At 68.0% G+C, this 57458-nt stretch carries 48 protein-coding genes and 1 tRNA gene (1 of these 49 only partly in view); 28 read left to right on the top strand and 21 right to left on the bottom strand.

Features of this window, described 5'->3' with window-relative positions; all coding sequences use genetic code 11:
- The first annotated feature begins 294 nt into the window (after window positions 1-294).
- Complete coding sequence (locus tag LJ754_RS01265; protein ID WP_227925015.1) at window positions 295-1005, top strand: ferritin-like fold-containing protein; 711 nt, start codon at window positions 295-297, stop codon at window positions 1003-1005.
- A 93-nt stretch (window positions 1006-1098) separates the two neighbouring features.
- On the opposite strand, the gene LJ754_RS01260 is transcribed toward LJ754_RS01265, so the two are convergent.
- The 3 genes from LJ754_RS01260 to LJ754_RS01250 are packed head-to-tail and all read right to left on the bottom strand — an operon-like array spanning window position 1099 to window position 2294.
- Window positions 1099-1398, bottom strand: coding sequence for a hypothetical protein (locus LJ754_RS01260; RefSeq protein ID WP_227925014.1), 300 nt, complete (start codon window positions 1396-1398; stop codon window positions 1099-1101).
- Window positions 1399-1409: 11 nt separating this feature from the next.
- The gene (locus tag LJ754_RS01255) at window positions 1410-1634 is read right to left on the bottom strand and encodes a DUF3107 domain-containing protein (RefSeq protein WP_227903616.1); all 225 of its coding nucleotides are present in this window, start codon (window positions 1632-1634) and stop codon (window positions 1410-1412) included.
- Window positions 1635-1679: 45 nt separating this feature from the next.
- Window positions 1680-2294 carry a TetR/AcrR family transcriptional regulator gene (locus tag LJ754_RS01250; protein WP_227913629.1) on the bottom strand — a complete coding sequence of 205 codons (615 nt, stop codon included), beginning with the start codon at window positions 2292-2294 and terminating at the stop codon, window positions 1680-1682.
- A gap of 119 nt (window positions 2295-2413) precedes the next feature.
- Between LJ754_RS01250 and moeB the strand changes: the two genes are divergently transcribed.
- Window positions 2414-3604: a molybdopterin-synthase adenylyltransferase MoeB gene (gene moeB / locus LJ754_RS01245; RefSeq protein WP_227925013.1), complete on the top strand. Its 1191-nt coding sequence runs from the start codon at window positions 2414-2416 to the stop codon at window positions 3602-3604.
- Between the two features lie 28 nt (window positions 3605-3632).
- Here the strand turns inward: moeB and LJ754_RS01240 are convergent, their stop codons facing one another.
- On the bottom strand, window positions 3633-4976 hold the full coding sequence (locus tag LJ754_RS01240) for a glutamyl-tRNA reductase (protein ID WP_331460620.1): 1344 nt from the start codon (window positions 4974-4976) through the stop codon (window positions 3633-3635).
- 143 nt (window positions 4977-5119) lie between these two features.
- Here LJ754_RS01240 and hemE point away from each other — a divergent pair, with 143 nt between their 5' ends.
- The 8 genes from hemE (at window position 5120) to hemL (ending at window position 13868) form a co-directional block, all read left to right on the top strand.
- The gene (gene hemE, locus LJ754_RS01235) at window positions 5120-6181 is read left to right on the top strand and encodes a uroporphyrinogen decarboxylase (protein ID WP_227913631.1); all 1062 of its coding nucleotides are present in this window, start codon (window positions 5120-5122) and stop codon (window positions 6179-6181) included.
- Between the two features lie 2 nt (window positions 6182-6183).
- Window positions 6184-7692: a protoporphyrinogen oxidase gene (gene hemG, locus LJ754_RS01230; protein WP_227925012.1), complete on the top strand. Its 1509-nt coding sequence runs from the start codon at window positions 6184-6186 to the stop codon at window positions 7690-7692.
- A gap of 74 nt (window positions 7693-7766) precedes the next feature.
- Complete coding sequence (gene hemQ, locus LJ754_RS01225) at window positions 7767-8474, top strand: hydrogen peroxide-dependent heme synthase (protein WP_227925011.1); 708 nt, start codon at window positions 7767-7769, stop codon at window positions 8472-8474.
- Window positions 8471-9667 (top strand): ferrochelatase, encoded by a 1197-nt coding sequence (locus LJ754_RS01220; protein WP_442860298.1) that lies wholly within the window; start codon window positions 8471-8473, stop codon window positions 9665-9667. Before hemQ ends, LJ754_RS01220 begins: the two co-directional genes overlap by 4 nt.
- Window positions 9667-10623: a hydroxymethylbilane synthase gene (hemC, locus tag LJ754_RS01215; RefSeq protein WP_227925010.1), complete on the top strand. Its 957-nt coding sequence runs from the start codon at window positions 9667-9669 to the stop codon at window positions 10621-10623. The genes LJ754_RS01220 and hemC overlap by 1 nt, the downstream gene beginning before the upstream one ends.
- 24 nt (window positions 10624-10647) lie before the next feature.
- Window positions 10648-11511 (top strand): uroporphyrinogen-III synthase, encoded by an 864-nt coding sequence (locus tag LJ754_RS01210; RefSeq protein WP_227925009.1) that lies wholly within the window; start codon window positions 10648-10650, stop codon window positions 11509-11511.
- A gap of 33 nt (window positions 11512-11544) precedes the next feature.
- A complete protein-coding gene (gene hemB / locus LJ754_RS01205) occupies window positions 11545-12528 on the top strand; it encodes a porphobilinogen synthase (RefSeq protein WP_227913638.1) in 984 nt (327 codons plus the stop codon).
- The gene (gene hemL, locus LJ754_RS01200) at window positions 12528-13868 is read left to right on the top strand and encodes a glutamate-1-semialdehyde 2,1-aminomutase (RefSeq protein WP_227925008.1); all 1341 of its coding nucleotides are present in this window, start codon (window positions 12528-12530) and stop codon (window positions 13866-13868) included. Before hemB ends, hemL begins: the two co-directional genes overlap by 1 nt.
- Before the next feature lie 76 nt (window positions 13869-13944).
- On the opposite strand, the gene LJ754_RS01195 is transcribed toward hemL, so the two are convergent.
- The 4 genes from LJ754_RS01195 to LJ754_RS01180 form a co-directional block, all read right to left on the bottom strand.
- Entirely contained in the window at window positions 13945-14784 is an 840-nt protein-coding gene (locus LJ754_RS01195) for a MetQ/NlpA family ABC transporter substrate-binding protein (RefSeq protein ID WP_227925007.1), read from the bottom strand.
- A gap of 130 nt (window positions 14785-14914) precedes the next feature.
- A complete protein-coding gene (locus LJ754_RS01190) occupies window positions 14915-15694 on the bottom strand; it encodes a methionine ABC transporter permease (RefSeq protein WP_227925006.1) in 780 nt (259 codons plus the stop codon).
- Entirely contained in the window at window positions 15691-16671 is a 981-nt protein-coding gene (locus LJ754_RS01185) for a methionine ABC transporter ATP-binding protein (protein WP_227925005.1), read from the bottom strand. The genes LJ754_RS01190 and LJ754_RS01185 overlap by 4 nt, the downstream gene beginning before the upstream one ends.
- Before the next feature lie 244 nt (window positions 16672-16915).
- Window positions 16916-17638, bottom strand: a complete 723-nt coding sequence (locus LJ754_RS01180) for a 3'-5' exonuclease (RefSeq protein ID WP_227913645.1) — start codon at window positions 17636-17638, stop codon at window positions 16916-16918.
- A 74-nt stretch (window positions 17639-17712) separates the two neighbouring features.
- On the opposite strand from LJ754_RS01180, the gene LJ754_RS01175 reads away from it, so the two are divergent.
- The 3 genes from LJ754_RS01175 (at window position 17713) to LJ754_RS01165 (ending at window position 24952) form a co-directional block, all read left to right on the top strand.
- Entirely contained in the window at window positions 17713-18156 is a 444-nt protein-coding gene (locus LJ754_RS01175) for an MGMT family protein (protein WP_227913646.1), read from the top strand.
- The gene (locus LJ754_RS01170; protein ID WP_227925004.1) at window positions 18153-21473 is read left to right on the top strand and encodes an ATP-dependent helicase; all 3321 of its coding nucleotides are present in this window, start codon (window positions 18153-18155) and stop codon (window positions 21471-21473) included. Before LJ754_RS01175 ends, LJ754_RS01170 begins: the two co-directional genes overlap by 4 nt.
- Window positions 21474-21565: 92 nt before the next feature.
- Window positions 21566-24952, top strand: coding sequence for an ATP-dependent DNA helicase (locus tag LJ754_RS01165; RefSeq protein WP_227925409.1), 3387 nt, complete (start codon window positions 21566-21568; stop codon window positions 24950-24952).
- Window positions 24953-25010: 58 nt separating this feature from the next.
- On the opposite strand, the gene LJ754_RS16895 is transcribed toward LJ754_RS01165, so the two are convergent.
- On the bottom strand, window positions 25011-26543 hold the full coding sequence (locus tag LJ754_RS16895; RefSeq protein ID WP_331461491.1) for a phosphotransferase: 1533 nt from the start codon (window positions 26541-26543) through the stop codon (window positions 25011-25013).
- A 157-nt stretch (window positions 26544-26700) separates the two neighbouring features.
- Here LJ754_RS16895 and nudC point away from each other — a divergent pair, with 157 nt between their 5' ends.
- Window positions 26701-27663 carry an NAD(+) diphosphatase gene (gene nudC, locus LJ754_RS01155; RefSeq protein WP_227913649.1) on the top strand — a complete coding sequence of 321 codons (963 nt, stop codon included), beginning with the start codon at window positions 26701-26703 and terminating at the stop codon, window positions 27661-27663.
- Window positions 27660-29786, top strand: a complete 2127-nt coding sequence (locus LJ754_RS01150; RefSeq protein ID WP_227913650.1) for an ATP-dependent DNA helicase UvrD2 — start codon at window positions 27660-27662, stop codon at window positions 29784-29786. The genes nudC and LJ754_RS01150 overlap by 4 nt, the downstream gene beginning before the upstream one ends.
- A gap of 30 nt (window positions 29787-29816) precedes the next feature.
- On the opposite strand, the gene LJ754_RS01145 is transcribed toward LJ754_RS01150, so the two are convergent.
- Window positions 29817-30911, bottom strand: a complete 1095-nt coding sequence (locus tag LJ754_RS01145; RefSeq protein WP_227925003.1) for a ThiF family adenylyltransferase — start codon at window positions 30909-30911, stop codon at window positions 29817-29819.
- A 152-nt stretch (window positions 30912-31063) separates the two neighbouring features.
- Here LJ754_RS01145 and LJ754_RS01140 point away from each other — a divergent pair, with 152 nt between their 5' ends.
- A complete protein-coding gene (locus LJ754_RS01140; protein ID WP_227925002.1) occupies window positions 31064-31642 on the top strand; it encodes a M48 family metallopeptidase in 579 nt (192 codons plus the stop codon).
- Window positions 31643-31729: 87 nt separating this feature from the next.
- On the opposite strand, the gene LJ754_RS01135 is transcribed toward LJ754_RS01140, so the two are convergent.
- Window positions 31730-33214 carry a zinc-dependent metalloprotease gene (locus tag LJ754_RS01135; protein WP_227925001.1) on the bottom strand — a complete coding sequence of 495 codons (1485 nt, stop codon included), beginning with the start codon at window positions 33212-33214 and terminating at the stop codon, window positions 31730-31732.
- Window positions 33215-33495: 281 nt separating this feature from the next.
- On the opposite strand from LJ754_RS01135, the gene LJ754_RS01130 reads away from it, so the two are divergent.
- The 4 genes from LJ754_RS01130 (at window position 33496) to LJ754_RS01115 (ending at window position 38674) form a co-directional block, all read left to right on the top strand.
- Complete coding sequence (locus LJ754_RS01130) at window positions 33496-34710, top strand: YlbL family protein (RefSeq protein WP_227925000.1); 1215 nt, start codon at window positions 33496-33498, stop codon at window positions 34708-34710.
- A 221-nt stretch (window positions 34711-34931) separates the two neighbouring features.
- On the top strand, window positions 34932-37934 hold the full coding sequence (locus tag LJ754_RS01125) for a UPF0182 family membrane protein (protein ID WP_442860181.1): 3003 nt from the start codon (window positions 34932-34934) through the stop codon (window positions 37932-37934).
- Window positions 37935-37998: 64 nt separating this feature from the next.
- Window positions 37999-38075, top strand: a tRNA-Met gene (locus LJ754_RS01120).
- 83 nt (window positions 38076-38158) lie between these two features.
- Entirely contained in the window at window positions 38159-38674 is a 516-nt protein-coding gene (locus LJ754_RS01115; RefSeq protein ID WP_227924999.1) for a DUF6328 family protein, read from the top strand.
- 47 nt (window positions 38675-38721) lie between these two features.
- On the opposite strand, the gene LJ754_RS01110 is transcribed toward LJ754_RS01115, so the two are convergent.
- Together LJ754_RS01110 and LJ754_RS16805 are read right to left on the bottom strand one after the other, a co-directional pair.
- Window positions 38722-39462, bottom strand: a complete 741-nt coding sequence (locus LJ754_RS01110; protein ID WP_227913659.1) for a PspA/IM30 family protein — start codon at window positions 39460-39462, stop codon at window positions 38722-38724.
- A 103-nt stretch (window positions 39463-39565) separates the two neighbouring features.
- Complete coding sequence (locus LJ754_RS16805; protein ID WP_269439666.1) at window positions 39566-41695, bottom strand: TPM domain-containing protein; 2130 nt, start codon at window positions 41693-41695, stop codon at window positions 39566-39568.
- Between the two features lie 718 nt (window positions 41696-42413).
- Here LJ754_RS16805 and LJ754_RS01100 point away from each other — a divergent pair.
- From LJ754_RS01100 to LJ754_RS01085, 4 genes are all read left to right on the top strand, one after another.
- Window positions 42414-43583 carry a S1C family serine protease gene (locus tag LJ754_RS01100; protein WP_331461502.1) on the top strand — a complete coding sequence of 390 codons (1170 nt, stop codon included), beginning with the start codon at window positions 42414-42416 and terminating at the stop codon, window positions 43581-43583.
- Window positions 43584-43792: 209 nt separating this feature from the next.
- Window positions 43793-44632, top strand: a complete 840-nt coding sequence (locus tag LJ754_RS01095) for an electron transfer flavoprotein subunit beta/FixA family protein (protein WP_227913662.1) — start codon at window positions 43793-43795, stop codon at window positions 44630-44632.
- Between the two features lie 65 nt (window positions 44633-44697).
- Window positions 44698-45642, top strand: coding sequence for an electron transfer flavoprotein subunit alpha/FixB family protein (locus tag LJ754_RS01090; protein WP_227913664.1), 945 nt, complete (start codon window positions 44698-44700; stop codon window positions 45640-45642).
- A gap of 1 nt (window position 45643) precedes the next feature.
- Window positions 45644-46387 (top strand): PIG-L deacetylase family protein, encoded by a 744-nt coding sequence (locus tag LJ754_RS01085; protein ID WP_227924997.1) that lies wholly within the window; start codon window positions 45644-45646, stop codon window positions 46385-46387.
- 62 nt (window positions 46388-46449) lie between these two features.
- Here the strand turns inward: LJ754_RS01085 and LJ754_RS01080 are convergent, their stop codons facing one another.
- Genes LJ754_RS01080 through LJ754_RS01065 form a run of 4 tightly spaced genes read right to left on the bottom strand, consistent with a single transcriptional unit; the run spans window position 46450 to window position 49554 of the window.
- On the bottom strand, window positions 46450-47250 hold the full coding sequence (locus LJ754_RS01080) for a class I SAM-dependent methyltransferase (RefSeq protein ID WP_227924996.1): 801 nt from the start codon (window positions 47248-47250) through the stop codon (window positions 46450-46452).
- Between the two features lie 15 nt (window positions 47251-47265).
- On the bottom strand, window positions 47266-47733 hold the full coding sequence (locus tag LJ754_RS01075) for a tRNA (cytidine(34)-2'-O)-methyltransferase (protein ID WP_227913669.1): 468 nt from the start codon (window positions 47731-47733) through the stop codon (window positions 47266-47268).
- Between the two features lie 42 nt (window positions 47734-47775).
- Complete coding sequence (locus LJ754_RS01070) at window positions 47776-48744, bottom strand: J domain-containing protein (RefSeq protein WP_227924995.1); 969 nt, start codon at window positions 48742-48744, stop codon at window positions 47776-47778.
- Window positions 48745-48786: 42 nt separating this feature from the next.
- On the bottom strand, window positions 48787-49554 hold the full coding sequence (locus tag LJ754_RS01065) for a uridine kinase (RefSeq protein ID WP_227924994.1): 768 nt from the start codon (window positions 49552-49554) through the stop codon (window positions 48787-48789).
- Between the two features lie 113 nt (window positions 49555-49667).
- Between LJ754_RS01065 and LJ754_RS01060 the strand changes: the two genes are divergently transcribed.
- From LJ754_RS01060 to LJ754_RS01045, 4 genes are read left to right on the top strand one after another with little or no spacing between them, the layout of a single operon-like run.
- On the top strand, window positions 49668-50891 hold the full coding sequence (locus tag LJ754_RS01060; RefSeq protein WP_227924993.1) for a cysteine desulfurase family protein: 1224 nt from the start codon (window positions 49668-49670) through the stop codon (window positions 50889-50891).
- Window positions 50888-52039 (top strand): tRNA 2-thiouridine(34) synthase MnmA, encoded by a 1152-nt coding sequence (gene mnmA, locus LJ754_RS01055; RefSeq protein ID WP_227924992.1) that lies wholly within the window; start codon window positions 50888-50890, stop codon window positions 52037-52039. The genes LJ754_RS01060 and mnmA overlap by 4 nt, the downstream gene beginning before the upstream one ends.
- Window positions 52040-52094: 55 nt before the next feature.
- Window positions 52095-52526: a chorismate mutase gene (locus LJ754_RS01050; protein WP_227913676.1), complete on the top strand. Its 432-nt coding sequence runs from the start codon at window positions 52095-52097 to the stop codon at window positions 52524-52526.
- Window positions 52519-53631 carry a hypothetical protein gene (locus LJ754_RS01045; RefSeq protein WP_227924991.1) on the top strand — a complete coding sequence of 371 codons (1113 nt, stop codon included), beginning with the start codon at window positions 52519-52521 and terminating at the stop codon, window positions 53629-53631. Before LJ754_RS01050 ends, LJ754_RS01045 begins: the two co-directional genes overlap by 8 nt.
- A 22-nt stretch (window positions 53632-53653) precedes the next feature.
- On the opposite strand, the gene LJ754_RS01040 is transcribed toward LJ754_RS01045, so the two are convergent.
- The 4 genes in view from LJ754_RS01040 to LJ754_RS01025 are tightly spaced (at most 12 nt apart) and all read right to left on the bottom strand, a layout consistent with a single transcriptional unit that may run on beyond the window.
- Window positions 53654-54328 carry a DUF4166 domain-containing protein gene (locus LJ754_RS01040; protein WP_227924990.1) on the bottom strand — a complete coding sequence of 225 codons (675 nt, stop codon included), beginning with the start codon at window positions 54326-54328 and terminating at the stop codon, window positions 53654-53656.
- A 9-nt stretch (window positions 54329-54337) separates the two neighbouring features.
- Window positions 54338-55630, bottom strand: a complete 1293-nt coding sequence (locus tag LJ754_RS01035) for a DUF58 domain-containing protein (protein WP_227924989.1) — start codon at window positions 55628-55630, stop codon at window positions 54338-54340.
- 12 nt (window positions 55631-55642) lie between these two features.
- Window positions 55643-56683: an AAA family ATPase gene (locus tag LJ754_RS01030; protein ID WP_227924988.1), complete on the bottom strand. Its 1041-nt coding sequence runs from the start codon at window positions 56681-56683 to the stop codon at window positions 55643-55645.
- Window positions 56680-57458, bottom strand: partial view of a DUF4350 domain-containing protein gene (locus tag LJ754_RS01025; RefSeq protein ID WP_227924987.1) — the 3' portion only. The gene runs 481 nt beyond the window's last position; only the last 779 of its 1260 coding nucleotides appear in the window; the start codon falls outside the window, past its right edge; the stop codon is at window positions 56680-56682. Before LJ754_RS01025 ends, LJ754_RS01030 begins: the two co-directional genes overlap by 4 nt.

Genomic DNA, 57458 nt, shown 5'->3' with positions numbered 1-57458 from the left:
AGTGGCTGACAGATACAGCCCATCCCGGAGCGGATGGCACGCACGCGGTGCGTCCAGCGGAAGCCGATCGCGGGCTAACAACTGCGGGCCGCCTAGTGCTCCGTTGGCCACGGCGGCGGCCGAAAATTCAAGATCGCGTAGGGTTTGCGGGTCTGGTCAAAGATTCAAAAACGACCGGGCATCCAATAACTACACTCCCAGTCTACCCACACCCCCTGGCCGTCAGCGCATGCCGCGCCGGTGCAGGCGCCGCCGCTGCGCCCGGGACACCTGCGGGAAGGTACGCTGGCGGGTATGACTAACGGGCACCATTCGGACCTGCCGGAGGATGCCTCCGGCCCGGCAGCCGCCGGCGAGACCTACCAGCGCTTCCTGACCGATCTGTTCGGGGCCATTGCCTACGGGCAGCTTTCGGCCTTTGAACGCATGTCCTCCGACGCCCGGTTCTCGCCCACCCTGCATGACAGGGCAACGCTGGGACGCCTGGCCGTCCACGAGTACGCACACTTCGAACTGATCTGCGAGCGGCTGAGCGCCATGGGCGTGGACCCGGAAGCAGCCATGCGGCCTTTCCAGCCCTCCGTGGATGCCTTCCACGACCGGACCAGGCCCGCCGACTGGTATGAGTCGCTCATGAAGTTCTACGTTACCGACGCCATCTCCGACGATTTCTACGCTTCCGTGGCCTCGCGCCTGGATGCCGAGACCAACAGCCTGATCCAAGGCCTGAAGGCCACCGAGCAGCCCGGCGAAATCCTCCTGTCCAGGCTGCGGGAAGCGCTGGCGGATGACCCCCGGCTGGCCTCGAGGCTGGCGTTGTGGGGGCGGCGCCTGGTGGGCGAAGCACTCACCCAGGCACAGCGCGTGGCGATCGAGCGGGCCTTCCTGGCCGGACTGGTCGACGGCGGGGGACAGGACGTCCTCGACGCCGAGATCAAGCGCCTTACCGCCCAGCTGACCCGCAACCACTCAAAGCGCATGAGCCTGCTCGGGCTGACCGCCTGAGGCGCAACCCAAAACCCGGAGAACCAAGCACAGCGGGAGGCGGCGCATCGCGCCGCCTCCCGCTGAAGGTTTGCTGAAGCGTTCTGCCGTGCGTCAGAGCCGCAGGATGCGTTCGGTCTCCGATGCATCCGCAGCCCCGCGGCTGCGGCCGATGGGAACGGCGGCAACCATGGGAGCCAGGACGGCTACGGCCGCCGGAACGGCCCAGCCCAACCAGTCAGCTTCGAAAGACGCCGCGCCGGCAGCCTGCAGCCCAAGCCACGTCAGCAGGGACGCAACTACGGAGATGCCGGGGAGCAGGAGGGCACCGTACCGGTCGCGGTGCCGGTCGGCAGCCCATACAGCGAAGCCCGCGGCCAGGGCCACCAGCGTAACGAGGGTCAGGCTCAGCATGGGGACGCGGGTTAGAGGGCGCCGAAACCGACGCGGCGTACTTCCTCGGCACCGATTTCCACGTAGCCGATGGAGGCACCGGGAACGACGATGAGCCGGCCCTTGACGTCCTTGAGCCGCAGCAGTGCGCCGCTGGCCAGGGACTGCTCCACGGCGTCGGCAACCTCATCGGCGCTCTGGCCGGACTCGAAGACAATTTCGCGGGCTACGTTCTGAATGCCGATTTTTACTTCCACCGTGGTGCCTCCTGTTAACGATTAAGAACTAATTCGAAATCTACTCTAGATCTCTTTGGGGAACCGGCTGATTCCGCGCCAAGCTAAACGGTAAACCAGCTCGGACGCGGCATCGATGTCCAAGTCGCCGTCGGTTTCCAGCCAGTACCTGGCGCTCACCTGCGCCATGCCGGCCAGGGCACGCCCGAGCAGGGTGGCCTCCACCTGCGAAAGCTTGGTGTCTTCGGCAATCACCCCGGCAATGCTGCTGGCGAAGCGCGCATTGAATTCCTCGATCCGGGCGCTGACCTCTGCGTCCGAGGTCAGGTCGGACTCGAAAACCATCCGGTGCCCCTGGCTGTCCTGGGCCACGAAGCGGAAATAGGCACGCATGGTTTCCCGGACGCGCAGCTTGTTGTCCGTCGTGGATTTCAAGGCGGTGTCCAGGAACTCGGTCAGGGTGTTCAAATGGTTGTCCAGCAGAGCCATGTACAGCTCGCGCTTGCCGGGAAAGTGCTGGTACAGCACGGGTTTGCTCACATGCGCCGCTTCGGCGATCTCGTCCATGGCGGCACCATGGAAGCCGTTGCTGACGAACACCTCCTGGGCTGCGTTCAGCAGCTGCCGGCGGCGTTCCTCCCTGGGGAGACGGACCGGTTTGCCGGCTGCTTGGTTACTCACTGGTGGACCTCTCAACAGTTCCGGAGCACTGAAGCTGCACGGACAATGACCATTAGTTTACCCACGGGTCTTGGCGGCGACAGGGCCAACGGCCATACCCGTGGCTTAGATTGGACTTCATGACCATAGCAAGCACGCCCCACTCCGCGGGCCGGCTGCCGGCCCTGGCGGCGCCGGGCGGGGAACTGACCCGGGAAGAAACCGAACGCTACTCCCGGCACCTGATCATCCCCGGGTTCGGGGCACCCGCGCAGCGGCGGCTGAAGAACGCGAAGGTGCTCGTGGTCGGGGCCGGCGGGCTGGGCTCGCCGGTGCTGCTGTACCTGGCCGCCGCGGGCGTGGGGACCCTGGGCATCGTGGACGACGACGTCGTGGACGTTTCCAATCTGCAGCGCCAGGTGATCCACGGGGTATCCGACGTCGGAACGCCGAAGGCAGAATCCGCCGCGGCAGCCATTGCCGAGCTGAACCCGCTGGTGCGCGTCATCCTGCACCGGGAGCACCTGGATAATTCCAACGCGCTGGACATTTTCGCCGGCTATGACCTGGTGGTGGACGGTACGGACAACTTCGCCACCCGCTACCTGGTCAATGACGCCGCCGAGATCCTGGGCAAACCCTATGTATGGGGCTCCATCCTGCGCTTCGACGGGCAGGTCAGCGTGTTTTGGGGCGCGCACGGTCCCACCTACCGGGACCTCTTCCCGCAGGCTCCGCCGCCCGGTTCGGTACCCTCCTGCGCGGAAGGGGGAGTGCTGGGAGTGCTCTGCGCGCAGATCGGGTCGGTCATGGCCAACGAGGCCATCAAACTGATCACCGGCACCGGCCGCACCCTGCTGGGCCGGGTCCTGGTTTTCGACGCCCTGGACATGAGCTGGCGGGAGCTGAAGGTGCGCCGGGACCCGGCGGCAACGCCGGTCACTGAGCTGGGCGATTACCAGGGCTTCTGCGGGATCGCGCCGCCGGAGCCGGCGGACCCTGCCGCCGAGGTGGATGTGGCGGAGCTGCATGAGCTGCTGGCGGAGCGGAACGCCGGGCTCCGGGACTTCGAGCTGCTGGACGTGCGCGAACCGGGGGAGTACGAGATTGTGCGCATCGACGGCGCCCGGCTGGCGCCGCGGGCCTCGGTGCTGGCGGGGGAGATCCGGCCTGAGCACGGGCGGCCGCTGTACATCCACTGCAAGTCCGGCGGACGGTCCGCGGAGGTGGCCGCCTACCTGCGCAGCGAGGGCTACCCGGAGGTCTACAACGTCAGCGGCGGGATCCTGGAATGGGTGCGCAGGGTGGAGCCGGAAAAACCGGTCTACTGAGGCGCAGCCGGCATCTGCCGGAATGGTGCTAGGCGGACTTGGGCTCCACGGTGTCGTCGCCGCCGGCGGCCTCAGGCTCTGCAGCCTTGGGGTCGGTCTTGCCGGTCCCGGCGTCGGCGCGGCCCACAGTGATGCCGTACAGGGCTTCGAGGCCCCGGATGTAGTCCTCCTGCTGGCCGCTGGCAGCCAGCTCCCGTGCCCGGACCGTGGGGACATGGAGCAGCTGCTTGACCATGCGGCGCATGGCGAACTCCACTTCCTCGGCAGCACCGGTGCAGCCGTGCTGGGCGCGGACCTTTTCAAGCTCCGAATCCAGTACGTCCAGGGTATGCCGGCGCAGGGCCACAATGGCCGAGTCCATTTCACGGCTGAGCTGCTGCTTGGAGAAGTTCTGCGCGGCGTCGGCCACAATGGCGGAGGCCTGCTTGAGGGACTCGACCTGCTCCGCGGGAGCAGCCAGACGGACGGACTCCAAGGTGATGAGTTCGACGCCGTCGATCTCGCGGACCTCGGGATCGAAGTCATGCGTGAGGGCCAGGTCGATGATGATCAGCGGCTTGCCGGCTGCTTCCCGGACCTTGCGTACGTCCTCGGCGCTGACCTGGCTGTCGCTGCCGCTGCAGCCGATGACGACGTCGGCGCCCGCCAGCGCTGCGGGCAGCGACTTGCGGGTCAGCGGCCGGCCGCCGCGGGATGCTGCGAAGGACTCGGCCCGGTTGGAGGAGGAGTAGACGCTGATGTCGGTGCAGCCGCGCTCTTTGAGCAGGGCCATGGTGGCTCCGGCGTAGGCTCCGGTGCCGAAGACCACCACAGACTTCCGTGACCAGTCGGTGTCCTCGGAGAGGTCCGTGGCCAGGCCCAGGGCAACGGAAACAATGGAAAGCCCCCGTTTGCCGAGGGCGGTTAGTGCGCCAACGTCCTTGGCGGTGCGGGAAGCGGTCTGGAACAGCCTGCTCAGGCCGCCGGAGACGGTGCCTTTTTCCTGCGCCTCGATGAGGGCCCGGCGCACCTGTCCGGCGATTTCGCGTTCCCCGACCACGGCAGAGTCCAGTCCGGCGCCTACGGCGAAAAGGTGCTGGGCCACGGATTCGCCGGTGTTGGTGGCGAAGGAGCGGGACACCTTGTCCTCGCTCATGCCGGACTGCCGGCTGATTTCCGCAACGACGGCGGAGCGGGCTGCTTCAACGTCGGCTTCCGAGGGTGCCTCGCAATACACCTCCAACCTGTTGCAGGTAGCGAGGACAACGGAGCCGGTAACGGCGGTTCCGGAATCGACCAGCGAAGACGGGACCTCGGATGCGCCGGCGCTAAGGCGGGCGACAGTTTCCAGGTCTACGTCGGTGTGCGTAGCAATGAGGGAAAGTAGAACCACAGTAGGTCAATAGTAGCCACCCCCGGCAGGATCCCTTAACCGGCCCGGTCCGAAACCGGGCTTTAAGGGTGTGAGAAGGGACACCGGCGGTCCTTCGGAGGTGCCGGTTATCGATTGGCCCGGATTTTGGAGAGAATCAAGGTATGACTCTTAGCGCCACTCATCCCCTGCAGGATGGCCGCACGGCCGATTCCCCCCTGATCACTGCCTACCGCGGCGGCAAGCCGAGCCGCCGCCCGGTATGGTTCATGCGTCAGGCCGGACGGTCCCTGCCTGAATACCTGCAGGCCCGGCAGGGGATCGGCATGCTGGAATCCTGCCTGCGGCCGGAGCTGGCAGCGGAGATCACCCTGCAGCCGGTTCGCCGCCACGACGTGGATGCCGGCATTTTCTTCTCCGACATTGTGATTCCGCTGAAGCTGGCCGGCGTGGACGTGGACATTGTCCCCGGCGTCGGACCCGTCCTCGGGTCGCCCGTGCGCACTGCGGCCGACGTCGCCGCCCTGCCGAAACTGACCGAAGAGGCGCTGGAACCCATCCGCGAAGCGGTTCGGCTGACCGTCGCGGAACTGGGCAGCAAGCCGCTGATCGGATTCGCCGGCGCCCCGTTCACCCTTGCCGCCTACATGGTGGAAGGCAAGCCCTCACGGGACCACCTGGGCCCGCGCACCATGATGCACGCCGACCCTGATGCATGGCAGGCGCTGACCAACTGGGCGGCTGACGCCTCGGGCATGTTCCTGCGCGCGCAGCTTGAAGCCGGTGCCAGTGCCGGGCAGCTCTTCGACTCCTGGGCCGGTTCCCTGGGCCTGGCTGACTACGTCAAACATGTGGCGCCCGCCTCGGCGCGCGCCCTGGACCATGTGCGCGGCCTCGGCGCACCCCTGGTGCACTTCGGTACCGGCACCTCGGAACTGCTGGTAGCCATGCGCGACGTCGGCGTGGACGTGGTAGGCGTGGACTACCGGCTGCCGCTGGACGAAGCCAACCGCCGGCTCGGGGGCACGACGCCGCTGCAGGGCAACATTGATCCGGCACTGCTCAGCGCCCCCTGGCCCATCCTCGAAGCGCACGTGCGCGACGTCCTCGCCGCCGGTGCCTCCGCCCCGGGGCACGTGGTCAACCTGGGCCACGGCGTGCCGCCGGAAACCGATGCCGCCGTACTGACGCGGGTGGTTGAACTGATTCATTCGGTGGAGCCGTAACCATGCCCAACCGTTTCCTTGCCAAACCGGACAAGTCCGGCAAAGCCGCTGCCCGGCCCGGCACCGCCGGTCGCTCGGCCGTTGTCGTAGGCGGCGGCATCTCGGGCCTGATCGCGGCGCGTGACCTGGCCGGTGCCGGGATCAGCGTCACGGTTCTCGAAGCAGCGGACCGGTTTGGCGGCTGCGTCGGCGGGCACGAAGTAGCCGGCATCCGCCTGGACAGCGGCGCCGAATCCTTCGCCACCCGGTCCACCGCCGTCCCGGAGCTGATCAATGAACTGGGCCTGGCGGACGCCGTGGTCCTGCCCAATCCCGGCGGTTCCTGGCTGCAGCTGCCCGCGGAGGACCTCCCCTCGGGAGCGCAGCGGATGCCTGCCAGCGGCATCCTGGGCATCCCCGCCGATCCGCGGGACCCGGACATTGTCCGCGCCCTGGGACGCGTGGGTGCGGCCCGTGCCGTCCTGGACAAGGTTTTGCCGGTTGGCTCCCTGAACCGGCGGGAGTCAATGAGTCTGGGCGAACTGGTCCGCACCCGCATGGGGGAGGCAGTGCTCCGCCGGCTGGTTGCCCCCGTGGTGGGCGGCGTTTATTCCTCCGATCCGGATGCGCTGGACGTTGATTCGGTGGCGCCGGGACTGCGTGCCGCCGTGGCCCGCCACGGTTCCCTTGCCGCAGCAGCCGGTGCCCTGCGCGCCGCCGCTCCCGCCGGTTCGGCCGTGGCCGGACTCCGAGGTGGCATGGGCACGCTCACCGACGCCCTGGTCCGGGACCTGGAAAAAACAGGTGTGCGCCTGCTCACCGGAACCCGCGCCGAGGCGCTGGTCCGCGGTGACGCCGGCTGGCAGGTGCGCGTCACTGACGGATCAGGGACGCAGGAGCTCGACGCCGACGCCGTGGTTGTGGCTTCCGACGGCCCCGCCGCAGTGGACTTGATGTCCCAGGCACTGCCGGAAGTGTCGTCCTACCGCCCCTCCCCGGGTCCCGGCGTCGCGCTGGTGACCCTTGTGGTGGACCTGCCGGAACTGGACGCCATGCCCCGCGGCACCGGCGTCCTGGTGGCGCGCGAAGTCCAGGGCGTGGACGCCAAGGCGTTGACCCACGCCACCGCCAAGTGGCAGTGGCTGGCCGAATCCACCGGTCCGGGCACGCACGTGATGCGCCTGTCCTACGGCCGGGCACTGTCCGCGGACGATGCCGCAGCCGGCCCCTCGCAGGTGGATCGTGCCGACGAAGACCTGTTCCGCCAAGCCGTGGCGGACGCCTCGGCCCTGCTGCAGGTGACCATCGGAACCGACGACGTGGTGGGCTGGGACGTGGTCCGCTGGGTCGGCGCCCTGCCCTCGGCAGCCGTGGGACACAAGGACCGGGTGGCAGGGGTCCGGGCCGCCGTAGCCGAGGTCCCCGGATTGGAGGCCGTCGGCGCCTGGCTGGCCGGCACCGGACTGGCCGCCGTTACGGCCGACACCCGCAGCCGGATGGCAGGCCTGTCGCAGGCACTGCTGCGGGTGTGATGTTCAGCACTTTCTACGCTTTGTAGAAGTGCATTGTTTCGACTTACCCATTTGCAAAGGGCAGACTGTTAATCATGAGTGAGACGATGGAAACGAGCGCCGCCGGAGCCGCCGGCAACGAAGAACAGTTCTTTACCCTATGGACCGTTTTCAAGCGGTCCTCCACCCCGAAATCACCCGTTTCCGACGGCGCCGTTGAAGCCTTCGAAACCCTTGCCGAGAGCCTGGGTGCCAACAACGTCACGCTGCGCGGCCTCTACGACGTTTCCGCCATGCGCGTGGATGCCGATGTGATGGTCTGGCTGCACGGCAGTGCACCGGAAGCACTGCAGGCGGCGCTGCGCCAGATCCGGCGCAGCATGTTGTTCGCCGGCACCGAGATCGCCTGGTCTGCCATGGGCGTGCACCGCGACGCCGAGTTCTCCAAGAACCACTGGCCGTCTTTTGCCCGCGGCATCGAACCGGAGGCCTGGATCTGCGTCTACCCGTTTGTACGCTCCTACGAGTGGTACCAGCTGCCCGCCGAGGAACGCGGCAAGATGCTGCGCGACCACGGCATGCTGGGCCGCGACTTCCCCCAGGTCCTGGCCAACACCGTCGCTTCCTTTGCGCTGGGCGACTGGGAATGGATCCTGGGCCTCGAAGCTCCCAACCTGGTTGACCTGGTCGACATGATGCGCCACCTGCGCGCCACCGAGGCGCGCAACCACGTCCGTGAAGAAGTCCCGTTCTATACCGGCCGGCGTATCCCGGCCGCCGAAGTTGCCGAGGTACTCAAATGACATCCGCCGTTTCCAATGAGCCCGCCGAATTCAACCCGCTGGAGGGCGTGGACGAAAACGGCCGCATGGCCCCGAAGCACTATGACGCCATCCTGCTCGCCTCCTTCGGCGGCCCGGAAGGCCAGGAAGACGTCATTCCCTTCCTGCGCAACGTCACCCGCGGCCGCGGCATCCCCGACGAACGGCTCGAGGAAGTGGCCACCCACTACCGGGCCAACGGCGGCATCAGCCCCATCAACGAACAGAACCGCGCCCTGAAGGCTGCGCTGGAGGGCGAGCTTGCCCGCCGCGGCGTCGAACTTCCGGTCCTGTGGGGCAACCGCAACTGGGATCCCTACATTGAAGACGTACTCAAGGACGCCTACGCCGCCGGCTACCGCCGCCTGCTGATGGTCACCACCAGCGTGTACTCCTCCTACTCCAGCTGCCGCCAGTACCGCGAGGACCTGGGCATGAACCTGCTCAAGACCGGGCTGGACAAGAAGCTGCAGGTGGACAAGGTCCGCCAGTACTTCGACCACCCCGGCTTCGTGGAGCCGTTTGTGGAAGGCGTGCGTGAATCCGTGGCCAAGGTCCGGGCGGAGCTTGATTCCCGGGGCATCACGGATGGGAAAATCGAAATCCTTTTCTCCACCCACTCCATCCCCACGGCGGACGCCGAGGCTTCCGGCCCGCGCGACCGGGAATTCGAAGAGGGCAGCGCCTACGTGGCCCAGCATCTGGCCAACGCCCGGGCCATCATGGATCGGATCCCGGAAGCAGCCGGCATGGACTGGCAGCTGGTTTATCAGTCCCGCTCCGGTGCCCCGCACATTCCCTGGCTGGAACCGGACATCAACGACGCCATTGCCGACCTTCCGGCCAAGGGCGTCAACGGAGTTGTCATTGTTCCGCTCGGTTTCGTCAGCGACCACATGGAAGTGCTCTGGGACCTGGACACCGAGGCCATGGACACCTGCCGCGAACTCGGCCTGGCCGCTGACCGCACGCCGACCCCCGGCATCCACGACACCTTTGTGTCGGGCCTCGTGGACCTCGTGGAGGAACGAACCGTGGAGAACAACATCTCCGAGCGGCCCGCAATGACCAAGCTCGGTCCCTGGTACGACGTCTGCCGCCCCGGCTGCTGCGCCAACCTGCGCGGCGAGAAGCCGACGATTGCCGGCGCCGACTCCACCGTGGGCATCCAGTAGTGGCACATTCGCCCGTCCTGGTCGGTACCCGCGGCAGCGCGCTGGCGGTCACGCAGACCACCACCGTGGCCGAATCCCTGGCAGCGCTGGGCGGTTTCGGAGTCGAACTGGTGCGGGTACGCACCGAAGGCGACGTCAACCGTGCGGCACTGTCCCAGATCGGCGGCACCGGCGTGTTCGTTGCCGCGTTGCGCGAGTCGCTGCTGCGCGGGGACTGCGACGTTGCCGTGCACTCGCTCAAGGACCTGCCGACCGCCGCGGCCCCCGGACTGGCCCTGGCTGCCATCCCCGAACGCGTGGACGTCCGCGATGTCCTGTGCGCCCGTGACGGCCTTACGCTGGTGGAACTGCCGGCCGGGTCGAAGGTTGGCACGGGGTCCCCGCGCCGCGCCGCCCAGCTGCGTGCGGCCCGCCCGGACCTGGAGATCGTGGATATCCGCGGCAACGTGGATACCAGGCTGGGCCGGGTGGCCGGCCTGGTGGAAGGTGCCCCCGGCGACCTCGACGCCGTGGTGCTGGCTGCGGCCGGCCTGGCCCGACTGGGCCGGTTGAACATGGTCACCGAATTCATTGATCCCGCCGTCATGCTGCCCGCCCCCGGACAGGGAGCACTCGCGGTGGAATGCCGGGACGAGGACGCCGACGGCGGAGCGCTGGCGAAGGCCCTCGAAGCCTACGACCACCGCGACAGCCGCCTGACGGTTGCCGCCGAACGCGCCATGCTCGGCCGGCTGGAAGCCGGCTGCACGGCGCCCGTGGGAGCGCTGGCCCGCGTGGCCGGCGAAAGCATCACGCTTGAGGCGGTGGTGTGCAGCGATGACGGGACCCGGCTGCTGCGCCGCACCGCCGTCACCGGTGAACTGACGGAAGACGCTGCCCGCGCCCTGGGCGTGCAGGTGGCCGAGGAGCTGCTGGCGGCGGGAGCCGCCGCGCTCACCGACCTGCCTGCCAGCTGATGCCCCGCACCCGGACCTGCTGACATGGCAGCCAAACACAACGGCCCGGACCTCGCCGGCCTGAATGTTGTCCTTCCCCGCACCCCGGACCGGGCTTCGGCCATGGTCCGGGAGCTGCAGGACTGCGGGGCCTCCGTGGCCTTGATGCCCCTGATCGACTTCCAGTTCCCGGCGGACACCGCCGCGCTGGACCGGGCCCTGAACTCGTTGCGGGCCGGGCGGTTCGCGTGGGTGGTGTTCACTTCGGTGACCACCGTCCGGGCCGTCACCCGGCGCTGCGCCGGGCTGGGCATCAGCCCGGCCGCCGTCGTTCCCGCGGACACCCGGATTGCGGCGGTGGGCGCCGGCACCCGGCAGGCACTGGAGGAGATCGGCTTCGACATCGACTTCATGCCGGAAGCGGACCAGTCCGCCCGCGGCCTGGCGGCGTCCTGGCCGGACCCGTCCGGCTCCGATCCGGAGGGCGGAGACCTGCGGGTGCTGCTGCCCCAGGCGGACATTGCGGACCCGTCCCTGAACGAGGCGCTGACCTCGCTCGGCTGGGACGTGCGAGCGGTGACCGCTTACTGCACCGTGGACTACCCGGCCCCCGGCGTCCGCTTCACCCCCGCCGCCGAGGGAGCGGACCTGCTGGACCCCGACGCGTTCGCCGCGTCCGCACCGGCAGGGAAGCGCGCCGTCGTCCTGACCTCCCCGAGCATCGCCCGCCGCTTTGTCCGCCGCTGTTCCCCCGTCCCGTCCGGAACACTGCTGGTAGCCATCGGCGAGAGCACTGCCGCGCGGATGCGTGAGCTGGGCGCCGGCCCGCACGCTGTGGCGAAGCAGCCGACCCCGGCGGGAATAGCGCAGGCACTCTCCGTTGCTATGTCTACGGGTCCTACCACCTAGTTCCCTCTCTTTACCGGAAGGCAGATTACCTCTATGAGCTTCCCCCAGCACCGTCCCCGCCGGCTCCGCACCACCCCCGCCATGCGGCGCCTCACCGCCGAATACCGGCTGGATCCGGCCGAGCTGATCCTTCCCGCCTTCGTCCGCGAGGGCATTACTGAACCCAACCCGCTGACCTCCATGCCCGGCGTCGTCCAGCACACCATGGATTCCCTGAAGAAGGCCGCCGCCGAAGCCGTGGAGCTGGGCGTGGGCGGCATTATGCTCTTCGGCATCCCGGCCGAGCGCGACGCAGTCGGCAGCGCCGGCACCGATCCCAACGGCATCCTCAACCGCGGCATCGCAGCCGTGCGCGAGGAAGTCGGCGACGAGCTCGTGATCATGAGCGATGTATGCCTGGACGAATTCACTGACCACGGACACTGCGGCGTGCTGGATGAAAACGGTGTGGTGGACAATGACACCACCCTGGAAATCTACGGGCGGATGGCCGTGGAGCAGGCCCGCGCCGGTGCCCACGTGCTCGGCCCGTCAGGCATGATGGACGGCCAGATTGCCGTCATCCGCCAGGCACTGGACGAAGCAGGGCACCAGGATGTGTCCCTGTTCGCCTACGCTGCGAAGTACGCCTCGGCGTTCTACGGCCCGTTCCGTGAGGCCGTGGACTCCCAGCTGCAGGGCGACCGCCGCACCTACCAGATGGACGCCTCGAACCGCCGTGAAGCTCTCCTCGAGGTGGAGCTGGACCTTGAAGAAGGTGCCGACATGGTGATGGTGAAGCCGGCCATGAGCTACTTGGACGTGCTGGCCGACGTCGCCGCCATGTCGCCGGTCCCGGTGGGCGCTTACCAGATTTCGGGTGAGTACGCGATGATTGAAGCTGCCGCCGCCAACGGCTGGATTGACCGCCGCCGGGCCATCGAAGAGTCCGTGCTGGGCATCAAGCGGGCCGGCGCGAACATGATTCTCACCTACTGGGCCACCGAGCTGGCGGCCTGGCTGAAGGAAAGCAAGTAATGTCCTCACCTGTATCACCCTCGTCCAACGAAGCACTCTTTGACCGTGCCCGGGCCCTGATGCCCGGCGGCGTGAACTCCCCGGTCCGGGCGTTCGGCTCCGTGGGCGGTACGCCGAAGTTCATGGTTTCGGCCAAGGGCCCGTACATCACCGACTCCGAAGGCCGCGAGTACGTGGACCTGGTCTGCTCCTGGGGTCCGGCACTCGTGGGCCACTCACACCCGGACGTGCTGGCCGCCGTACACGCCGCGGTGGACCGGGGCCTGTCCTTCGGTGCCTCTACCCCGGCCGAAGCCGAGCTGGCCCAGCTGGTCATGGACCGGGTGCCGGCCGTCAAGCGCCTGCGGATGGTTTCCACGGGTACCGAAGCCACCATGACCGCCATCCGGCTGGCCCGCGGCTACACCGGCCGGAACCTGGTTATCAAGTTCGCCGGCTGCTACCACGGCCACCTGGACGGGCTGCTGGCCTCCGCCGGATCCGGCCTGGCCACGCTGGCACTGCCCGGCTCTGCCGGCGTCACCGAAGCCACGGCCGCCGAAACGCTGGTGCTGCCGTACAACGACGTTGCCGCCGTCGAAAAGGCATTCGCCGAGCACGGCACGGACATTGCCGCGGTCATCACCGAAGCCGCTCCCGCCAACATGGGCGTGGTCACCCCGGACGAGGGCTTCAACGCCGCCCTGTCCCGGATCACCGCCGCAAACGGCGCCCTGCTGATCCTGGATGAGGTCCTTACCGGCTTCCGCACGGGGCCGGCGGGCTACTGGGGCCTGACCGGCGGCGCCGCCGGCACAACGGAGCGCTGGACACCGGACCTGTTCACCTTCGGCAAGGTCATCGGCGGCGGCATGCCTGTGGCCGCCCTGGGCGGCCGTGCCGACGTCATGGATTACCTGGCGCCGCTGGGCCCGGTCTACCAGGCCGGCACCCTCTCGGGTAACCCGATCGCCATGGCAGCCGGCGTGGCCACGCTGAAGGCCGCCACCGCAGAGGTCTACGCCACCGTGGACGCCCGCTCCGCCGAGCTCTCCGCCGCGGTGTCCGCCGAGCTGGACAAGGCCGGCGTAGACCACAGCATCCAGCGGGCCGGCAGCCTGTTCAGCGTCGCGTTCGGCACCTCCGCCACCGGCGTGCACAACTACGAGCAGGCCCAGGCGCAGGAAGCCTTCCGCTACCGGCCGTTCTTCCACTCGATGCTCGACGCCGGCGTGTACCTGCCGCCGTCCGTGTTCGAGGCCTGGTTCCTCTCGGGCGCCCACGACGACGCCGCGATGAACCGGATCTACGAGGCGCTGCCGGCCGCTGCGAAGGCTGCAGCGCAGGCAAAGCCGGAATAACAGGGCGAAGCCGGAACAGCAGTAAACAAAATATGCCCCGCACCGGAACCGGTGCGGGGCATATTTCGCTGTGCTGCTAGAACGCGGGCGTCACGTCGCCGTTGGGCCAGGTCTCTTCGATGAAGGCCTTCACCTCGGGGGAGTGCAGCAGTTCTTCCAGCTTGTCGATCCGGGCATCCTTAGCGCCGGCCTTCCAGACCAGGAAGTTGGCGTAGGGGTTCTCCTCCACGGATTCAACCACCAGCGCGTCATCGGTGCTCAGACCGGCTTCCAGGATGTAGTTGCCGTTGATGATCGCGAGGTCCACGGTGGGATCGCCCAGGTCATTGACCAGCAGTTCGGGCTGGTTCTCCTGGAAATCCAGCTTCTTCGGGTTCTGCTCATCGGTCAGGGTCAGCACCGAGGAATCATCGGCGATGTCCTCGACCAGCCCGGCCTCTTCAAGCATCTTCAGGGCACGGGCCTGGTTGGACGGATCGTTGGTGACCATCACACGGGCACCGTCTTCAATGGAGGCGACGTCCTTGTGCTTTTCGGAGAACGCAGCGTACGGCTCCACATGGACGCCGGCACCGTGCTCGAACTCGTAGCCCTGGCTTTCCATCTGGGACTCGAGGTAGGGAAGGTGCTGGTAGTAGTTGACGTCGCTGTCGCCGTCGTTCAGGGAGATATTCGGCGTGATGTAGTCGTCAAACTCCTGGATTTCCAGCTCCAGCCCGGCTTCTTCGGCCAGGTTGTCACGGACAAATTCCAGGATCCGCGCGTGTGGTGCCGGGCTGGCACCCACGGTGAGGGTTACCGGGTTGGCGGGGTCCAGGCTCTCCACGGCGCTGGGGGTGGAATCGGATCCACCGCAAGCCGTCAACGCCAGAGCCGTGGCCACACCGGTGGCAACGAGGGTAAGTGCTTTACGCATCGAATGCGTTCCTTTCGGGTAACCCGAGGCGGAACTCCGCTGTTCGGGTGCTGTGCAGCTAGCGGCTACTGGCTGCAGAATCGGAAACGGTACTTCGGCAGGCCGTCACACCGTTCCCAAAAACGAGGGGCTAGACCGTGGTCTGTTCGCGGTCGCCGGCGCGCGTGGCGGCAGGACCGAGGCCGGTTACCGCGGCAGCGGGGCGGCGCCGTCGTGCGGAGCCTGAAGCGGACCGGTGGTCTACCCGGCGGGAGAACCAGTCACCGCCGAGCTGGATGACCTGCACCAGGGCCACGATGATGACGATGGTGACCACCATGACCTGGGTATCGAAGCGCTGCACGCCGTAGTTGTAGGCCAGCCGGCCCAGTCCGCCGCCGCCGATGATGCCGGCCATCGCGGAGTAGCCCACCAGGGTCACCAGCGTGGTGGTCAGGGCAGCTACGAGGCCTGGGAGGGCTTCACGCAGCAGCACTTTGGAGATGACCTGCATTTTGGTCGATCCCATCACCAGGGCTGCATCGATCTTGCCGCCGGACACATCGCGCAAGGCGTTTTCCACCAGCCGCGCGAAGAACGGGATGGTGGCGATGCTCAGCGACACCGAGGCGGCCACCGGGCCGATGGAGGTGCCGGTGACGAGCCGGGCCAGCGGAATCAGGGTGACCATCAGGATGGCGAACGGAACCGACCGGGTGATGTTCACGATGACGTCACTGACAATGCGGTTGATGACGCGCAGGGGCGCCAGCCCGCCCGGCGCACTGGTGTGCAGGAAAACGCCGAGCGGCAGGCCGATCAGGAGCGTAAAGAAGCCGGAGATGCCGACCATCTGCAGGGTTTCGACCACTGCTTCGGGAAGGGCTTTGGTGATCCCGGGATTGTCGAACAGTTCGGTCAGGAAGTTCATGCGGCCACCTCCACGGCGACGCCCTGCAGGGCAAGGTATTCATGGACGGCGGTCATATCTGTGTGGGTATCCAGCTGGATGCGCAGGCGGCCGAAACGGGTGCCGGCCAGGAGTTCGACGCTGCCGGCCAGGACATTGACGTCGGTGTCGAACCGGCGGGTGAGGGCCGAAAGGACGGGGTCCGAAGTGGTCTGCCCGGTGAAGAGCAGTTCCAGCACGGGACCGCCCGGGCTCGGGGGAGTGGACGGCAGCGGAATAAGCTGCTTGGCCAGGCGGCCGCGCAGGTCGGAAGCGACCTCGCGCAGCGGGCCGTGTTCCACGACTCGTCCGGCTTCCAGCAGTGACACCGAGTCGCAGATCCGCTTCACCACGTTCATCTCGTGCGTAATGATCAGGACGGTCAGGTCCAGCCGGCGGGTGAGGTCGGAAATCAGGTCCAGGATGTCATCGGTGGTGGCCGGGTCCAGGGCGGACGTCGGCTCGTCGCAGAGCAGGACATCCGGGTCCGCGGCCAGGGCACGGGCAATGCCAACGCGCTGTTTCTGGCCGCCGGAGAGCTGCGCGGGATAGGCGCCGGCAAAACCCTCCAGGCCAACGAGCTTCAGCAACTCCTGGACGCGCACCTCAATGGCGGCTTTCTTCGTTCCGACCAGTTCCAGCGGATGCGCGATATTCGCTGCCGCGGTCCGGGAATCCATCAGGTTTGCGTGCTGGAACACCATGCCGATCCGGCGGCGGGCGGCGCGGATCTCGGAGTCCTTCACGGCGGTGAGCTCGCGGCCGTCAATGGTGACCGAGCCCGACGTCGGCCGGTCAAGCAGCGTCAGGCACCGCACCAGGGTGGACTTGCCGGCGCCGGAATGGCCGATGATGCCGTGGATGGAGCCCTTCGGCACGCGCAGGCTTACTCCGTCCAGGGCCGTGACGGTGCGCTCACCCTGCCGGTAAACCTTGCGGAGGTCGGAAACTGTAATCATTGGTCCTCGTCATGTGCGTAAACGGCCGGACCGGGGGCATGGTGGAGAAGGCACATAATCGTGCCGTGCCTGAAGCCGGCCGTGCGGAGGGTGTCTGCCAATCACGTGGCGCGAGACGGTAGGTGCGCGCAGAAGCGCGGTCCGCCTGGGGCGCCATCAGCGCCAAACACAACATCCAGTATGGCATGTAGGCAACCGGCGCCCCGCCACGGCGGGCGCCTGTGAAGAACCGTGACGGCGCCCGCTAGGCCGGGTCAAGGACCGACAGGGGTGCGGATGCGGGGGCCGGACGGAACGGCCAGCTGCCGTCGATCACGGCTTCCGGTTCCCGCCGCCGCAGGAATTCCTGGAAGCTGGCAGCCTGGCCGGCCGCCCAGCCGACCTGCGCCTGGTGGAGCGTGACGGCGTCGCACTGCAGCTCCGGGTACTTCTGCGCCATCACCGCGGCGACGGACAAGGTGGCGGCAACGTCGGCAGCGGACGTGTGCGCGTTCTCGAAACCCACGCCGTAGTGCTCGGCCATGGCCGTGAGCGTGCGCTTGCCGCGGCGGAACCGGTCCACCTGCTTGTCCAGGATGTACGGGTCAATGACCGGTACCGGATTCGGAACGGCCAGCCCGAACCGCTCACACTCGCGGGCCAGCACGGTAAAGTCGTAGCAGGCGTTAAACGCCAGCACCGGAATGCCGGCGGCGAACATGCCGGCCAGCACATCGGCAACCTCGGCCGTGACGGCCGCAGGGTCTCCGCCTTCTGCGCGGGCCCGTTCATTGCTGATGCCGTGGATGGCGGCGGCTTCCTCGGGGATGGGGATTTCCGGGCAGGCCAGCCACTCGTGGTGCTGCAGGGTTTCGCCCCTGCCGTTGACCAGGATGATGGATGCGGTAACAATCCGTGCGGTCTGCGGGTCCCGTCCGGTGGTCTCCAGGTCGAATGCCGCCCGGGGAAGTTCATGCCAGCTGTTCATGCAACAAACCTACCGGCGAGCAGTGACATTCCCGGAATTCGCGGGGCGTGCGGGTGCCTCGGTACGCTACGGATATGCGCAGGGACTATGCCGATGCCGTGCTGGGTGTGGCGGATCTCATTCCGCCCGGAAAGGTGCTCTCCTACGGTGACATTGCCGAACTGCTCGGCGCAGGAGGGCCGCGCCAGGTGGGCGCCGTACTGTCGGCCCGCGGCTCGGAAGTGTGCTGGTGGCGGGTGCTGCGCGCATCCGGGCAGCCGCCGCGGTGCCACGAGGCCCGGGCATGGGAACACTATCGGCGCGAGGGCACGCCCGTGCGCGGAACTGCCGACGACGACGGCGCCGGTTACCGCGTGTTGATCGGTGCCGCCCGCTGGCAGCCCAACGATGCGGAATGGGCGGCAGTGCAAGCCCTGCACATGTCGCTGCACCCCTCGCCGCACGCCGGCGGCGCGTCGGGACCGGACGGGACCGCAATATCAGGAATGTCAGCGGGACATGATGAAGTGGAACCATGAGCGTTGAACTCCAACTAGTCGGACCGGCGGCAGCGGCAGCAGAGGCGCCGCAGCTTAGCGCCGACCAGCAGGCCGTGGTGGACCTGCAGACCGGCAGCGGGCCCGTACTGGTCCTCGGCGCCCCCGGCACCGGAAAGTCCACCGTGCTCGTGGAAGCCGCCGTCGCCCGGATTGAACGGGACGGGCTGGATCCCTCCCGCATGCTGCTGCTGGCACCCTCCCGGCTGGCCGCAGCCTCCCTGCGGGACGCGCTCTCGGCCCGGCTGCAGGGCACGCTGAGTACCGCGCCGGCCCGGACCTGGGCGTCCTATGCCTTCGACCTTATCCGGCGGGCCAAGACCGAGGGCCGGCTGCCCTGGATCACCCGTGCACCCAAGCTGCTCTCCGGTGCCGAACAGGATGTAATCATCAAGGAACTGCTGGCCGGCCACGGCGAGCAGGGCGTCCCGCAGCTGCCCTGGCCCGAGGGCCTGGACCTGGCCCTGGGCACGCGGGGCTTCCGGCAGGAGATCCGGCAGCTGTTCGACCGGGTCATCGAGTACGGGATCTCCGCCGGGGAGCTGCGGGAGCTGGGGGAGCGGCACAGCCGGCCGGACTGGGTGGCCTCCGCTGCGCTCTACGCCGAGTACCGGGACGTCCTGGACCTGCGGATGCCCGAGTCCTTCGACCCGGCCGGCATCATCACCTCCGCCCTGAACATCCTGCGCTCCGACCCGGAGTTCCTGGCCGCGGAACAAGAACGCCAGCAGCTGGTCCTGGTGGATGACCTGCAGGAAGCCAACCCGGCCATCCACAGCCTCTATGCCGTGCTGGCCGGCACGGGGGATTCCATCGCCGCAGCCTGCCCGGACACCGTGGTCCAGGGCTTCCGCGGGGCCCGGCCGGATCTGGTCGGCCGGCTGGGCGAACGGTTCGGCGGCCGGCTGCAGACCCGGGTGCTGACCACCTCGCACCGGCTGACCGGTCCGCTTGCCGGGGCTTGGACGCGCACTGCATCGCGCATCTCCGTTGTGGGCGGGCTGCCGTCCTACCGCAGCGCCGTTGCCGATGCCCGGCACCCGGGGACTGCTGCCACCGCTGACGCTGCCGGCCCTGCCCACCCGGGTGACGAGGTTACTGATGACACCGTTACGGGCGCAGTTGAAACGGGCGGGACAGCCCCGGAAGTTCCGGCCGCCGAGGCACACGTGGTGGACTCGCCCATGCACGAGCAGCGCTACGTGGCCCAGCGGATCCTTGAAGCGCAACTGCTGCACGGGCGCTCGCTGGAGGACATCGCCGTTATTGTCCGGACCGGCGGCCAGCTGGCCGCCCTGCAGCGGTACCTCACCGGGCAGGGCATTGAGGTCAAGGTGCCGGTGGCTGAAAAAGCCGTGCGGGACGAAGCCGCGGTCCGGCCCCTGCTGGACGCGTACGCCGTCGTCCTCGACCCGGACCTGCTCACCCCCGAACTCGCTGTGTCCCTGCTGACCTCGCGCATCGGTGGTGCCAGCACACTGGAACTCCGCCGCCTGCGGCAGGCGCTTCGCCGGGAAGAACTTGGTGCCGGCGGCGGACGCACCAGCGACGCCCTGCTGGTGGAATCGCTGCTGGAGCCGGAATCCGCGTCGGGCCGCGCGCTGGCAGGGCTCACCTGGGATGCGCGGCTGGCCGCCCAGCGCATTGCCGGCATGATCACGGCCGGACGCAGCGCCGCCGTCGAACCCGGCGCCACTGCCGAAACCGTGCTGTGGGCCCTGTGGTCCGCCTCCGGGTGGTCCAAGAAGTGGGCCGAGGCCGCCCTGGCCGGCGGGCCCACGGCCTCCCGGGCAGACCGGGACCTGGACGCCATCATGGCCCTGTTCCAGACCGCCGAACGCTATGTGGACCAGCTGCCCGGTTCCACCCCTGCGCAGTTCCTGGACTACCTCACCAGTTCGGAACTGCCCATGGACACCCTGGCCGCACGCGCCCAGCGGCGCGAGGCCGTGGAGCTGCTGACACCGGCCAGTGCGGCGGGCCGGGAGTGGCCCGTAGTGATTGTTGCCGGCATCCAGCAGGATGTGTGGCCCAACCTGCGGCTGCGCGGTGAACTGCTGGGCAGCGGCGAACTGGTCGCGGCAGTGGAACACGGGGATAATTTCCGTGCCCACCGCAGCCCGCTGACCCTGATGCAGTCCATCCGCTTCGACGAGCTGCGCAGCTTCTCCACCGCCGTTTCGCGTGCCCGTGAACTCCTGATCTGCACCGCCGTCTCCTCCGAGGATGAGCAGCCCTCGCAGTTCCTGGACCTGGTGGCGCCGCTGGAACCCGGGGCCGAGAAACGTGAACGCACCGAGGTGCTGCGCCCCAGCACGCTGCGTTCCCTGGTTTCGGAGCTGCGCCGGTTTGTCCAGCAGCCGGACATCGACCCCGACGGCGCTGCCGAAGCAGCGCATCACCTGGGAACCATGCTCAACCACGAGGTGCCCGTCCCGGCGGCGGATCCGCGCCAGTGGTGGGGGCTGGCGCCCTTGTCCACCGAAGCGCCCATCCTTCCTCCGGAAGCTTCCATCCCCGTTTCGCCCTCCAAGGTGGACGCCGTACTGAAGTCGCCCCTCAGCTGGTTCGTTTCCGCGGCCGGCGGCGAGCAGGCGACGGATTTCGCCCGCTCGCTGGGAACCCTGGTGCATGCCATCGCCCAGGACATGCCGGACGCGACGGGGAACGAGTACGTAGCGGAATTGGAGAGGCGCTGGCCGTCGCTGGGCATGAAGGACAACTGGGAAGGCCGGATGGACCTCCAGCGGGCCGAATCCATGGTCCGCAAACTGGCCGAATATGTCATCACCATGCGCCGCAGCGGCCGCTCGCTGGCTGCCGTCGAGCAGGATTTCCAGGTGGAGCTGCCGGTGGAGATCGACGGCGCGGTGCGTACTGCCCTGCTCCGCGGCCAGATCGACCGCCTGGAAGTCGATGCTGAAGGACGGCTGTTTATCGTCGACCTGAAGACCGGGAAATCGGCGCCCAAGAAGGAGGACCTGCAGGGCCACCCGCAGCTGGCGGCCTACCAGGAAGCCGTGCGCGAGGGGGCGCTGCCCGATGCCCCGCGGGTACCGGGAGGAGCGGCCCTCGTGCAGCTGGGAACCTCCAACAAGGGAGTATCCGTGCAGGAGCAGCCGGCACTGGACCCGAACGACACCACGGCGCGGAACATGGTGGCCGAGGCAGCGCGGCTGATGTCGGCCGCGTTCTTCGAAACTGTCCATGATCCCGGCCGGAGCGGCTTTGGCGGCAACGGCTGCCGGCTGCCCGAAATCTGTCCACTGTGCGCTGAAGGAAAGCAGGTCACCGAGTGAGTGCCTCCGTAACCGACGAGGTATCGGGAACCAATGAGCGCCCGGACGGCGCCCTGCCGGAGGGAGGGGCTCCCCGCTACTCGGCACGGGATATGGCGGAGCTGCTGCATACCGAACCCCACGCGCCGGTGCAGTACCCCACCGAAGACCAGATCGGCATTATCGAGGGCCCGCTGGAACCGCTGCTGGTGATTGCCGGTGCCGGGTCGGGCAAAACCAAAACCATGGCGGACCGGGTCGTCTGGCTCGTTGCCAACGGACTGGTCCGGCCCGAGCAGATCCTCGGGGTGACCTTCACCCGCAAGGCCGCCGGTGAGCTGGCCACCCGGATCCGCGGGCGCCTGAACATGCTGTACCGCCAGCTCGACGGCGCGGGCGGGACAGGCGAGCCGGACGAAAGCGGCGAGGAGCGGATGGAACCCACTGTTTCCACCTACCACTCCTACGCCAACGGAATCGTGAATGACTACGGCCTGCGGATAGGCGTGGAACGTGATTCCGTGATGCTTGGCGGTGCGCAGTCCTGGCAGCTGGCCAACGAAGTGGTGGAGGCGTACTCGGGGGACTACGAACACTTCACCGCAGCCAAATCGACCCTGGTCTCGGCCGTGCTGCAGATGGCCGGGGAATGCTCCGAGCACCTGCGCACCCCGGCCGAGGTGCGGGCGGAACTGCAGGCACATGTGGACGCTGTGTCCGTGCTGCCGTACCAGTTCGGCAAGCCCAAGGAACCCACCCAGGCGGCCCGGAAGCTGCTCAACCGGCTGCGTACCCGCATTTCCGTCACCGAACTGGTGGAGGCCTACCGGCAGGCCAAGGCCGAGCGCCGGCAGCTGGACTTCGGCGACCTGGTGGAATTGGCCGCCCGCATTGCGTCCACCATCCCGGAAGCCGTGGAGATGGAACGCGCCAAATACAAAGTGGTGCTGCTGGACGAATTCCAGGACACGTCGCATGCGCAGATGGTCCTGTTTTCCAAGCTGTTCGGCGACGGGCGTTCGGTCACGGCGGTGGGAGACCCGCACCAGTCCATTTACGGATTCCGCGGCGCGTCCGCCGGGCAGCTGGGCACCTTCCGGGAGAAGTTCCCGCTGACCACTCAGGAGGGGAGGGCGCTGGCGCCGCTGGCGAACCTGTCCGTGGCCTGGCGCAACGCCACCTCCGTGCTGGAAGCCGCCAACACCGTGTCCTCCCCGCTGAACGGCGTGGCCCCGTGGCTCAAGCACCAGCGGCTGCCGTATGTTCCCGAGCTGCAGGCCCGGCCCAGCGCGCCCATCGGCGAGGTGTACCTCGGACGCTACCTCAGCGACGTTTCCGTGGAACCGGGCCGGCACGGCCAGGAACGGATCCTGGGCGAAGCCGAAGCCGTAGCCGAACTGGTGGCCAAGCACCGGCAGCAAAAGGCGGAGTACGACGACCGCCGCAACGTCCTGTGGCCCACCGTCGCGGTCCTCTGCCGGGGCCGGAAGCAGTTCGAACCCATCCGCAAGGAACTGGAACTGCGCGGCATTCCGGTCCAGATTGTGGGCCTGGGCGGGCTGCTGTCCACACCGGAAGTGGTGGATCTTTTGGCCGTCCTGCGGGTACTGGGGGACCCGGGACGCTCGGACTCCATGCTGCGCATCCTTGCCGGAGCCCGCTGGCGCCTGGGCCCGGCGGACCTGATGGCCCTGGCCGACTGGTCCCGGCACCTGGTGCGGGTCCGCGAACGCGCAGTCCGGGTGGCGGACGCAGCAGACATCCACGGACCTGACGAAGGGCCGGATCTGGTGGTCGAGGCGGACCTGGTGGAAGCCGGCAGCCTGGTTGAAGCGGTGGATTCCCTGCCGCGCCCGGGCTGGGTGTCCAATGCCGGCCGGTCCCTCTCCGAGGAAGGACTGCGCCGGCTGACGCTGCTGCGCAACGAGCTGCGGGACCTGCGCGGCTTTGTGGGGGAGGACCTCACCACCCTCATCGGGGAAGTGGAGCGCCGGATTCTGCTGGACATCGAGGTGGCAGCCAAGCCCGGCGTCACCCTGCACGAATCCCGTCGCAACCTGGACGCCTTCATCGACGCCGCAGCAACCTTCAGCTCGTCCTCGGAACGGGTGGATTTGGCCGCGTTCCTGGCCTGGCTGGAAGCAGCGAACACCGAAGAAAACGGCCTGCCCGTGACCCCGCTCGAACCCAGCCGGGAAGCGGTGCAGCTGCTGACCGTGCATGCCTCCAAGGGGCTGGAATGGGACATTGTGGCCGTTCCGGGCCTGAACGAAGCATCCTTTCCCAGCGACAAGGATTCACGCTGGAGCAGCGGCGACTCCTCGGTGCCGTGGACCCTGCGCGGCGACAGCCTGGACCTGCCGCAGTGGGACTGGGAACAGGTTGACCAGAAGTCCTGGCTGGAGAGCGAGAAGCTCTTCAGCGAAGACGCCAAGGGCCACGCCGAGCGGGAGGAGCGCCGGCTGGCCTACGTCGCCTTTACCCGGGCCAAGTCGGTGCTGATCTGCACCTCCTCCGCCTGGGGCGGCGGACGCTCCAAGCCGCTGGGCCCCTCGCGCTACCTCCAGGACCTGTACGAACTGGAACAGGCGGGGGCGCCGGGCTACCACCTGGAACGCTGGGTCACACCAGAGGAAGAGGGCACGGAGAATCCCGCCCTTGCCGAGGCTGAACGCGCAGTATGGCCGGTGGATCCGCTGGGCTCCCGCCGGCAGCGGATGGAAGCGGCAGCGCAGGCCGTTATAGGCGCCGCGCAACAGCAACAGCAACAGCAACAGCAACAGGGCGCAGGGAACGATCCGGCTGGACAGGCGCCCGGACGCTGGAGCCGGGAGACGCAGCTGCTGCTTGCCCGGCACCGCCCGCCCAACGAGGTGGTGCAGGTGGAACTGCCCGCCCACATCTCGGCGTCCATGCTGGTGGACCTGAAGGACGACCCGGCTGAGGTGACCCGGCAGCTGCGCCGCCCGGTTCCCCGCCAGCCCGGCATGGCCGCGCGCAAGGGAACGGCATTCCATGCCTGGGTGGAAGAGTTCTTCGGCACCAGCGGCATGCTGGACATCGATGAGTATCCCGGGGCCGCGGATGCGTACGTGGACGAGGCCTACCAGCTCGAGGACATGATCGCCACGTTCGAGTCCTCGGAGTGGGCGCAGCGGACCCCGTCCTACATTGAGGTGCCGGTGGAGACCAAGGTGGACGCCGTCGTCGTGCGCGGCCGCATCGACGCCGTCTTCCAGGATGCCGACGGCACGTGGGACCTGATCGACTGGAAGACCGGCGCTCCGCCGTCGTCGGCCAAGCTCGATGTTCGGGCGGTGCAGCTTGCCGTGTACCGGCTGGCCTGGTCCCGGCTGAAGGGCGTGCCCCTGGAAAAGGTCCGTGCCGCGTTCTACTACGTGGCGGCGGACAAGGTCATCCGGCCGTACAACCTGGCGGACGAGGCCGAACTGGAGCAGATCATCGGCGCGGCAGCCGAACGTCCGTCAGCCGGGTTCTGATCAGAAAGTGCCCCGCCGGAAATCGGCGGGGCACTTCGGGCTGCGGGCTGAAGGCGGGCTACTGCTTCCGAACCGGAATCAGAGGCAGTGCGGTGGTAGCGGTGTCGCTCCCGGTTCCTGCACCGTCGTCGCCGGTCGGAGCAGTATCGACGGCGGCTTCTGCATCGGGTGCCGTCTCTGCGGCGGGGGCCGTCTCTGCGGCGGAATCTGCTGCCTCGGGTCCTCCTTCCGCTTCCGCTTCCGCAGGTGCGGCCTCGGAGTCTTCGCTTCCCGCGTCGGCTTCGGCGTCGGCTTCGGCGTTCGTGTCCCCGGCCGGGACTGCGGCGCCGCGTGCCGGCAGCGCAATGACTTCGGCCAGGCCCGGACCTTGGACACGGCCGGAGGCCCCCGTCTCGTCGTCGTCTGCAGCAACGCTGTCCCCGGCAACCTCGTCGGCAGCAGTGCGGTCACCGTCGTTATCGGCAGCCTCAATTCCGGCCTCGGTGCCCTCGCCGGTTTCGTCATCGGTGCCATCGGCCTGCTCCCCGGCGGGCTCGATGGGAGCCACAGTAACCTTGGCGGAGTCAGGCTTGGCGGCCGCGCGAGCATCGGCGGAAGCATCAGCGGGAGCATCAGCATCGACGGGCACGTTGACGGTCCGGGGGACGGCGTCCGCTGCCGCACGGTACTGGCCCGCCCGCTGGTCCGCCGCTTCCTGCTCCAGCACATCCTCCTCGAGGGTGTCGAGCATTTCCACGGCCTCATCCACCATGGTGGAGTTTTCCGCCGCGACACCGCGGACCAGCCATTGGGCCAGCGCGAATTCGGCAGAGAGCGCGGCGCGGCGGATCAGGTGCGGATCCTCCGGATCGGTGCTTGCCTCCAGGTACGCGCCGTGGACCGTCTCGGTGAACCGCGGATCGTTGGCGGCAATCAGCCAGGCAAAGTCGTCGGCCGGGTCGCCCACGCGGAGGTCGGTCCAGCCCGTGACGGCGCTGACCCGCTCGCCGGTCAGCAGGATGTTGTCTTCATGCAGGTCCCCGTGGACCACCGTGGGCTTGAACCGCCACAGCGACACGTCTTCCAGGGCATGTTCCCAGCGCCGCAGCAGGACTGAGGGAATCAGTCCGGTGGTGGCAGCCTGGTCGAGTTCGTTCAGGCGGCGCTGCCGGAACTCGTTCGCGGTGTAGCTGGGCAGGTCGGCGCGGGTGACCAGTTCCCGTGGCAAAGCGTGGACGGCGGCCATGGCGCGGCCGATCTCCGCCGCTACGGCACGCCCGGAGGTCATCAGGGTATCGATGCTCCGGGTAGCCCCGGGCAGGTGGGAGTAGACAAAGGTGCATAGTTCACCCTGGCGGACGGTTCCGGCCACGTAGGGCAGCACAAACGGCAGCTCGGCCCGGACCGCAGGGACGAAGGTGCGCAGGACCAGCAGCTCGGTCTCCAGCCGCATGCTCGCTTCAAGGTGCTTGGGTGAGCGGACCCGCCACCTGCGTCCGGCGTCGTCCACGAGCAGCGCGGCGTCAAAATCCGCGGCGTCGTCGGGGGAACCGGCAACGCCGGTTGGGGTCAGCCCTGGGACGGCAGCGCTGGCCATTGCAGCCAATTCCATGGGGGTCCGTTTCACATCTTCAACCGTATGGGCAGATGTGTCCTGAATAACCGCAGTGCGGCGGCGAGTCGTCCAAACCGTGAGGAAAACCTCAAGCAGCCCCCGGGGCCGGGGGCCAACTACAGTTTGGGGGGAGGGAGTCAGTACGGTAGGTGGTATGAGTATTCCGGCACCGGCAGCATTTGTTTCCCCCCTTGGACTGTTACCGCTGGCCCGGACGGCGGTGGACCGCGGATCCGAGCGCCGGATCGCTCCCGACCTTTTCGAGACCATCCGGGCGGATGCCGCCACCCGCGTTATGTACTTTGCGAAGGGCCGTGCCCTGGTCCGGGACTCCGCCCTGGTGCTGCTGGACCCGCCGGCAGACGGCTTCGGCGACGCACCCGTCTACCTGGGCCGCACCTTGGAAGACGCGCAGGTGCCGCTGGGATCGGACATCGTGCTGGTCACGCTGCCGGAACCCGATCCGGCGTTCGCCGTCGACGGCGCAGCCTGGGCCAGCCTGCGCGAATCCGCCACCGAACTCGGGGCCCTGGACGCGGGACTGTTCGTTGAAGCTGCCGCAGTTGCCAACTGGCATGCAGTGCACACCCACTGCCCGCGCTGCGGTGCGCCCACCGTGCCCGAGCAGGGCGGCTGGGTCCGGCGCTGCCCCGAAGACGGAAGCTCGCACTTTCCGCGCACCGATCCGGCCATCATCGTGGCGGTCACCGATGAGCAGGACCGTATCCTGCTGGGCTCCGCCGCGGCGTGGCCGGGTAACCGGTACTCCACCCTGGCTGGATTCGTGGAGCCGGGGGAGTCGCTGGAAGCAGCCGTGATCCGGGAGGTGGAGGAGGAGTCCGGGGTGGTTGTCCACTCCCCGCAGTACCTGGGTTCCCAGCCGTGGCCTTTCCCCTGTTCACTGATGCTGGGCTTCACGGCCCGCACCGCCAACCCGGCTGCCCGGGCGGACGGTGTGGAAATGTCCGATGTCCGCTGGTTCAGCCGGTCCGAACTCGCAGCCGCAGTGTCCAGCGGAGAAATCACCATTGCAGGCCCCATTTCCATTGCCCGGAACCTGATCGAGCGCTGGTACGGCGGGACCATAACCGAACCGGAGGCCGGCGCCCGCCCATGAGCAGCGAATCACCCGAAGCACTCATCCTGTCCGGGCTCGACGACGAGCAGCGGGCAGTCGCCACCACCCTGACGGGCCCGCTGTGTGTCTTGGCAGGCGCCGGCACGGGTAAGACCCGTGCCATCACCCACCGCATGGCGTACGGCGTGGCCACCGGTGTGTACAAACCCCAGCAGGTGCTGGCCGTGACCTTTACTGCCCGCGCCGCGGCGGAAATGCGGACCCGGCTGCGGGACCTGGGCGCCAACGGTGTCCAGGCCCGCACCTTCCACGCCGCGGCCCTGAAGCAGCTGCAGTACTTCTGGCCGCACACCGTTGGCGGTGCCATGCCCGGGCTGCTGGACCACAAGGCACAGATCATCGCGGAGGCAGCCCGCCGCCTCCGGCTATCCACGGACCGCGCGGCCATCCGCGACGTCGCTGCCGAAATCGAATGGGCCAAGGTGTCCATGCTCACCCCGGACAGCTACGTCCGGGCGGCAGCGGACCGGGAGCCGCCGGCGGGCTTCGACCTGACCGCTATCTCGCGCATCTTCCAGTCTTATGAAGACGTCAAGGTGGACCGCAACATCATCGACTTCGAGGATGTCCTGCTCATCATGGTGGGAATCCTGCAGGAGGATGAGCGGGTAGCGGCCATGGTGCGGGACCAGTACCGCCACTTCGTGGTGGACGAATACCAGGACGTTTCCCCGCTGCAGCAGCGCCTCCTGGACCTGTGGCTCGGTGCCCGGGACGAGCTGTGCGTGGTGGGCGATTCAAGCCAGACCATTTACTCCTTCACCGGCGCCACACCCCGGCACCTGCTGGACTTCACCAAGCGGTTCCCGGACGCCGACGTCGTCAAGCTCGTCCGTGACTACCGCTCCACCCCGCAGGTGGTGGGCCTCGCCAACCGGATCCTCGCGGCCCGGACGGCCGAGGGGGAGCGCAACCGCACGGCGCCGCCGTGGCCAACGCCCCTGGAACTGGTGGCGCAGCGGCCGGCGGGACCGGAACCGACGTTCACCGAATGCGCCGACGACGAAGCCGAAGCGGCGCACGTAGCGTCGTCCATCAAGGCTCTCCTGGAGGAGGGCGTCCAGGCCAGTGAGATCGCCGTACTGTTCCGGACCAACGGGCAGTCGCAGGCCTACGAGCAGGCACTGGCTTCGGCCGGCATCGGCTACCAGCTGCGCGGCGGCGAGCGGTTCTTTGCCCGCCGCGAGGTCCGCGATGCCGTGCTTCAGCTGCGCGCGGCGTCACGCTCCGTCGGCAATGAACCGGTGCCGCAGCTGGTGAAGGACATCCTTGCGTCGCTGGGCTACACCCCCGAGGCACCGGCCGGCGGCGGGGCCACGCGCGAGCGGTGGGAATCACTCGCCGCCCTGGTGGCATTGTCCGAAGAACTGCAGGTGACCCGGACCCGGGACCCCGAGGCCATTTTCACGCTCCAGGACTTCGTGGCCGAACTTGAGGAACGAGCAGCTGCGCAGCACGCGCCTCGGGTCCAGGGCGTCACCTTGGCTTCCCTGCACTCGGCCAAGGGCCTGGAATGGGACGCGGTGTTCCTGGTCGGACTGAGCGAGGGCCTGATGCCCATTTCCTTCGCTGATACGCCCGAAGCCGTGGACGAGGAACGGCGTCTGCTGTACGTCGGCATCACCCGTGCCCGTGTCCACCTTGCCCTGTCCTGGTCCACCGCCCGAACACCGGGCGGACGGGCCAACCGGAAGCCGTCCCGGTTCCTGGACGGGCTGCGTCCGCGCACCGAACGCGACGCAGGCCGGACGGCCGGCCCGGCCCGGCAGGCCCGGCGCAAGGTCACCGGCCCGGCGAAGTGCCGCAGCTGCGGTGCCCTGCTGAACACCGGTGCCGAACGCAAGGTGGGCCGCTGTGCGGATTGCCCGGTGACCTATGAGGAAGCAACATTCGAGGCGCTGCGCGAATGGCGGCGGGAGGCCGCCTCGGAAGCAGGCATCCCGGCGTTCGTCGTTTTCACCGACGCGACACTGGTTGCCATCGCCGAGGACAGGCCGCCGTCGTTGAACCGGCTGGCCACGCTGCCCGGCGTCGGCCCGTCCAAACTCGAAAAGTACGGCGAAGAGGTGCTGAAGGTACTCGAGGCCAGCGCCGGATCATAGGCGCCGCTGGACGGAAACCCTTCCTGGCCGTCAGGCCACCCGGTTCAGGCGGTGCTGTAGCCGGCATCCGCAGGCCGGGTGGTAATCCAGCTGCTGCAGCCGGGAGTAGCCGTCCGAGGCCCGCACCTGCAGGACAGCGGAATACAGCGCCGGACGGTTAATCCCGTCAAGGAACACCAGGGCCGCCGTGGCCGCGGTCCCTGCCGCCAGCACGGATCCGGCGGTCTCCTCGCCGTCCGGACCCGAGCAGTCCAAGACGGTGCCGGCAGCCGGGCCCCCGGCGCGGCGGGCCAGGGCATCGGCGGCCGCGAACCAGCCGGGGTCGGTGTCCGCGCGGTGCAGGTCCAGGCATTCCAGGCATGCAGTGGCCCCCGGAACCACCAGCGGACCCACATCCCACCCGTCCTCCTGCGCGGAGACCACCAAGCGGGGAATGCCGTCGGCAGCCGCCGTCGGCTCGGCCGGACGGCCGCCTGCCGCACCGAAGCCTGCCGCCTGGACCGTCACCGCCAGATCCACCGGCACAGGCTCGGAGCGGACCCGGATACCGGAGTGCACCAGAACCTGCAGGGTGGGGTCGATCCGGAACACGTGGCGCTTGACCGCTGCCGCGCGGTTCATGCCGATATCCGTCATCGCATAGGACGCACCCACATCCGTCGGGGCCACGGCAGCCGGGTCGGCCAACAGCAGGGTTCCGACGCCGGCGGAAGCCAGTGTGCGGGCGAGGAGGGCACCGGTCCGCCCCAGGCCCTCGACCAGCACGGTGGCCGCCGCACGGCGGCGGACCGATTCCTCCCCGTTGGCGGCGTAAGCCGCTGCCAGCCGCTGGGCATCCGGCTGCAGGCGTTCCGAACGCAGGGAAGGGACGGGAGAGGCCGTGGTTTCCTGCGGAATGAGCAGCGGCTCCAAAACCTCCAGCAGCGACGCAGCCCGCTCCGCGGAAAGGAACACACCCGCCGCAGCATCCTGCTCCGTGCCGTCCGGGACTCCGCTGCGCAGGGCGGCCAGGAACGCGACGTCGGCGTCTTGGAGGTTGCGCAGCAGCAGCGATCCGGCGCCGATGCCCAGCTGCCTGGCACCGGGCGATACTTCCAATACGTGCACTCCCGGATTGATCCGCATGGCTGTGCTCCCTTGTGTCCCGGTGTGGCCTGGTGTGTCCAGTCCATGGCCCGCCGCGGGCGGGGTGCTGACCATGCTGGCACGGGACGGCTTGCCGCCGGCGGTTATCCACAAGGTGCAGGACCGTCACCGGCGCCGTCTAGGCTGGAAATATGCCTCATCCTTCTGCCGGTGCGTCCGTCCCTGCTACCACCAGCTCGGGAATCCCCATCCAGGTGCGGCGTTCCGCGCGGCGCAAGCGGACCGTGAACGCCGTCTTCCGGGACGGGGTGGCGCTGGTGTCCATCCCGGCCCACTTCAGCCGCGAGCAGGAAGCCGAATGGGTTCAGCGCATGGTTGCCCGGCTGGAACAGCGCGTGGCCCGGGAATCGACTCCCCAGACCAGCGACAGCCGGCTGATGGCGCGGGCGGGGGAACTGTCCCGCACCTACCTGGCCGGGAAGGCCCGGCCCGAGTCCGTCCGCTGGGTCAGCAACCAGAACTCCCGCTGGGGTTCTGCGACCCCGGCGCGGGGCAGCATCCGGCTGTCGGACAAGCTGCAGGGAATGCCGGACTGGGTGGTGGACTATGTGCTGCTGCACGAACTCGCACACCTGATTGTGCCCTCGCACGGAGCCGCGTTCTGGCGGCTGCTGGAGACGTACCAGCAAACGGAAACCGCCAAGGCGTTCCTGTCCGGAGCAGCCTTTGCCAGCGCCCGCGGGCTGAAGGGGGAAATGGAAGAGGACTAGCTCCCGCGGGCTGTGCCCGCCGGAACCAGTCCTCTTGCCGGTCCAGCCGGGATCCGTTGGAACCCGGTTTTTAGTGGGACCCGGTTTTTAGTTGGAGCCCGGCTTCGGGTTGCCATCCTCCTCGGTGCCTTCTTCCGGACCGCCGTCAGCAGGGCCCGCGTCGGCAGCGTTCCCGTCGGCGCCGGTGTCTTCGGCAGCGTTCTCTTCGGGGTTTTCGGGAGCAGCATCTTCGGCGGGCTCATCGAAGCCGCCTTCCAGCAGGCGCTTCAACGCCGCATCGACGTCGGAGTCTGCCGCTTCGAGCAGTTCCCGCCGCTTGCTGAAGCCCTTGGGATCGTCCAGGTCCTCCGAGGTGGGAAGCAGGTCCGGATGCTGCCAAACGGCGTCGCGCCCTTCAATGCCGCGTTCCTCGGTGAGGTGCGCCCACAGGGCGGCTGCGTCGCGCAGCCGCCGCGGACGCAGCTCCAGGCCCACCAGCGAAGCGAAGGTGTGCTCGGCCGGGCCGCCGCTGGCCCGGCGCCGGCGGATCATTTCCCGCAGTGCTCCTGCGGACGGCAGGTTGGCGGTGGCTGCGGCGGTGACTTCGTCCACCCACCCTTCCACCAGGGCCAGCGCCGTCTCCAGCCGTTCCAGGGCGGCGTCCTGGGCGGGCGTGCGCTGCGGCTGGAAGACCCCGCCGGAAAGGGCGGACTGGATGGATTCGGGATTCGCGGGATCAATGTCGCGGGCGGCTTCTTCGATCTTGGAAATGTCGATGTGGATGCCGCGGGCGTAGCTTTCAATGGCACCGAAGAGGTGCGAGGCAAGCCACGGAGCATGGGCAAACAGCCGGGCGTGGGCTGCTTCCCGGACGGCGAGGTAAAGCCGGATTTCCGTGTCGGGGACGTCCAGGCCCTCGCCGAAAGCGGCAACGTTGGCCGGCAGCAGTGCCATGGTCCCGGCGGCGAGCGGCAGGCCGATGTCGGTGGAGCTGACCACTTCCTTGGACAGGGCACCCACGGCCTGGCCGAGCTGGATGCCGAACATCGCCCCGCCCATGTTCGCGAGCATGGAGGACGCTCCGCCCATCATGGACTTCATTTCCTCGGGCATCTGGGTGGTGATCGCGTTGGATAGCGCTTCGGAAATGCTGACGGCCACCGGTTCCGTCAGGCGGCGCCATGAGTCCATGGTGGCCTCGACCCATTCGGCGCGGGACCAGGCCCGGCCGAGGGCGGCAGTTGATGCGAAGTCCGTGGCCGGGTCCAGCCAGAGCTCGGCCAGGTGCAGGGCTTCGTCGACCTCGCGGGCCGCGGCGGGGCCGGTGGAGGGATCACTGCCGGTCGCGGCCACCCGGCGTGCATTGTCCTTGGCCAGCTGCCAGTTCACCGGACCGTCGGAGGGGGTGCTGAACATGGCCTGCACCTGCTGGAAAATCATCGCCATGGCATTCGGATCAGAGGGAAGTCCCGCTGCCTTGGCCAGCTCGGAGGGGTCCATGCCGCCGGCACCGCCGCCGCCGAACAGGCGCGCGAGCATTTCGGACAGCGGATCCTGGGGGTTGTCCCCGCGGTCGGAAGGATTGGAACTCATGGGATACCACCGGTCCTGTGGAAGGAGATAAGAGGATAACGCTTACGATGCCCGGCAGCAGCCGACCATATTGCCTTTACGTTACCGGCAGTGCCCGAGGCCTGTCCCGCACGGCCGTATTTCGTTCGCTGTAGGCAAAGCCCGGCTGCACGCCCGGCTTGCGGTGCGGGCGTAGGCTTGCAGGGTGGTGCCCGGCAACACAAGGCGGGTACGCAGACACGTACGGCACACACACATGTCCGGCTATATGCACGGCACAAACGCAGGAAAAGGTTGGACAGTTGCGCCCCACACATGAAGACGGCAGCGGCGCGGGGTACGGGGGAGGCGGAACGGGTAACTCCCGCCCGCAGGGACCGGGCGCCCCGGCACCGCAGCCTGACGGCAGCTACTCCGTCTACCCCTACCAAGGTCTGGGCGACGGAAAGCCGGTGCCGGCCAAGCGCTCGCCCCGGTCCCGCGGCATCCTCGTTTCGGGCGTTCTCGCGTTTGTCCTCGGCGGGGCGGGGCTGCTCCTGCCGGCCCAGTACGTGGTGGAGTCCCCGGGACCCACGTTCAACACGCTCGGAACCGCCGGCGGCAAGGACATCATCCAAATCGAAGGGGAGCGCAGCTACCCGACTGACGGTGAGCTGGACCTGACCACGGTTTACGTGGCCGGCGGTCCCAGCACCAACATCAGCATTTTCCAGGCCCTGGGGGGCTGGGTGAACACCAACGACGTCGTGTACCCCGCCGATTTCCTCTACGCGCCGGGAACTACCGGCGAGCAGGTGGATGAAGAGAACGCCGCTGCCATGACCTCGTCCCAGGAGTCCGCCGTGGCAGCAGCACTGACGCTGTTGGAGATCCCGTATACCCAGGAGCTCTCCGTGGGGTCCGTCGTCGAGGGTGCCCCCGCCGAGGGCGTGCTGCAGGCCGGCGACACTGTGCTGGCAGTGGGGGACACGCCTGTCGACGGCATCGACACCCTCCGGTCAGCGCTGAACGACGCCGGCGGGTCACCGGTGGATGTCACGGTCCGGCGCGGCGGCTCCGAGGTCATGGAGACGCTGACGCCCCGAAAGTCGGACTCCGGCGTCTACCAGCTCGGAATCGAGTTGGCGACGACCTTCGATTTTCCGTTCGAGGTGCGGATCGGTGAGGGAATGGACCGGGTGGGCGGCCCGTCCGCCGGCATGATGTTCGCCTTGGGGATCGTGGACCGGCTCACCCCGGAGCAGCTCACCGGCGGCAGGCACTTTGCCGGTACGGGAACCATCGATGCTGCGGGCAACGTCGGGCCCATCGGCGGAATCCGCCAGAAGCTCATCGGCGCCTCGGACGCGGGTGCGGAATTCTTCCTGGCCCCGGAGGCGAACTGCGCCGAGGTGGTGGACCACATCCCCGAAGGACTGGCAGTGGTCAAGGTGTCCACGCTGGACGAGGCGAGGGACGCCGTCGGAAAACTCGCGGCCGGTACTAACCCGGCCGATCTGCCGCAGTGCAGCTTGTAGCGTAAACGGGTAGCTGACCGGCCCGGCCTCGTTACGATCGGGACAAGCTTGGAATCGGAGTCCGCAGGAAGTGGCAGCCGGGGAACAATCCAAGGCAGAATGAGTAGGGACGGCTTCAGGGCCTTCCGGCGGGGAAAAGGGGTTGAAAATGCTCCCGGAACCACTCCCACCGGTGCAACCCGGCGAGGCCGCGAGCCGACGCACCGAACGATGAGGTAACTGTGACTTCCGGACCAAACGGCCCATTCTCCCGACCCGGCGCAGCAACTGCCACCGGCAGGCGACGGCGGCGCAGCCCGCTGATCGCCACGCTGATTGTTGTGGCCGTGCTCGTCATTGGCTTCGTGTACTTCTCCCAGGTGTATGCCAATGTCCTGTGGTTCAACCAGTTGGGTTACCTGGAAGTCTTCGTCAAGGAGAACCTGACCCGGATCTGCATGTTCCTCGCCGCTTTCCTCGTAATGGCCGCCGGGGTGTTCACCAGTATCCGGGTGGCCTATGTATCGCGGCCCATCTATGCCCCGGACAGCGCCCTGCAGGACAACCTGAACCGGTACCAGGCCCAGCTTGAACCGGTCCGCAAGCTCCTGATGATCGGCATCCCCATTGTGGTGGGCGGGTTCGCCGGCACGGCGGCCATGTCCATGTGGCAGCAGGCACTGCTCTTCTTCAACCGCAAGGACTTCGGGGAAACCGACCCGCAGTTCAACATGGACTACAGCTTCTACCTGAACACCCTGCCCTTCATCGGGTTCCTCGTCGGTTTCCTGATCAGCGTGGTGGTGATTGCCGGCATCGCCGGGCTGTTGACCCATTACCTGTACGGGGGCATCCGGCTGGAGGAAAAGGGTGTCTTCGTGAGCCGCCCGGCGCGCCTGCACCTGGCGATCATTGCCGCAGCGTTCCTGATCCTGCAGGCCGTGAATTTCTGGCTGGACCGCTACGACACCCTGCTGAGCACCTCCGGAACCTGGACCGGCGCGCTCTACACCGACGTCGAAGCCGTTATCCCCACCAAGGCCATCCTGGCCGTCGCCTCGGTCATCGTTGCCGTGCTGTTCATCCTCTCCGCCGTGATCGGCCGGTGGCGGCTGCCGATCATCGGCACCGCCATGCTGATCATCACCGCCATCGTGGCCGGCGGCATCTACCCCTGGATTGTCCAGCGCTACCAGGTCCAGCCCTCGGAGCTGAACCTGGAACGCGAGTACATCCAGCGCAACATCGACCTCACCCGCGAAGCGTACGGACTGACCGACACCGAGGTCATTCCCTATGACGCCACGGTCAATGCCAATGCCGGTGCCCTGGCCCAGGATGCCGGCACCACCTCCAACATCCGGCTGCTCGATCCGAACGTTGTATCCGACGCGTTCAGCCAGCTGCAGCAGTTCCGCCAGTACTACCAGTTCCCGCAGACCCTGAATGTGGACCGCTACGAGATCGACGGCGAAGTCCAGGACACGGTCATCGCGGTCCGTGAGCTCAACGTGGGCGGTGTGCCCACCGGCTGGGTCAATGAACACATCCTTTACACGCACGGTTACGGCGTGGTGGCCGCCAGGGGCTCCACCGTCGAGGCCGACGGCAAGCCCAGCTTCATGGAATCGGGCATACCGTCCACCGGTGTGCTGACGGAAGACGGATCCTACGAACCGCGGATCTACTTCGGTGAGAACTCTCCGCAGTACTCCGTGGTGGGTGCCCCCGAGGGCAGCGACCCGGTGGAGATCGACCGGCCGCAGACCGGCAACTCGGAAGAGGAATCGCAGACCACGTTCAGCGGAGAGGGCGGCCCGAGCGTCGGAAACCTTTTCAACCAGCTGGTCTACGCGATCAAGTTCCAGTCCACCGAGCTGCTGCTGTCCGACGCCATCAACGACGAATCACAGATCCTTTACGACCGCGACCCCCGCGAGCGGGTGGAAAAGGTCGCTCCGTACCTGACCGTGGACGGCAATGCCTACCCGGCGGTCATCGACGGCCGCGTGAAGTGGATCGTGGACGGCTACACCACCAGCAAGTACTTCCCGTACTCCACGCAGCAGGAACTGCAGGATGCCACCACCGACTCGCTGACCCCCGGTGCAGCTGCGCTGCCGCAGGAGCAGGTGAACTACATCCGCAACGCCGTCAAGGCCACCGTGGACGCCTACGACGGCTCGGTCACCCTGTACGCATGGGATGACCAGGACCCCCTGCTGCAGTCCTGGCAGAGCGTTTTCCCGTCCACGCTGAAGCCCTACAGCGAGATGTCGGCTGATCTGCTGGCCCACGTCCGCTACCCGGAGGACCAGTTCAAGGTCCAGCGTGAACTGCTGGGCAAATACCACGTGACCGACCCGGACTCGTTCTACAAGAACGACGACGCGTGGAGCGTGCCGTCCGATCCCACCGGCGGCAACTCCAGTGTCAAGCAGCCGCCGTACTACCTGTCCCTGCAGATGCCGGGCCAGGATGAGGCCACGTTCTCGCTGACGACCCCGTTCATTCCGTTCGTGACCGAAAGCGGGGAGGCCCGGAACGTGCTCTACGGTTTCCTCTCCGCGGATGCGGACGCGGGAACAGGCGAAGCCGGCGTGAAGAGCGAGAACTACGGAAAGCTCCGCCTGCTGTCGCTGCCTACGGACACAGCCGTGCCCGGACCGGGCCAGGCGCAGAACACCTTCAACTCCGATCCCACCGTGTCCAATGCACTGAACCTGCTCCGCCAGGGTGCTTCGGAAGTCATCAACGGCAACCTGCTCACCCTGCCGGTCGGCGACGGCATCCTGTACGTCCAGCCGGTCTATGTGCAGTCCTCCGGTGCATCGTCCTATCCGACACTGCAGCGGGTGCTGGTCAACTTCGGTGAGAAGGTCGGGTTCGCTCCGACCCTGGACGAAGCGCTGAACCAGATCTTCGGGGGAGACTCCGGTGCGGACACCGGCGACTCCGGCAACGTGGGCGCCACCCCGGAAACACCCGGTACCGACGTGACGGCACAGTCGGAGCTCTCAACCGCCCTGTCTGATGCAGGCAAGGCCATCCAGGACGGCCAGTCCGCCCTGGGCCGCGGAGATTTCGCGGCCTACGGCGAGGCGCAGGCAAGGCTGAAGGACGCAATTACCCGGGCCACCGCGGCGCAGGAGCAGATGGAGAGCGGCGGCGAAGCCGGCGGAGCACCCGCTGCTCCCACCGACGGTGCCAGCGCACCGGCTGCAGACAGCGGCAGCGGCGACTAGGCGGGCAGCCATATCCGGCCGGTTTGCACCCGGACCCCGCGGCGGGTAGAGTTAGATATCACGCCGCGGGGTGGAGCAGTTCGGTAGCTCGCTGGGCTCATAACCCAGAGGTCGCAAGTTCAAATCTTGCCCCCGCAACCAAAAGGAAAGTCCCTCGAGGATCCGCAAGGAACCTCGGGGGACTTTCCTTATATCCGCTCCCGCCGCGTTCTAGACTTCCACCTATGGGACAGCGACCCGTGGAGCGTGATCCGGACCGCGGTGAGACCATGCTGCAGAAACTGGACCGCAACTGGACCGATTTGCTGCAGGAACTCCGGGTGCTCCAGACGGGTATCCAAATCCTCACCGGATTCCTGCTGACGCTGCCGTTCCAGCAGCGCTTCGCCGGCCTCAACCGGATCCAGATCGGCCTCTACCTTGCGCTGGTTGTGCTTTCCGTGCTCGTGACGGCGCTGCTGATGTCAACGGTGGTTATGCACCGGACCTTTTTCCAGCAGCGGATCAAGCGCGCCCTGGTCAACAATTCGGACATGCTGCTGCGCTGGACGCTGGTGCTGGTGGGACTGATCCTGGTCGGGACCATCGGTTTGATCTTCGACATCGTGCTGTCGGGAGCCGCCGGTGCCGTGGCGGCGCTGGCAGTGGGGCTGGTGGTGGCCCTGCTGTGGCTGGTGCTGCCTCAGGTGCTGCGGCGCCGGGCCCTGCGTGCCCGGACGGCAAAGGACGGACGCCGGTAGGCGTCCGCCCTTTCTGCCCGCCGCCGCGGCGGCAGGTGCGTGTGGGGCTATTCCTCGATTGCGGACTGCTTGGTGCCCGCGGAGGACTTCAGGGCGGCCAGGCGAGCCTCGACCTCCGTCTGCTCGCCGAGGTCTTCCAGGCTTTCAAACTGGGCGTCCAGACTGGAGGCGGTCAGTTCGTTGGCACCGCGGACCCGGGCTTCTTCGCGGCGGATCTTCTCTTCGAAGCGTCCCACCTCAGAGGTGGAGTCCATAACGTCGATGCTCTTCATGGCGTCGTGCATCTGCGTCTGCGCGGCGGCGTTCCGGGCGCGGGCGATGAGCTCGTCCCGCTTGCTGGTGAGCTGGTCCAGCTTGCCCTTCATCTGGTTCAGTCCGGTCTTGAGCCGCTCGACGATTTCTTCCTGGGAAGCGATGGTCGGCTGGGCGCCCTTGGCCTCGTTCTCGGAAGCGATCTGGCGCTGGAGGGCCACCTTGGCAAGGTTGTCGAACTTTTCGGCGTCCACGGTGTTTCCCGCAGCGCGGAATTCGTCCGCCTTGCGGGAGGCGGCCAGGGCCTTGTTGCCCCAGTTCTGCGCGTTCTGGATGTCTTCGTTGTAATCGTCCTGAAGCATCCGCAGGTTGCCGATGGTCTGGGCGACGGCGCTTTCAGCTTCGGCGATGTTGTTGCTGTAGTCCCGCACCATCTGGTCGAGCATTTTCTGCGGGTCCTCGGCCTGGTCGAGGATCGCGTTGATGTTGGCCTTGGCCAACTGGGTGATACGTCCGAAAATTGACTGCTTAACCACGGTGTCTGCCTTTCAATATGCTGTGTTCGGAATTGCCCGCGTTCGCCATGAAACCGTTACGGGTACATCTTGGTGTACTTTCGGGGCTTTGGCCCCTGCAGTGCTAGAAGTTTCCTCCGGAGGAACCGAAGCCTCCGCCGCCGCCAAAACCGCCGCCGCCGAATCCTCCGCCGCCGAAGCCGCCGAATCCGCCGCCGCCCCAGCCGCCCCCGTGGGAGCCGCCGCGCAGGATGGAGTCGATCAGGATGCCGCCGAGGACCGCGCCGCCCAGGCCGCTGCCCCCGCGTCCGCCGTAGCCGCCGCCTAAACCGCCCCCGCCGAACCCGCCGTCAAACCCGTCAACGTCCTGCTGGGCCATATCTGCGGCCTGGGCTGCCAGCGCATTGGCCTGCTGGGCATAGGCGAGGGCGCTGACTGGATCTGACGCCTGCAGGGCTACCGCCTGCTGCAGGTTTCGTTCGGCCTCGGCGAGCCGGGTCCGCGCTTCGCTGCCCACGCCGCCGCGGCGGGCACGGATGTAGTCCGACGTTCCGGAAATCTGGGCCTGCGCGGCCATGAGGGCGTGCTGCAGGGAATCCCGTGCACGGCGCTCCTGCTCCTGGCGGTCCCGGATGCCCTCGAGTGCGGCGTCCAGCTGGCTGTTGGCTGCTTCGAGCCGGCGGAGCAGATCCACGGGATCAACCGGGCCGGCTGCCATGGCCTGGCGGGCTGCATCCACTGCGGCGCGCACGCCTGCGACAGGTCCGGCAAGCCCCGGGTTTCCGCCGCCGGCGGCAAAAGCTTCCGCCTGGGCGAGATCCTGGTTGGCGTCGGCAATCGCTCGCTGCAGTTCCTGGTGCGCGGCGTCCAGTTCCTGCCCGCGCTTGTCGATGGCGTCGAGCAGCACATTGGCCTGGTGAACGGCTTCTTCGGCGGCCCGCACGGAAACCACCGCGGAGGAGGTGTCGCCCTCGCCGAGCTTTTCGTTGGCCGTGGCTGCAGCACTGGCAACGAAGGCGAGCCGCTCGTTCGCCTGGTCGATGTTGTCGCTGACCTGGTTCACCGCGGAGGCCGCGTAGCGGGCACGCAGCGAGTCCAAAGCTGCCGCAGAGGTGCTGAGGCGGGAAGCGGTCTGGTCTGCCGCGGCCTGTGCTGCGGCCAGCGCTGCGGGCGCGTTCTTCTCCAGTTCACGCAGCTCGTCGAACTCCGCTTTGTGCGCCTGGAGTGAATCGTTGACGGCCTCGCACCGGCGGATGATGTCCTTGAGCCAGGTCCGCTGCTGCTGCTCGGTGTCGGGGATGTGGTCATCCAGCTGCTGCTGCAGCTTGAAGGATTCACCCATGTGGTTCCGTGCGGCCGCCAGGTCTTCGGAGAAGGTGGTGACGGCGTCTTCGCCGTACGCGGCCATCGCAAAGGCCAGTTCCTGCTCACTGGACTTAATCGCGTCGTCGGCCGCGACCAGCAGGCTGCCGGCCCGCTTGCGCAGGTCAGGCACGCTCATGGTGTCCAGTGGATCCACGGGAGCCGCCGGTCCCTGCTGCTGAGCGGGAACGGACGCCGGGGATTTCCGCCGGCGGCTGCGCAGCAGCAGTGCGGTCCCCACGCCGCCGGCCACTACGACGCCGCCCACTACCAGGGGGGCCACGCTGGTGCCGCCGGATTCGGAGGACGAAGCAACTTCTCCGTCGCCGCCGCGGGCTATGTCTGCCAGGGAATCGGTGGCGTTGAGGGCGGCAGTGGCCCACTGGGAGGAGGAAATGTCCCGGGAGCCGAGCAGGGGATCGGTGGCTGCGGCCAGGATCGCGTTGCGCCGGGCTTCGGTCAGGACACTCTGGTCTCCGGTGGAGACCTCGATCTTGCGGTCCTCTGTGGCGATGCTCAGGAGCGCTTCCTTGCTGCCCATCCCCTTGGCGTCCACTACCTGCTGCGCCCAGGCCGTGGGATCAGAGGGGCTGGTGAAGGAGTCCACATACACCACGTACAGCGTGTAGCCGGTGCTGCGCTGCACATCGTTGATGGCCTGTTCAACCTTGGACGCCTCGCCGCCCAGCACATTGGCCGGGTCCACAACAACCTCTCCCGGCGGGATGCGGACGGGGGATTCGGACTGCACCATTGCGGCAGGCGCAACCACGGAGGATACCGACGACGACGCCGGGTCAAGGGCAGAGGACGCCGCCGACGCCGCCGCGGGGGACAGGATCGCAACCGCACTCAGGCCGAACACGGCCCCCAACCTGTTCCGTGACCGCATAAAACATCCTTTGGTTATTGCCCGCTGGTTGCGGGTCGCGCAGGCCGACCGCAGACTGTGTTGTGACTGCTGTTGCGACTGCCTGTTGCCGATTCGACGTTGGTACCGATTCTAGGGGCAGCCCTAACCCCCGTCCACCGCGCTCCGCCCGGCTGCCGTGGCTGCGCACCCCCTCTGACCTGCCGGTTCGTCGGTGCTGCAGTGGAGTTGTGCCGGTGCGGGATGCCGCGGCATATCGGATCCGGCATTCGGGATCTTCACAGCAGATGTCCAGCAATCATGCGCGCAGGTCCCAGAATCCGCTGTCATAGTGGATACGTAAACGTTGTGGCTACACCATGGGTACACCGAATTTGGAAAGGAAACCCACATGACTGAGCAACACGGGGGAACCGACGGCCCTGAGCGCCACCTGCCTCCCCGGCCGCCGGCGCCGCCGGCGCCGCCGTCGTCATACTCAGGATCTGCGCAGCCAGGATCTGCGCAGCCAGGATCTGCACAGCCAGGATCTGCACAGCCGGGATCTGCACAACCGGGGACCGGGCAGCCGTCCGCCGAACCGGGTACCGGACCGACGTACGGGGCAACGTACGGCTCTTCCCCGTACGGACCGCCTGCCGACGGGTCAGAAGGCACGGCATTCCAGGCGCCGGCCGGAACGGGGCAGGAACACCCGGGACGGGCAAAGAAGTTCGGCGCCGGAGCGCTGGTGACCGGCATGGTACTGGCGGGCCTCCTGGGCGGCGGCGTCGCCGTAGGTGCCAACAGCCTTATGGATGGCGACTCGAACGGCGCCGGGCAGACCGGCCAGTCCGAAACCGTTGTCGTCAACAACAAGGACAGCGTCAACGCCGTGACCGCCGCAGCGGTCAAGGCCTCACCCAGCGTGGTGACCATCGAGGTTGCCGCATCAGGCAGCACGGGTACGGGCTCCGGGATCATCCTGGACAATGAGGGACACATCCTGACCAACACCCACGTGGTGACCCTCGGCGGTACCGCCGCCGACCCGACGGTGGAAGTGCAGACCTCGGACGGCCGGGTCCTGCAGGCGGCCGTCGTCGGAACCGACCCGGTGTCGGACCTGGCAGTCATCAAGGTCGACGCCACGGACCTGACGCCGGCAGCACTGGGGGACTCGGAGAAACTGAACGTCGGGGACACCGTGATCGCCATCGGTGCGCCGCTCGGCCTGGCCGGAACCGTCACCGACGGCATCGTCTCCACGCTCAACCGCACCATCAGCGTCCAGTCCTCCGCGGCTCCGGAGTCGGACTCGGACTCTTCTCAGGTGCCCGAAGATGACGGCAACGGTTTCCGTTTCGCTCCGCCGGATGGTTCCTCGCAGGACCAGAGCTCCGGTGAAAGCTCGATCTTCCTGAACGTGCTCCAGACGGATGCGGCTATTAACCACGGCAACTCGGGAGGCGCACTGGTGAACACCAGCGGCGAGGTGATCGGCGTCAACGTCGCCATCGCCTCGGCGGCCTCGGGCAGCGCAGGGGAGGAGAGCGGCAGCATCGGTGTCGGCTTCGCGATTCCGATCACCTACGCCCAGCGCATCGCGGATGAAATCATCGACAACGGATCGGCCTCCCACGGCTATCTCGGTGTGTCCGTGAAGCCGGCCACAGCGTCGAACTCCTCCTCTACCTTCACGGTAGGCGCAGATGTGGCCGACGTTGTCTCCGGGTCCCCGGGCGCCAAGGCAGGCCTGAAGAAGGGCGACGTGGTCACCTCGGTGAACGGTATGCCGGTCACGGATGCACAGTCACTGACTGCAGCCATCCGCATGCAGCCCGCGGGCGGCAAGGTCACCATTGACTACACCCGCGACGGCAAGGCCGCCAGCACCGACGTTACGCTCGGCGACTCCGCCGAGCAGTGACCCGTCACGAGTAATTCCAGGGACGGCTAACCGTTCCAGCGGGCGAAGGGCCGCTTCCGGAAATCCCCGGAGGCGGTCCTTCCTCCGTACCGGGGGCATCCGGGGAACATGGTGTGATTAGCTTTAATCGCGCCGTCCCACCGGAAGGCGCGCGTCGGCGGGAGCATTCCCGGCCGTCGGGAACCGATTTCCTACCGGAAAGGCGCGGAATGCAGGAAGCAGCCAACCGTCCGCTGAACATTGTTGTTTTGGTAAAGCATGTCCCCGACGCACAGTTTGACCGGCACCTCACCGGCCCGGGACACACCCTGGACCGCTCCGAGAGCATCCTTTCCGAGCTGGACGAATACGCGCTGGAAGCGGCCCTGCAGCTGGCCGAGGCACGAGGCGGCGAAGCGGCAGGAAACCGCGTCACTGCCCTCTCGATGGGACCGGCCGCAGCCGTCAACGCCGTCAAGAAATCCCTGCAGATCGGTGCCTACTCCGGCGTCCACCTCTCCGACGAAGCCCTGGCCGGCTCCGACGCCGCCGGGACGTCGCTCGCGCTCGCCGCGGCCGTACGCGCCATCGCCGACGCAGACGGGCCGGTGGACCTGGTCATCAGCGGGATGGCATCCACCGACGGTGAGACTTCCCTGGTGCCGGCGCAGCTGGCCGAACGGCTTCAGCTGGCGCAGGTAACCTTTGCGTCCGAGCTGGAGGTAGCCGACAGCGCTGACGGCCCGCTCGTCAAGGCCCGCCGCGACGGCGACTCCTTTACTGAGACGGTCGAGGCGCCGCTGCCGGCGCTGGTCTCGGTGACGGACCAGGCCAACGATCCGCGCTACCCCAACTTCAAGGGCATCATGGCCGCGAAGAAAAAGACCGTACGAGTGCTCAGCCTCGCAGACTTGGGCATTGAGGCCGGCCAGGTGGGCCGCGACGGGGCCTGGACCACCGTCGCCGCGTCGGCACCCCGGCCGCCCCGTTCACAGGGAACCATCATTACCGACGACGGATCGGCCGGCGTGCAGCTGGTGGACTACCTTGCCGCGCAGAAACTGATCTAGACCCCCCGACCCTTGCACCGGCGCTTCCCGCGCGCCGCCGCCCACGTCCCGAAGGAGCGCATCCCATGGCGTCCGTCCTCGTTTTCCTAGATGTCCCTGCCCTGCCCCTGCCGCGGGCCGCCCGCGAATTGCTGACCCTTGCGGGCAGCGTGGGTGAACCGGTGGTTGCCTCCGCCCGACCGCTGGAGACGGAACTGGCGGAAGCGCTGGCTGCGCACGGCGCACGGAAGGTTTACGAGCCTGCCGGAGACCTGGATACCGTCCTGGTTGCCGCCAAGGCGGCCTTCCTTGCCGAAGCGGCCACCGCGGAGCAGCCGGCCGCGATCCTGCTGGGCAATTCCTTCGAAGACCGCGAAATTGCCGCTCGCACCGGGATCAAACTGGGCTCCGGCGTGATTACCGACGCCGTTGCCGTTGCCCCCGATCTCGCCGTCACCAAGTCGGTGCTGGCCGGGTCCTGGACCTCCACGTGCCGGGTGCAGGCCGGAACGCCGATCATCACGGTGAAGGCCAACAGCGTTGAGCCCGCCGACGCCGTCGAAGCCGGTGCACCGGCCCGGATCGAGCTGCCGGTTCCCGAGGCCGGCCCCGCGGCACGGGTGACCGGGCGTACCGGCAAACGTGTCAGCGGGCGGCCCGAACTGGCCGAAGCGCGGGTGATTGTGGCAGGCGGCCGCGGCATGGACGGGAACTTCGGTCCCGTCGAAGAGCTTGCGGATTTGCTGGGCGGGGCCGTGGGAGCGTCCCGCGCTGCCACGGATGCCGGCTGGATAGAGCACTCCGCGCAGGTGGGCCAGACCGGCAAGACCGTGTCTCCGCAGCTGTACATTTCCGCCGGCATTTCCGGGGCGATCCAGCAAAAGGCGGGCATGCAGACAGCGCAGGTAATTGTGGCGGTAAACAAGGACGCCGATGCGCCGGTCTTCGAAATTGCCGACTTCGGCGTGGTGGGCGACGTGTTCTCGGTCCTGCCGCAGGCGGCCGCGGAAATCCGGAAGCGCAGGGCCTAGCGTGGACCAGTTCCCAACGCCCGGCCGGGTCCTGGCCTTCGCCGCCCACCCGGATGACATTGATTTCGGTGCCGCCGGCACGCTGGCCCGCTGGGCGTCCGACGGCGCCCGGATCACGTACTGCATCATGACCTCCGGGGACGCCGGGGGATTCGACCCCGCGGACCGCACCGGGGTCAGTGAGCTGCGCAGCGAGGAACAGCGCGCCGCAGCCCGCGCAGTGGGGGCCCAGGACGTGGTGTTCCTGGGGGAGCGGGACGGCTACCTGGAGGTGAACCATTCGGTGATCGCCCGGGCAGTGGAGCAGATCCGCCGGGTACGGCCGGACGTAGTGCTGGCAATGCACCCGGAACGGAACTGGGACCGCCTGCAGGCCAGCCATCCGGACCACCTCGCCTGCGGCGAAATAGTGACCCGGGCGGTGTATCCCGCGGCGGAGAACCCCTTCGCCTATCCCGAACTGGCCGAGCGGGGACTTCAGGCGTACAAGGTGCCGTGGCTGTGGTTCTACGGTGCGCCGCGTGAGCGGGAGAACCGGGCCGTGGATGTCAGCGCCACCGTGGACACCAAGCTCTCCGCCATCCGGGTGCATGCCAGCCAGCACCTGGACATTGAGGGCATGGACGCCTCGGTGCGCCGGTTCCTGCAGGACAACGCACGCCGCCACGGTATGTCCGAGGGCTCCAGTGCCGAGGTCTTCCACGTGGTGGGCGTCAATACGCCCGAGACGATCGCCGGGTTCTAAACCGGCTGCCGCGCCGGCCAGCCCCCTCCGGGCTGGCCAGCCTCCTGGCCGGCCAGCCCCTCTTAGGGGCGGACGCCGGTGGCGATCAGGGTGTCGGCGTTCAGCTCGAAGTCCTCACCGAGTTCGGCCAGGAAGTTTGTACGCACCCGTTCCACCGCGTCCGGCGCGGAAGGCAGGAGTTCGCGGAAGGTGCTGCCCATAACCAGGGACCACGCCAGCGAACCGCTGAGCTGGACCCGTCCCTGCGTGGGGGTTACCGCCACGTCGGTGAGGCCGAGGGACTCGAGCCAGGCCGAAAGTTTCTCCGGCGTGTTGATCCGCCGGAGGTTGTCCGTCTTCGGCTGCGGGGCATCCGCCAGTTCCGGACGTTCCTGCAGGCAGGCCTTCCACAGCAGTTCGCTGAAGGGGGACCCGGCGCCTTCCTGCCACACGCTGAGGGCAAACCGTCCGCCGGAGCGCAGCTGCGAAACCAGGTGGGCCGCAGCGGCGTCCATCTGGGGCAGGAGGAAAAGCCCGTAGGCGCAGAGGACGGCGTCGTAGGGATCCCCGGACTGCCATCCAGCGGCATCGGCCTTGAAAAGCCGCACGCCGTTCAGGGACAGGGTGTCCGCCTTCGCCTGGTTCAGGGCCAGCAGCTCTCCGCTGAGGTCCACACCGTCAACGGTCGCATCGGGTCCGGCGAACTGGGCGGCCGGGATGGTGGTGGCACCGCTGCCGCAGCACACATCCAGGACGCGGTCGCCCAGGCTGATGTCCGCAGCCGCCGCAAGCGCATTGCCCATGGGATTCCACAGCGATGGTGCGAGGCGCTCAAAGTCCGCGGCGCCGTCGTCGTAGGCAGTGCCGATGTGGCGTGCAGGCATGGGATATGTCCTTAGCTAGAGCTGGGCACCGGCGAAGCCATGCTGGCGCCAGGCTTCGTAAACGGCAATGGATGCGGAATTTGCCAGGTTCAGGGACCGCAGCGTCGGCAGCATGGGCAACCGTACCCGTGCGGTGACATGCGGGTCCTTCTTTACCTCATCTGATAGTCCCACCGACTCGCGGCCGAACATCAGCACGTCACCGGCACGATACTCGATATCGGTGTAGGACGTATCGCCGTCGGAAGTGAAGGCATAGACCCGCTCCGGTGCGAGGGCTTCCCAGGCGTCCTCGAGGCTTTTGTGCACGTGGAGGACGGCGAGGTCGTGGTAGTCCAGGCCGGCGCGGCGCAGCTTGGAGTCCTCCAGACTGAAGCCCAGCGGCTCCACCAGGTGGAGTTCGGCGCCGGTGATGGCGGCAAGGCGGATGGCGTTTCCCGTGTTGCCCGGGATTTCAGGGGAGTGGAAAAGGATGCGGAACACAGCTCCATCCTAAGCCCGGCACCGGCCGGGCAGACGCACGGCTCAGCGTGCCGAAGCGTCAATGAGCGGGCCCAGCACGGGCAGCTGGACCGTGTTCGGCGTCGGCCCTTCGGCGAAGAACCGGCGGAGCTCCCGGACCAGGCCGCCCGGGTTGGCTGTGTGCAGGGTGGCGGGCGCGGACCTGCTCAAAGTGGGCGGGTAATCGATGATGGGCTCGAACGGGTTGCCGTTGGGGCTGTGGAGGACCAGCCAGCCGGCGACATTGCAGGTGGGAAAGCGGGCCTGCATGGTCCGCACCGCATCGGCGAGCCGCAGCGTGGACACTTCCCGTCCGCGGTGCAGCAGATGCCGTCCGTCCCACCGGTAGTTCCCGGGAGCGGCCATAAGCGAGCCCAGGACCGCCATCCGGTAGCCGCCCAGCAGCACATGGCCGACGTCGAGGTTCCCGCCCCGCGGCCCGGCGTCGGGAATGTGCAGCCCGTTGACCAGCCGCGCGGCGGGGTACTCGTCCAGCAGCTCCCGGTCCAGCAGCGCAATGGTGAGGTTCTCGGCGTCGAACCGGCTGCCGGTGGAGCCGAGCCGGGAGAAGAAGCCGGGACGGCGGGGAGCGCCGTGGATCTGCTGCCCGGCCATGGTCAGGGGGATGAGCGGCGGATTCTGCGGGGAGAAGTCCGGGACAAACACCGGAGGAAGGTCCAGATCCGCTGCTGCCGTCCTGCCGGCTGCGGCGCCGGGGGCAGCGGCCTCTCCGGCAGCCCGGCCCGTTCGTGCCGTGCTGCTGCGTGCCGGGGCACTGCCGGCACTGCCCAGCTGCCGGTCATAGGCGGCTTTCCGAACCGGATCGGAAAGCACCCGGTATGCACCGGCAACCCGGTCGAAGCGCTCGCTGTCGCCGCCGTGGTCGGGGTGCGTCTGGCGGGCAGCCTTCCGGTAGGCGGACTTGATTTCAGCAGCTGACGCCCCGGGCAGCAGGCCCAAGACCTCATAGAGTGTCCGGCCTGACGGGCTCACGGCGGTTCCTTTCGGCACGGTTCGGGGTCCAGTGCGGCAATTCTACCGACCGCTGCTGTTCACTTTCCCCGGCTGTTTCCCCGCCCGGTACGTCGCGTTTGCCGGATCAATCACCTGCAGCGTCCTTTCGCAGGAGTTCTCCAGCACCAGAAACGCCCGGGCGGCCGGATCCGCTGCGGCGAAGTACCTTTGCTGCCCGCCCACGTACCGGTCCCGGCCCGGGCGGTGCGGGTGCACTGAGGGTGAACCGTCGCGTACAGCCAGCCGGGCAGCGGTCACCGTGAACGGTACGTCCAGGAACACGGAGCAGTCCCAGAAGTTCCGCAGTTCGTCCCGGTGCAGGAACATCCCGTCAACCAGGACGACGGCGTTGGGTGCTGCCGGCACCGGAGCCGGGTCCAGCACCGCATCAGTCTCGAGGTCATGGCCGCGGTCCCGGAATGCCGGCACCCCCTTGGTCAAGGGGTCCAGCACGTACTCCTTGAACTGGCCCAGATTGTAGGAATCGAGCCAGAAGCCGTCCGGTGAGCTGCGGCCGAGCCGGTAGCGGACCCCGCGCACGTTGTGGAAATCATCAAGGCCCACCCGCAGGACCTGGCGGGGTTCGGCTGCGCCGGACGCGCGGAGGGCAGAAGCGAGTTCGTCGGCGAAAGTGGTCTTCCCGGCGCCGTCAACGCCGTCAACGGCCATCAGCAACCGGGAGGAGGGCTGCAGCGCCAGGAGCACCCGGGCCAGGTGGGCAAGGACCGTGTTCCGGTCCGCGGGCGGGCCCGGGGGAACAGTCAGCGGGGGTGTTGGGGTTGGCCGCACGGCAGGATGATATCCCGAAGCCCGCCGCGCGCGGCGGCACCTGTGGGCCAACCCTCAGGAAAATCCCAGCCCGCCGAATGGGTGCTGACCGCTATGGCGGCTAGAATTAGCTGGTGCCCGTGTATCTAGATCACGCGGCGACCACGCCGATTTCGGCTTCGGCCCTCGCCGCACTCACTTCAGAACTCAGCCGCAGCGGCAATCCCTCGTCCCTGCACGGTTCGGGCCGGCGCGCCCGGATGGTGGTGGAGGAATCGCGGGAGATCCTTGCTGCCGCCGCAGGCTGCCACTCCTCCGAAATCATCTTTACGTCCGGCGGCACCGAAGCGGACAACCTGGCCGTGAAGGGCCTGTTCTGGGCCCGCCGCGACGCCGATCCGGCCCGCACCCGGATCCTGGTCTCCGGCATCGAACACCACGCCGTGCTCGACACCGTGGAATGGCTGGAAAAGCACGAAGGTGCCGTCCCGGTATGGATCCCGGTGGACGGTGACGGCGTTATTTCCCTTGACGCAGTCCGCCGGGAGCTCGAAGCCAACGCCGACAGCATCGCCCTGCTCACGCTTATGTGGGCCAACAACGAGGTCGGCACCGTGCAGGATGTGCGGACCGTTGCCGCCCTGGCGCACGAATACGGTGTGCCGGTGCATTCCGACGCGGTCCAGGCCTTCGGCGCCGTGCCCGTGGATTTCCGTGCCTCCGGGCTGGACACCATGGCGCTGAGCGCCCACAAGATTGGCGGACCGGTAGGCACCGGGGCACTGGTGGTGGGCCGGTCGGTCAAGCTCACACCGGTCCTGCACGGGGGAGGACAGGAGCGCGACATTCGCTCGGGCACCCTGGACACGGCCGGCGTCGCGGCGTTCGCGGCGGCAGCCCAAGACGCCGTCGAGCATCTGGGGGACGAGACTGAACGCCTGCGCACCCTGCGGAACTACCTCATCACCGGCGTCGAGCGGGCCATCCCGGACGCCGTGCTGCGCGGTGTGCGCGACGACGACGGCGGGCGCCGGCTGCCGGGCAACGCTCACTTCACCTTCCCCGGATGCGAGGGGGACTCGCTGCTTTTCCTCCTGGACCTGGCCGGCGTGGAATCCTCCACCGGCTCGGCCTGCACTGCCGGGGTGCCGCGGCCTTCGCATGTGTTGCTCGCCATGGGGCTGAGCGAAACCGAGGCCCGCGGAGCGCAGCGGTTCAGCCTCGGGCATACAACCACGGCCGAAGACGTTGACACGTTATTGCAGGTACTGCCCGAAGCATATGAGCGGGCCAAGAAGGCCGGGATGGCCGGACACGTAAGCAGCATCCAGACAGCAGGAACAGGTTTGACTTCATGAAGGTTTTGGCAGCAATGAGCGGCGGAGTGGACTCCGCTGTGGCAGCGGCACGGGCAGTGGAGGCAGGGCACGACGTCGTCGGTGTCCACCTGGCGCTGTCCCGGATGCCGGGCACCCTGCGTACCGGCAGCCGCGGCTGCTGCACCATCGAGGACTCCCGGGACGCGTGGCGGGCCTGCGACATCCTGGGCATCCCCTACTACGTGTGGGACTTCTCGGAGCGGTTCAAGGAAGATGTGGTGGACGACTTCGTGGCCGAATACGCCGCCGGCCGCACACCCAATCCCTGCATGCGCTGCAACGAACGGATCAAGTTCGCCGCGCTGCTGGAGAAGGCACTGGCCCTGGGCTTCGACGCCGTCTGCACCGGCCACTACGCCAAGGTCATCACCAACCCGGAGGGCAACCCGGAACTGCACCGCGCCGCGGACTGGGCGAAGGACCAGTCCTATGTGCTCGGCGTGCTGACCGAAGAGCAGCTGCGGCACTGCATGTTCCCCCTGGCGGAAACCCCGTCCAAGGCCGAAGTGCGGGCCGAAGCCGAACGCCGCGGCCTGTCCGTGGCCAACAAGCCGGACAGCCACGACATCTGCTTCATTCCCGACGGCGACACCCGCGGCTGGCTCGAAGAGCGCATCGACATGTCCGAAGGCGACATCGTCGATGAAACGGGCCAGAAGCTCGGCACCCACCCCGGCGCAAACGCCTACACCGTGGGCCAGCGCCGCGGCCTGAAGCTCGGCACTCCGGCGGCGGACGGCAAACCGCGCTTCGTGCTGGAGATCCGGCCCAAGGAAAACAAGGTTGTTGTCGGACCGGAGCAGCTGCTGAACATCGACCAGATGCGCGGGACCAAGATTTCCTGGGCCGGTGTGCCGATCCCCGAGATCGCCGCCCGCACCCGGTTCGACTGCACGGTACAGGTCCGCGCCCACGGCGACCCCGTCGCGGCCACCGGCTGGATGGAAGACGTGGCCGATGAGGCGACCGGCGCGGTACGCGGGGAACTGGTGGTCCGGCTCACCGAACCGATGCGCGGGGTGGCCCCCGGCCAGTCCATGGTTCTGTACCAGGGCACGCGGGTGCTGGGCCAGGCAACCATCGACTCGGCCCGGTCCCTCGAGTGGGATCCGGCCGCGGTTTCCTAGCACGGCCGTACGTAACGTGCCGCGGGGGTTAAGCGTTGCCGCCTAAACTGGTCCAATGAGCCATACAGGACCTGAATCACCGGACGAAGAATTCGATCCGCGGGCAAGCTCCCTCTCCGGGAAAGTCGCCCAGGACGTTATGGACGAACTCCTCGCCATGCGCAGCAGCATCGACAACATCGATGCCACCTTGGTGTATCTGCTGGCCGAGCGGTTCAAGGCCACCCAGCGGGTGGGCCACCTCAAGGCCGAGCACCACCTGCCGCCGGCGGACCCGGGACGCGAAGTGGCGCAGATTGCCCGGCTGCGCCGGCTGGCGGCAGATGCGCACCTGGATCCGGCGTTCGCGGAGAAGTTCCTGAACTTCATCATCCGTGAGGTCATCCGCCACCATCAGGCCATCTCCCAGACGCGCAACGGCGGACCCGCCGGGCCCGCGGCCGGCCCTGAGTCCGGCTCTGCGTCCGCGGGTGCCACCGATGCCTGAGCAGGACAGGACCCCGCAGGGGCAGATTCAGCCGGCGCAGCAAGCTCCAACCCGCAACGGCACCGTCACCGCAAGCGCGGCCGGCGGCTGGCCGGGAACCGATCCGGTGGAATCCAGCCGGGTTATCCGCGGTGAGCTGGGGGATCCGCATCTCCCGTTCCTGATGGAACTGCCCCAGCGGGGCCCGGAAGCGGAGGCCGTGGGGCGTTCCGCCTCCCTGCTGGTTGACCTCTTTGCGGACATCCAGCCGCACGGCTGGCGCCTCGTGGAACGCCCGGGCAAGGAGCACCGGCGTGCGGTCTCACTGCTCGGCCAGGACCTGAATGCGCTGGCCGACGTAGCCGGTGCCGAGGAGTCCCCGGGGCACGCACTGAAAATTTCCCTGCGGGGGCCGCTGTCCCTGGCCGCGAACCTGCACCTGCATAACGGCGAACGGGCCCTTGCCGACGCCGGTGCGCGGCGGGAACTGGCGCAGTCACTTGCGGCCGGAGTCGGGAGCTACATTTCCCGGGCCGCCTCGTCCGTGCCCGGCGCCCGCATCACGGTGCAGGTGGACGAACCGGAGATCGCCGCCATCCTCGCCGGAGGTATCCCCACGGCCAGCGGCTACCGTACGCTGCGCTCCGTGGCGTCGGGGGAGGTTGCCGCCGCCTGGCAGCAGCTGCGCGAGGCGATTGGTGCTGCCGGGGCGGACACCGTGCTGGCGCTGCCGCGTGCCGGGGAGTTGGGCCCGCTGCGTCCCGGTGTCCAGTCCCCGTTCGAGCTGGCCCGCAGCGCCGGAGTGCAGGGTGCGGCCCTGGTCACCGACGGGCTCGACGCCCGGGACTGGGAGGGCATCGCCGAGGCGGTGGAAAACGGAGAGCGGGTATGGCTCGGCGTGCTGTCCCTCCCGCCTGCCGGAGCGCCGCTTCCCCAGGTCACGGCCCTGGCGGAAAAGGTGCTGCGCCCCTGGCGCAAGCTCGGACTCTCCGTGAAGGACCTGCCGTCACTGGGGCTGCTGCCGGCAGCGGACCTGGCCGGCCTGTCACCGGACGCTGCCCGCAAGGTCCTGGCCCGGCTGACGCAGACAGCCTCAGCCCTGGACCAGGTGGCAGCAGAGGGCTAACCGGATACCGGATTGCGCAACCCTAGGTGCGGCGCTCCCAGCGGTCCGGTTCCGCGCCGGCCGGCAGCACGCCGTCGAACTCCCGGTAGGCGTAGGTGAAGGCGCCGTCATACTCGAACACCGTACCCACCTGCCGCTGCACCACCCGGGCGCTGATCCGGAAGTGCTGCTGTGCGGGGTCCCACCACTGCTCCACCCGGGCATCCGCTCCGGCGAAGCGCGGCAGGGGCAGGCGCAGCCGGCCGAGGAACAGGCGGCTGCCCGGTGAATCCATGTGCAGGTGTCCGTCTGCGGATACCCGAAGCAGCAGGTCCGTAGCCATATTGCGGCGCCGGCCCAGATAGTCCGTCAGCACCCCCGGCGCCGTCAGCACCGTGGTGTCCTCAAAGATGCGCTGCACGCCCGGAAACCCGAAGGTCCGCACCGCGGTCAGTGCCGGCCGGCCCCAGGGGTCCAGATGCGGGTAGTTGCGGATGGTGAAGGGGATGTCCTCCCCGTAGTCGGGGAAAAAGGCGTTGGCCACCGGGACCAGCGGCAGCAGGGGCCGCAGCCAGCGCCGCGGGCAGCCCGCCCGGCTGAACACGCCGGTGCCCTCACCGAACCACCCGGAGCCTGCGTGCAGGCCGAAATATTCCCGGAGTTCGGGTTGCAGCCGCTCGAAGGAGGAGCCCAGGACGGTGCGGTAGACGGACACCATGGTTAATTCTTACAGCCTCCCGGCGGCCTTGAGCCGAATGTACATATCCGCGAGTTTCGGCGGCAGCTCGTGCGGCGGTTCGTCCACCACTTCGGCGCCCATTGAACGCAGCTGTTCCCCCATGGCAGCCCGGTCCAGCAGCGCGCGTTCGGCGGCAGCGGCGCGGAACACCGACGACGTCGTGCCGCCGGCCCTGCGCAGCTCGTCCAGGCCGGGGTCCCGGACCGAGGCAACCACCACCACGTGCTTCTCCAGCAGCCGGGGCAGTACCGGAAGCAGGCCCTCTTCCAATGCGCCCGAGTCAAGGGCGGTAATCAGCACCACCAGGGAGCGGCGGCCCGAGATCTGCTGCACTGCAGCGGGGAGCAGGGAAAAGTCCGCTTCGATGAGCTCGGGGGTCAACGGGGCGGTGGCCGTGGCCAGCCGGCTCAGCATATTTCCCTTGCCGCCCGAATCCACCCTGGCCCGGATGCGGCGGTCGAAGGCCAGGAAATCCACGCGGTCACCGCTGCTGCCGGCCAGCACGCCGAGCAGGAGCGATGCCTCGATGCCGGTGTCCAGCCGCGGTTCGTCCTCGATCCGGGCCGCCGAAGTCCGGGAGGTATCCAGGGCTATGACCACCCGGCGGTCCCGTTCCGGCCGCCAGGTCCGCACCACGGTTTCCCGCCTGCGGGCGGTGGCGCGCCAGTCGATGGAACGGACATCGTCGCCGCGCACGTATTCGCGCAGGGAATCGAATTCCGTGCCGGCCCCGCGCAGCTGGACGGAGGTGTTGCCGTCCAGTTCGCGCAGCCGCCGCAGCTTGGAGGGCAGGTGCCGTTTGGACCGGAACGGCGGCAGCACCCTCAACTGCGCGGCCACCGGAAGCGTGCGCTGCCGGGCAGCCAGTCCCAGCGGGCCGAAACTGCGCACTGCCACGGAACTGCTGGTCAGCACGCCCCGCCGAGCCGGCTGAAGATGCACGTCCATCCGGCGGGCCTCACCCGCGGGGACCGCCAGCCGCTGCTCGGGGTCCCGCGCCCCGGCGGAGGGCTGCCAGGCATCCCGGATCACCGCCCGCAGCGACCGTCCTGCGGTGTTGCGCACCACCAGGGTGCCGACCGTCGCCTCGGTCAGGCGCACACTGTCCGGCAGCCGCCGGTCTATCCGCAGGGACTTCACCGGGGCAGCCAGGAGCAGGTCCAGGGTTGCCGCGGCAGCAAGGAAGAGCAGCCACAGGAGAATGGACGCAGTCCCGGGATAAAGGATTACGGCACCGGCGCCAAGAAACGCCAGCAGGACCAACCGTCCGGAAACAGCCATCCGAAGTCCCGGTTACCGGGGTACCGGGACGGTCGCCAGGATGCTTCCCAGCACCTGGTCAACGCTGACGCCGTCCATTTGGGCTTCGGGTCGAAGCGCCACCCGGTGCCGCAGGGCCGGAAGGGTCAGGGCCTTCACATCGTCAGGGGTGACGAATGTACGCTCCGAAAGCCAGGCCCAGGCACGTGCCGTGTTCAGCAGCGCTGTTGCCCCGCGCGGGGAAACGCCGAGCTGGAAGGACGGCGCGGACCGGGTGGCACGCACCACGTCCACTATGTAGGCCAGGACTTCCGGGGCCACGGCCACCCGGGCTACGGCTTCGCGGGCCAGTTCCAAGTCCCGCGCCGACGCGACGGGCCGTACACCAGCGGCCGCAAGGTTGCGCGGATCGAAGCCGCTGCTGTGCCGGCGGATCACTTCGATCTCATCCTCCCGCCCGGGCAGGTCCAACGTCATTTTCAGCAGGAAACGGTCCAGTTGCGCCTCGGGGAGCGGGTAGGTCCCCTCGTACTCCACGGGGTTCTGCGTAGCCGCGACAATGAACGGTTCGGGCAGGGCACGGGTTGTTCCGTCCACCGTTACTTGCCGCTCCTCCATGGCTTCCAGCAGGGAAGCCTGCGTTTTTGGCGGCGTGCGGTTGATTTCGTCTGCCAGCAGGATATTGGTGAAAACGGGTCCTTCCCGGAAGGAGAACCCGGAGGAGCGGTTGTCATAGATCAGCGAGCCGGTGACATCGCCGGGCATCAGGTCAGGAGTGAACTGCACCCGTTTCGTGTCCAGGCTCAACGCTTCGGACAGGGCCCGGACCAGGAGTGTCTTGGCCACGCCGGGCACGCCCTCCAGCAGCACGTGGCCCCGAGCCAGCAGGGCAATGATCAGGCCGGTCACGGCAGCGTCCTGCCCCACCACCGCCTTGCCCACTTCACGGCGGACCTGGGCCAGGGCGGCCCGGACGGGGTCGCCGCCCGGAGGCAGGGGCGGCGCGGCTGCGGCTCCGTTTGAGGACCGGAATGGTGCGGGCGCCGCCGGGTAGGGCTCGTACTGCTGGCTCATAATGACGTTGCTTCTTCCTCTAGGTCTTGCAGGTCCCAGGTCCAGCGCACCAGTTCGGCGCTTGTCCCCGGCATCGATTGGTTGAGCAGGTGGTCGACCGCGGTATAACTGCGGACGGTGGCGGAGGCTGCGGCCATTGTTACTGCGTCGGCGTCGGCCCCCGGTCCCAGCCGCAGATGCGCTGCCATCCGCGTCATGGCTGCTGCCCGCAGGTTTGCCGCTGCATGGCTCACGGCGTTGCTGCCCCTATAGAGGCGGGCACGGCCCTCAACCGTCTCCGCAGCGGGCACCACCACGGGCAGCGGTTCCTCGGCCAGCGGCCCGAGCCTGCGCCCGCGCCAGAAGGCGGCCAATCCGGCAACCAGCACCAGCCAGGCCCCCAGCGGATAAACCCAGGGAGGCAGATAGTCGAAGGGGTCCGCGGGCTGCTCTGCGGCAGCGATGTCCTGCGGCCCGGCCTGATACCACACCAGGGTTTCGTCCGCGCCCAGCGAGCGCAGGGCAAGGGCAGCGTTGCCCTCGTCCGTCACAGTGGCGTTGGCAATCAGGTCCGGGCTGCCCAGGACGACGGCGCTCCCGCCCCTGGTAGCGGCGTAGGACCCCGCCGGGTCGGTTCCCTCCGCGCCCGGCGAGGGGAAACAGGTCACCGGGCCGCGGTAGCTTTGGCCTCCGGCGCTGACTGTGCCGGCAGCCTGGGCGTCTTCGTCGGAGCAGCGCGCTTCGGCACTTTGCCCGGCGTCGTCGTCGGGTACGACACCGGCGGGACGGATGTCGG

The organism is Arthrobacter sp. zg-Y40, from assembly GCF_020731535.1.
Classification (GTDB): Bacteria; Actinomycetota; Actinomycetes; order Actinomycetales; family Micrococcaceae; genus Arthrobacter_B.
Note: the sequence above shows the minus strand (reverse complement) of the source record. Positions and strands in the feature narration are given on the sequence as shown.

Bases quoted from the DNA above. Each gene is read 5' to 3' on its own strand.
- LJ754_RS01080 (WP_227924996.1), bottom strand. From the start codon at position 47,250: ATGCCTGCACGCCACATCGGCACTGCCTACGACGACGGCGCCGCGGAC.
- LJ754_RS01115 (WP_227924999.1), top strand. From the start codon at position 38,159: ATGGGACAGCGACCCGTGGAGCGTGATCCGGACCGCGGTGAGACCATG.
- mnmA (WP_227924992.1), top strand. From the start codon at position 50,888: ATGAAGGTTTTGGCAGCAATGAGCGGCGGAGTGGACTCCGCTGTGGCA.
- LJ754_RS01035 (WP_227924989.1), bottom strand. From the start codon at position 55,630: ATGGCTGTTTCCGGACGGTTGGTCCTGCTGGCGTTTCTTGGCGCCGGT.
- nudC (WP_227913649.1), top strand. From the start codon at position 26,701: ATGAGTATTCCGGCACCGGCAGCATTTGTTTCCCCCCTTGGACTGTTA.
- LJ754_RS01100 (WP_331461502.1), top strand. From the start codon at position 42,414: ATGGTACTGGCGGGCCTCCTGGGCGGCGGCGTCGCCGTAGGTGCCAAC.
- hemE (WP_227913631.1), top strand. From the start codon at position 5,120: ATGACTCTTAGCGCCACTCATCCCCTGCAGGATGGCCGCACGGCCGAT.
- LJ754_RS01135 (WP_227925001.1), bottom strand. From the start codon at position 33,214: ATGAGTTCCAATCCTTCCGACCGCGGGGACAACCCCCAGGATCCGCTG.
- hemB (WP_227913638.1), top strand. From the start codon at position 11,545: ATGAGCTTCCCCCAGCACCGTCCCCGCCGGCTCCGCACCACCCCCGCC.
- LJ754_RS01260 (WP_227925014.1), bottom strand. From the start codon at position 1,398: ATGCTGAGCCTGACCCTCGTTACGCTGGTGGCCCTGGCCGCGGGCTTC.
- LJ754_RS01165 (WP_227925409.1), top strand. From the start codon at position 21,566: ATGGCGGAGCTGCTGCATACCGAACCCCACGCGCCGGTGCAGTACCCC.
- moeB (WP_227925013.1), top strand. From the start codon at position 2,414: ATGACCATAGCAAGCACGCCCCACTCCGCGGGCCGGCTGCCGGCCCTG.
- hemG (WP_227925012.1), top strand. From the start codon at position 6,184: ATGCCCAACCGTTTCCTTGCCAAACCGGACAAGTCCGGCAAAGCCGCT.
- LJ754_RS01175 (WP_227913646.1), top strand. From the start codon at position 17,713: ATGCGCAGGGACTATGCCGATGCCGTGCTGGGTGTGGCGGATCTCATT.
- LJ754_RS16895 (WP_331461491.1), bottom strand. From the start codon at position 26,543: ATGGAATTGGCTGCAATGGCCAGCGCTGCCGTCCCAGGGCTGACCCCA.
- LJ754_RS01180 (WP_227913645.1), bottom strand. From the start codon at position 17,638: ATGAACAGCTGGCATGAACTTCCCCGGGCGGCATTCGACCTGGAGACC.
- LJ754_RS01030 (WP_227924988.1), bottom strand. From the start codon at position 56,683: ATGAGCCAGCAGTACGAGCCCTACCCGGCGGCGCCCGCACCATTCCGG.
- LJ754_RS16805 (WP_269439666.1), bottom strand. From the start codon at position 41,695: ATGCGGTCACGGAACAGGTTGGGGGCCGTGTTCGGCCTGAGTGCGGTT.
- LJ754_RS01220 (WP_442860298.1), top strand. From the start codon at position 8,471: ATGACATCCGCCGTTTCCAATGAGCCCGCCGAATTCAACCCGCTGGAG.
- LJ754_RS01195 (WP_227925007.1), bottom strand. From the start codon at position 14,784: ATGCGTAAAGCACTTACCCTCGTTGCCACCGGTGTGGCCACGGCTCTG.
- LJ754_RS01210 (WP_227925009.1), top strand. From the start codon at position 10,648: ATGGCAGCCAAACACAACGGCCCGGACCTCGCCGGCCTGAATGTTGTC.
- hemQ (WP_227925011.1), top strand. From the start codon at position 7,767: ATGAGTGAGACGATGGAAACGAGCGCCGCCGGAGCCGCCGGCAACGAA.
- LJ754_RS01040 (WP_227924990.1), bottom strand. From the start codon at position 54,328: ATGGTGTCCGTCTACCGCACCGTCCTGGGCTCCTCCTTCGAGCGGCTG.
- LJ754_RS01150 (WP_227913650.1), top strand. From the start codon at position 27,660: ATGAGCAGCGAATCACCCGAAGCACTCATCCTGTCCGGGCTCGACGAC.
- LJ754_RS01140 (WP_227925002.1), top strand. From the start codon at position 31,064: ATGCCTCATCCTTCTGCCGGTGCGTCCGTCCCTGCTACCACCAGCTCG.
- LJ754_RS01050 (WP_227913676.1), top strand. From the start codon at position 52,095: ATGAGCCATACAGGACCTGAATCACCGGACGAAGAATTCGATCCGCGG.
- LJ754_RS01045 (WP_227924991.1), top strand. From the start codon at position 52,519: ATGCCTGAGCAGGACAGGACCCCGCAGGGGCAGATTCAGCCGGCGCAG.
- hemL (WP_227925008.1), top strand. From the start codon at position 12,528: ATGTCCTCACCTGTATCACCCTCGTCCAACGAAGCACTCTTTGACCGT.
- LJ754_RS01090 (WP_227913664.1), top strand. From the start codon at position 44,698: ATGGCGTCCGTCCTCGTTTTCCTAGATGTCCCTGCCCTGCCCCTGCCG.
- LJ754_RS01170 (WP_227925004.1), top strand. From the start codon at position 18,153: ATGAGCGTTGAACTCCAACTAGTCGGACCGGCGGCAGCGGCAGCAGAG.
- LJ754_RS01095 (WP_227913662.1), top strand. From the start codon at position 43,793: ATGCAGGAAGCAGCCAACCGTCCGCTGAACATTGTTGTTTTGGTAAAG.
- LJ754_RS01190 (WP_227925006.1), bottom strand. From the start codon at position 15,694: ATGAACTTCCTGACCGAACTGTTCGACAATCCCGGGATCACCAAAGCC.
- LJ754_RS01265 (WP_227925015.1), top strand. From the start codon at position 295: ATGACTAACGGGCACCATTCGGACCTGCCGGAGGATGCCTCCGGCCCG.
- LJ754_RS01145 (WP_227925003.1), bottom strand. From the start codon at position 30,911: ATGCGGATCAATCCGGGAGTGCACGTATTGGAAGTATCGCCCGGTGCC.
- LJ754_RS01185 (WP_227925005.1), bottom strand. From the start codon at position 16,671: ATGATTACAGTTTCCGACCTCCGCAAGGTTTACCGGCAGGGTGAGCGC.